This is a genomic window from Paenibacillus sp. FSL R5-192 (genome assembly GCF_000517845.1).
Classification (GTDB): domain Bacteria; phylum Bacillota; class Bacilli; order Paenibacillales; family Paenibacillaceae; genus Paenibacillus; species Paenibacillus amylolyticus.
In genome coordinates this window covers 1-57,671 of record NZ_ASPR01000014.1, presented here as the reverse complement: position 1 = coordinate 57,671, position 57,671 = coordinate 1, and the positions used below count along the sequence as shown (strand labels likewise).

General features: G+C 46.9%; 55 protein-coding genes and 1 pseudogene (1 of these 56 running past the window's edge). 7 read left to right on the top strand and 49 right to left on the bottom strand.

Translation table 11 applies throughout. From position 1 onward, the window contains the following. From C161_RS08685 to C161_RS08645, 9 genes are all read right to left on the bottom strand, one after another. Positions 1 to 235, bottom strand: the start of a protein-coding gene (locus C161_RS08685) for a DJ-1/PfpI family protein (protein ID WP_036669691.1). The gene continues 347 nt to the left of window position 1, outside the view; the window shows 235 of its 582 coding nt (coding positions 1-235); the start codon lies at positions 233 to 235; its stop codon lies beyond the left edge, outside the window. Between the two features lie 214 nt (positions 236 to 449). Next, a complete protein-coding gene (locus C161_RS08680) occupies positions 450 to 1,370 on the bottom strand; it encodes an SDR family oxidoreductase (RefSeq protein WP_235193771.1) in 921 nt (306 codons plus the stop codon). A gap of 69 nt (positions 1,371 to 1,439) precedes the next feature. Then, positions 1,440 to 2,768 carry a F390 synthetase-related protein gene (locus tag C161_RS08675; RefSeq protein ID WP_036669688.1) on the bottom strand — a complete coding sequence of 443 codons (1,329 nt, stop codon included), beginning with the start codon at positions 2,766 to 2,768 and terminating at the stop codon, positions 1,440 to 1,442. Beyond that, positions 2,765 to 3,625, bottom strand: coding sequence for an MBL fold metallo-hydrolase (locus C161_RS08670; RefSeq protein WP_036669685.1), 861 nt, complete (start codon positions 3,623 to 3,625; stop codon positions 2,765 to 2,767). The genes C161_RS08675 and C161_RS08670 overlap by 4 nt, the downstream gene beginning before the upstream one ends. Next, complete coding sequence (locus C161_RS08665) at positions 3,619 to 4,614, bottom strand: NAD-dependent epimerase/dehydratase family protein (protein WP_036669683.1); 996 nt, start codon at positions 4,612 to 4,614, stop codon at positions 3,619 to 3,621. Before C161_RS08665 ends, C161_RS08670 begins: the two co-directional genes overlap by 7 nt. Continuing rightward, positions 4,611 to 5,903 carry a hypothetical protein gene (locus tag C161_RS08660; protein ID WP_051449665.1) on the bottom strand — a complete coding sequence of 431 codons (1,293 nt, stop codon included), beginning with the start codon at positions 5,901 to 5,903 and terminating at the stop codon, positions 4,611 to 4,613. Before C161_RS08660 ends, C161_RS08665 begins: the two co-directional genes overlap by 4 nt. Then, positions 5,893 to 6,894 (bottom strand): beta-ketoacyl-ACP synthase III, encoded by a 1,002-nt coding sequence (locus tag C161_RS08655; RefSeq protein ID WP_036669682.1) that lies wholly within the window; start codon positions 6,892 to 6,894, stop codon positions 5,893 to 5,895. The genes C161_RS08660 and C161_RS08655 overlap by 11 nt, the downstream gene beginning before the upstream one ends. Positions 6,895 to 7,433: 539 nt before the next feature. After that, positions 7,434 to 8,324, bottom strand: coding sequence for a TIGR01777 family oxidoreductase (locus tag C161_RS08650; RefSeq protein ID WP_036669679.1), 891 nt, complete (start codon positions 8,322 to 8,324; stop codon positions 7,434 to 7,436). Positions 8,325 to 8,440: 116 nt separating this feature from the next. Next, positions 8,441 to 8,962 (bottom strand): hypothetical protein, encoded by a 522-nt coding sequence (locus tag C161_RS08645; RefSeq protein WP_036669676.1) that lies wholly within the window; start codon positions 8,960 to 8,962, stop codon positions 8,441 to 8,443. Positions 8,963 to 9,129: 167 nt separating this feature from the next. Here C161_RS08645 and C161_RS08640 point away from each other — a divergent pair, with 167 nt between their 5' ends. Next, the gene (locus tag C161_RS08640; RefSeq protein WP_017689706.1) at positions 9,130 to 9,504 is read left to right on the top strand and encodes a BlaI/MecI/CopY family transcriptional regulator; all 375 of its coding nucleotides are present in this window, start codon (positions 9,130 to 9,132) and stop codon (positions 9,502 to 9,504) included. A 6-nt stretch (positions 9,505 to 9,510) separates the two neighbouring features. Further along, on the top strand, positions 9,511 to 10,842 hold the full coding sequence (locus C161_RS08635; RefSeq protein WP_235193770.1) for a M56 family metallopeptidase: 1,332 nt from the start codon (positions 9,511 to 9,513) through the stop codon (positions 10,840 to 10,842). A gap of 100 nt (positions 10,843 to 10,942) precedes the next feature. Here the strand turns inward: C161_RS08635 and C161_RS08630 are convergent, their stop codons facing one another. Beyond that, positions 10,943 to 11,677 (bottom strand): YdcF family protein, encoded by a 735-nt coding sequence (locus tag C161_RS08630; protein WP_051449663.1) that lies wholly within the window; start codon positions 11,675 to 11,677, stop codon positions 10,943 to 10,945. A gap of 396 nt (positions 11,678 to 12,073) precedes the next feature. After that, entirely contained in the window at positions 12,074 to 12,919 is an 846-nt protein-coding gene (locus tag C161_RS08625) for an AraC family transcriptional regulator (protein WP_036669670.1), read from the bottom strand. A 236-nt stretch (positions 12,920 to 13,155) separates the two neighbouring features. On the opposite strand from C161_RS08625, the gene C161_RS08620 reads away from it, so the two are divergent. Next, positions 13,156 to 13,686, top strand: a complete 531-nt coding sequence (locus tag C161_RS08620; protein ID WP_036669668.1) for a TetR/AcrR family transcriptional regulator — start codon at positions 13,156 to 13,158, stop codon at positions 13,684 to 13,686. An 88-nt stretch (positions 13,687 to 13,774) separates the two neighbouring features. Continuing rightward, positions 13,775 to 14,881, top strand: a complete 1,107-nt coding sequence (locus tag C161_RS08615; RefSeq protein WP_036669665.1) for an MFS transporter — start codon at positions 13,775 to 13,777, stop codon at positions 14,879 to 14,881. 26 nt (positions 14,882 to 14,907) lie between these two features. Here C161_RS08615 and C161_RS08610 read toward each other — a convergent pair whose 3' ends face one another. Further along, a complete protein-coding gene (locus C161_RS08610; protein WP_036669663.1) occupies positions 14,908 to 15,516 on the bottom strand; it encodes a DUF1349 domain-containing protein in 609 nt (202 codons plus the stop codon). Between the two features lie 223 nt (positions 15,517 to 15,739). On the opposite strand from C161_RS08610, the gene C161_RS08605 reads away from it, so the two are divergent. Further along, on the top strand, positions 15,740 to 16,006 hold the full coding sequence (locus C161_RS08605; RefSeq protein WP_017689713.1) for a SunI/YnzG family protein: 267 nt from the start codon (positions 15,740 to 15,742) through the stop codon (positions 16,004 to 16,006). A 147-nt stretch (positions 16,007 to 16,153) separates the two neighbouring features. Here the strand turns inward: C161_RS08605 and C161_RS08600 are convergent, their stop codons facing one another. The 10 genes from C161_RS08600 to C161_RS08555 form a co-directional block, all read right to left on the bottom strand. After that, entirely contained in the window at positions 16,154 to 17,116 is a 963-nt protein-coding gene (locus C161_RS08600; RefSeq protein WP_051449662.1) for a glycosyl hydrolase, read from the bottom strand. Between the two features lie 95 nt (positions 17,117 to 17,211). Next, entirely contained in the window at positions 17,212 to 18,222 is a 1,011-nt protein-coding gene (locus C161_RS08595; protein ID WP_084650108.1) for a carbohydrate ABC transporter permease, read from the bottom strand. A 28-nt stretch (positions 18,223 to 18,250) separates the two neighbouring features. After that, positions 18,251 to 19,150 (bottom strand): carbohydrate ABC transporter permease, encoded by a 900-nt coding sequence (locus C161_RS08590; RefSeq protein WP_036669661.1) that lies wholly within the window; start codon positions 19,148 to 19,150, stop codon positions 18,251 to 18,253. Next, positions 19,147 to 21,732: a DUF5696 domain-containing protein gene (locus C161_RS08585; protein WP_036669658.1), complete on the bottom strand. Its 2,586-nt coding sequence runs from the start codon at positions 21,730 to 21,732 to the stop codon at positions 19,147 to 19,149. Before C161_RS08585 ends, C161_RS08590 begins: the two co-directional genes overlap by 4 nt. Positions 21,733 to 21,746: 14 nt before the next feature. Further along, positions 21,747 to 22,367: a YIP1 family protein gene (locus C161_RS08580; RefSeq protein ID WP_036669655.1), complete on the bottom strand. Its 621-nt coding sequence runs from the start codon at positions 22,365 to 22,367 to the stop codon at positions 21,747 to 21,749. Continuing rightward, on the bottom strand, positions 22,348 to 23,814 hold the full coding sequence (locus C161_RS08575; RefSeq protein ID WP_036669652.1) for an NHL repeat-containing protein: 1,467 nt from the start codon (positions 23,812 to 23,814) through the stop codon (positions 22,348 to 22,350). The genes C161_RS08580 and C161_RS08575 overlap by 20 nt, the downstream gene beginning before the upstream one ends. 11 nt (positions 23,815 to 23,825) lie before the next feature. Then, positions 23,826 to 24,689, bottom strand: coding sequence for a carbohydrate ABC transporter permease (locus C161_RS08570; RefSeq protein ID WP_017689719.1), 864 nt, complete (start codon positions 24,687 to 24,689; stop codon positions 23,826 to 23,828). Between the two features lie 2 nt (positions 24,690 to 24,691). Continuing rightward, complete coding sequence (locus C161_RS08565; RefSeq protein ID WP_047842211.1) at positions 24,692 to 25,603, bottom strand: carbohydrate ABC transporter permease; 912 nt, start codon at positions 25,601 to 25,603, stop codon at positions 24,692 to 24,694. Positions 25,604 to 25,678: 75 nt separating this feature from the next. Next, positions 25,679 to 28,606, bottom strand: coding sequence for an extracellular solute-binding protein (locus C161_RS08560; RefSeq protein ID WP_036669642.1), 2,928 nt, complete (start codon positions 28,604 to 28,606; stop codon positions 25,679 to 25,681). Positions 28,607 to 28,732: 126 nt separating this feature from the next. Then, positions 28,733 to 30,112: an ABC transporter substrate-binding protein gene (locus tag C161_RS08555; protein ID WP_036670959.1), complete on the bottom strand. Its 1,380-nt coding sequence runs from the start codon at positions 30,110 to 30,112 to the stop codon at positions 28,733 to 28,735. Between the two features lie 528 nt (positions 30,113 to 30,640). On the opposite strand from C161_RS08555, the gene C161_RS08550 reads away from it, so the two are divergent. Then, positions 30,641 to 31,681 (top strand): LacI family DNA-binding transcriptional regulator, encoded by a 1,041-nt coding sequence (locus tag C161_RS08550; RefSeq protein ID WP_235193769.1) that lies wholly within the window; start codon positions 30,641 to 30,643, stop codon positions 31,679 to 31,681. Positions 31,682 to 31,872: 191 nt separating this feature from the next. Here the strand turns inward: C161_RS08550 and C161_RS08545 are convergent, their stop codons facing one another. The 21 genes and pseudogenes from C161_RS08545 to C161_RS08450 form a co-directional block, all read right to left on the bottom strand. Next, entirely contained in the window at positions 31,873 to 33,051 is a 1,179-nt protein-coding gene (locus C161_RS08545; RefSeq protein ID WP_036669640.1) for a DUF4272 domain-containing protein, read from the bottom strand. Positions 33,052 to 33,072: 21 nt separating this feature from the next. Next, positions 33,073 to 34,293 (bottom strand): RtcB family protein, encoded by a 1,221-nt coding sequence (locus C161_RS08540; protein WP_036669638.1) that lies wholly within the window; start codon positions 34,291 to 34,293, stop codon positions 33,073 to 33,075. A 180-nt stretch (positions 34,294 to 34,473) separates the two neighbouring features. Then, positions 34,474 to 34,896 (bottom strand): hypothetical protein, encoded by a 423-nt coding sequence (locus C161_RS08535; RefSeq protein ID WP_036669636.1) that lies wholly within the window; start codon positions 34,894 to 34,896, stop codon positions 34,474 to 34,476. A gap of 108 nt (positions 34,897 to 35,004) precedes the next feature. Further along, complete coding sequence (locus C161_RS08530) at positions 35,005 to 35,442, bottom strand: GNAT family N-acetyltransferase (RefSeq protein ID WP_235193768.1); 438 nt, start codon at positions 35,440 to 35,442, stop codon at positions 35,005 to 35,007. A gap of 40 nt (positions 35,443 to 35,482) precedes the next feature. Beyond that, positions 35,483 to 35,908, bottom strand: a complete 426-nt coding sequence (locus C161_RS08525) for a GNAT family N-acetyltransferase (protein ID WP_036669633.1) — start codon at positions 35,906 to 35,908, stop codon at positions 35,483 to 35,485. A gap of 16 nt (positions 35,909 to 35,924) precedes the next feature. Beyond that, on the bottom strand, positions 35,925 to 36,455 hold the full coding sequence (gene pgsA / locus C161_RS08520; RefSeq protein WP_036610288.1) for a CDP-diacylglycerol--glycerol-3-phosphate 3-phosphatidyltransferase: 531 nt from the start codon (positions 36,453 to 36,455) through the stop codon (positions 35,925 to 35,927). Beyond that, complete coding sequence (locus C161_RS08515; protein ID WP_036669631.1) at positions 36,455 to 37,000, bottom strand: ClbS/DfsB family four-helix bundle protein; 546 nt, start codon at positions 36,998 to 37,000, stop codon at positions 36,455 to 36,457. The genes pgsA and C161_RS08515 overlap by 1 nt, the downstream gene beginning before the upstream one ends. A 200-nt stretch (positions 37,001 to 37,200) precedes the next feature. Further along, positions 37,201 to 39,126, bottom strand: a complete 1,926-nt coding sequence (locus C161_RS08510; RefSeq protein WP_036669629.1) for an ABC transporter permease — start codon at positions 39,124 to 39,126, stop codon at positions 37,201 to 37,203. After that, positions 39,123 to 39,878, bottom strand: a complete 756-nt coding sequence (locus tag C161_RS08505; RefSeq protein WP_036669625.1) for an ABC transporter ATP-binding protein — start codon at positions 39,876 to 39,878, stop codon at positions 39,123 to 39,125. The genes C161_RS08510 and C161_RS08505 overlap by 4 nt, the downstream gene beginning before the upstream one ends. A gap of 116 nt (positions 39,879 to 39,994) precedes the next feature. After that, complete coding sequence (locus C161_RS08500) at positions 39,995 to 40,999, bottom strand: sensor histidine kinase (protein WP_036669620.1); 1,005 nt, start codon at positions 40,997 to 40,999, stop codon at positions 39,995 to 39,997. Next, positions 40,996 to 41,685 carry a response regulator transcription factor gene (locus tag C161_RS08495; RefSeq protein ID WP_036669617.1) on the bottom strand — a complete coding sequence of 230 codons (690 nt, stop codon included), beginning with the start codon at positions 41,683 to 41,685 and terminating at the stop codon, positions 40,996 to 40,998. Before C161_RS08495 ends, C161_RS08500 begins: the two co-directional genes overlap by 4 nt. A gap of 195 nt (positions 41,686 to 41,880) precedes the next feature. Next, complete coding sequence (locus C161_RS08490) at positions 41,881 to 42,645, bottom strand: SDR family NAD(P)-dependent oxidoreductase (RefSeq protein WP_036669614.1); 765 nt, start codon at positions 42,643 to 42,645, stop codon at positions 41,881 to 41,883. Positions 42,646 to 42,694: 49 nt separating this feature from the next. Then, complete coding sequence (locus C161_RS08485; protein WP_051449735.1) at positions 42,695 to 43,375, bottom strand: class I SAM-dependent methyltransferase; 681 nt, start codon at positions 43,373 to 43,375, stop codon at positions 42,695 to 42,697. Positions 43,376 to 43,714: 339 nt separating this feature from the next. Further along, positions 43,715 to 44,188, bottom strand: a pseudogene (tnpA, locus tag C161_RS08480) (IS200/IS605 family transposase). 203 nt (positions 44,189 to 44,391) lie between these two features. Further along, positions 44,392 to 44,775 (bottom strand): VOC family protein, encoded by a 384-nt coding sequence (locus C161_RS08475; RefSeq protein WP_036669609.1) that lies wholly within the window; start codon positions 44,773 to 44,775, stop codon positions 44,392 to 44,394. A 130-nt stretch (positions 44,776 to 44,905) separates the two neighbouring features. Continuing rightward, on the bottom strand, positions 44,906 to 45,421 hold the full coding sequence (locus C161_RS08470) for a GNAT family N-acetyltransferase (RefSeq protein WP_036669607.1): 516 nt from the start codon (positions 45,419 to 45,421) through the stop codon (positions 44,906 to 44,908). A 33-nt stretch (positions 45,422 to 45,454) separates the two neighbouring features. Beyond that, a complete protein-coding gene (locus tag C161_RS08465; protein ID WP_036669605.1) occupies positions 45,455 to 45,979 on the bottom strand; it encodes a YfiT family bacillithiol transferase in 525 nt (174 codons plus the stop codon). 47 nt (positions 45,980 to 46,026) lie between these two features. Next, positions 46,027 to 46,566: a GNAT family N-acetyltransferase gene (locus tag C161_RS08460; protein ID WP_036670958.1), complete on the bottom strand. Its 540-nt coding sequence runs from the start codon at positions 46,564 to 46,566 to the stop codon at positions 46,027 to 46,029. 8 nt (positions 46,567 to 46,574) lie between these two features. After that, the gene (locus tag C161_RS08455) at positions 46,575 to 47,114 is read right to left on the bottom strand and encodes a hypothetical protein (RefSeq protein ID WP_036669603.1); all 540 of its coding nucleotides are present in this window, start codon (positions 47,112 to 47,114) and stop codon (positions 46,575 to 46,577) included. A 100-nt stretch (positions 47,115 to 47,214) separates the two neighbouring features. Continuing rightward, the gene (locus C161_RS32305; protein ID WP_156946096.1) at positions 47,215 to 47,373 is read right to left on the bottom strand and encodes a hypothetical protein; all 159 of its coding nucleotides are present in this window, start codon (positions 47,371 to 47,373) and stop codon (positions 47,215 to 47,217) included. 6 nt (positions 47,374 to 47,379) lie between these two features. Beyond that, positions 47,380 to 48,057 carry a class I SAM-dependent methyltransferase gene (locus C161_RS08450; RefSeq protein ID WP_036669601.1) on the bottom strand — a complete coding sequence of 226 codons (678 nt, stop codon included), beginning with the start codon at positions 48,055 to 48,057 and terminating at the stop codon, positions 47,380 to 47,382. Positions 48,058 to 48,238: 181 nt separating this feature from the next. On the opposite strand from C161_RS08450, the gene C161_RS08445 reads away from it, so the two are divergent. Beyond that, positions 48,239 to 49,012 (top strand): sporulation protein, encoded by a 774-nt coding sequence (locus C161_RS08445; protein ID WP_036669599.1) that lies wholly within the window; start codon positions 48,239 to 48,241, stop codon positions 49,010 to 49,012. 167 nt (positions 49,013 to 49,179) lie between these two features. Here the strand turns inward: C161_RS08445 and C161_RS08440 are convergent, their stop codons facing one another. The 6 genes from C161_RS08440 to ltrA all read right to left on the bottom strand — a co-directional run bounded on the left by C161_RS08440 (position 49,180) and on the right by ltrA (position 57,562). After that, the gene (locus C161_RS08440) at positions 49,180 to 51,147 is read right to left on the bottom strand and encodes a BglG family transcription antiterminator (RefSeq protein WP_036669597.1); all 1,968 of its coding nucleotides are present in this window, start codon (positions 51,145 to 51,147) and stop codon (positions 49,180 to 49,182) included. A gap of 52 nt (positions 51,148 to 51,199) precedes the next feature. Further along, complete coding sequence (gene mngB, locus C161_RS08435; protein ID WP_036669593.1) at positions 51,200 to 53,878, bottom strand: mannosylglycerate hydrolase; 2,679 nt, start codon at positions 53,876 to 53,878, stop codon at positions 51,200 to 51,202. Positions 53,879 to 54,127: 249 nt separating this feature from the next. After that, complete coding sequence (locus C161_RS08430; RefSeq protein ID WP_036669590.1) at positions 54,128 to 55,246, bottom strand: PTS fructose transporter subunit IIC; 1,119 nt, start codon at positions 55,244 to 55,246, stop codon at positions 54,128 to 54,130. 29 nt (positions 55,247 to 55,275) lie between these two features. Next, entirely contained in the window at positions 55,276 to 55,593 is a 318-nt protein-coding gene (locus C161_RS08425) for a PTS fructose transporter subunit IIB (RefSeq protein WP_036610328.1), read from the bottom strand. After that, on the bottom strand, positions 55,593 to 56,048 hold the full coding sequence (locus C161_RS08420; protein ID WP_036669587.1) for a PTS sugar transporter subunit IIA: 456 nt from the start codon (positions 56,046 to 56,048) through the stop codon (positions 55,593 to 55,595). Before C161_RS08420 ends, C161_RS08425 begins: the two co-directional genes overlap by 1 nt. 221 nt (positions 56,049 to 56,269) lie before the next feature. After that, positions 56,270 to 57,562, bottom strand: a complete 1,293-nt coding sequence (ltrA, locus tag C161_RS08415) for a group II intron reverse transcriptase/maturase (protein WP_036669585.1) — start codon at positions 57,560 to 57,562, stop codon at positions 56,270 to 56,272. Positions 57,563 to 57,671 lie beyond the last annotated feature (109 nt).

Genomic DNA, 57,671 nt, shown 5'->3' with positions numbered 1-57,671 from the left:
TGCGCGTTCCCATGCCTCCGGGGATAAACACGAGATCATATTCCGATAGGTCAGGCTTCACTCGATCCACCTTCAACGTTAGACCAGACTCATCCGTGACCTGATCTGTCATGGCACAGGTTTCCCACGTCGTTCCTTTGGTAGGTTCAAAGAAATTCAACCGATTGATCACATCATAAAACCCTGCAAAATCAAGGAAAGTCAGTCCATCAAACAAAACGAATGCAATTTTCATTGGTAACCTCCGCGTTTTAATTTGGAGCATCCTGATTATGTTTCTGATTCCGATCCCGTTCCATTGCTTCCTTCACCCGGTCACGCGCTGGCAGCTTGCTATTGATATGAAAGAGCAGACCCACAATCACAAGAAGTAAAATAATGACGATGAATTCGAATATGGCTAACCCCTCCCATTCGCAAACTGTACAATTTTGGTTCCTGCCTAATCTCTATTTTAAACCACGGGCGATGATCCACTCCAGCCACTTCCAGGGTAGCAGTGCTTTACCTATGATGAGCACACGCGAATCTTTTCCGAGCGCATATCGAAGTCTTGGTGCACGCATCCGTGCAATTCGGCCAATCAAATCGGCTACCTCCTGTGGATCAGGTGCTGTCTCGCTCGCATGTTGGGAATAACGAAGAACCGCGTCCAGCTTATGTTTATACGGAGAGTCCTCGCTCCGATGAATCTCACCCAAACCTTTATTCCAGATCGGTGTGCGATAAGAGCCAGGCTCAACTAATACCACCCGAACACCAAACGAAGACATCTCATGCCGCAAACTTTCCGTAAATCCTTCCACAGCGAATTTGGAGGCAGCATAGGGAGCATACCCCGGAAATCCAGACAACCCACTGACGCTGGACAAATTTATAATTAACCCCTGCTTCTGTTCACGCATCACAGGCAGGACCGCACGTGTCACGGCGATTAATCCAAATAGATTCGTTTCCATTTGTCGCCGCCAATCCTCCATCGATACTTCCTCAATGAACCCGCCCACCGCAAATCCTGCATTGTTCACCAGCATGTCGATTCGGCCATTATTAAGAAGTACGTTCCCCACAGCTTTCTGCACCGATTCAGTATCGGTCACGTCCAGTTGCACATATTGCAAACGTTCGGTTATCCCCGCCTGTTCAGCCAGTTTAACCAACTCTTCTCTTCGACTCAGATCACGCATTGTAGCAACAACAAGGTATCCCTGCTTGGCAAGGGTGATCGCGGTAAGCATACCGAAACCACTGGATGTACCCGTAATTAAGGCCACCGGAGCGTTAATTCCTTCCTTCGTCTTTTTCACTACATCAGAACCTGCATTAATCCGTCCCTCTCCGGCTTCTGTTAAGTTTTCCTCTACTGTCACGGTGTGTCCTTCTTTCCTCGGTAAATTACTTACTTCCCGTTCCTACCTATACCGCACGGCCCCTACTGCTTAATCCGCCACTCCATTATGCCGTCTCTCCACCCTGCGCAACTTCGTAAGTCCCGGTTCAAACGTATACGGTACAAATCTGATCTCAGGTAAGGTGCATTCAAGCCGCTCTCCCAGCTTCATCAGTTCCAGCAGTACATTGGTCTCAACCTGAGCCATCACTGCGTTCCCGCCAAGTCGAAGGGATACCTCCATTGTTCCGTCCCCTTGCTGCACCACACGATAATGTTCAATATCCGGCGAAGCCGCAATGACTGAACGAGTGACGAAATCCGGAAAGACCGGTACCGCCTCACCCGTATGCATGTTTGAAAAATAAAGCGTGTCATCACAGCGGCCTTCAATCCGCTCAATGGCGGTAAACGGGGAACCACAGGCACATGGCAGCGCCGCCTCGGTCAGAATATCATTCAACCGATACCGGATGATCGGCTGTGATGTTCTGGAGAAGTCCGTAATAATGGGCACGAACCGCCGGGTGCCGGGATCAATGAACTCTTTTTCAATATGCACGATATCTTCGTTCAAATGCAGTGTGCCATAGCGACAGGTCGCACCCAGGAACCCTTCTGTACACTGATAGACTTGATGAACGGTCTGTCCGAAGACTTGCTCCAACACCTTGCGATCCAGGGGGTCCAACACCTCGGCAACAGAGATGATTTTATCCGGTACAGCAGTCAGCTGGCCTGCCACATAGGCATCCGCCAACAGACGCAGCATGGATGGAGGAGCCACCCATACGGTAGGTTGGTAGGTTTCCAGCCGATTGACCAAGGTCTCCACACGTTCCAGCAGATCAAAGTACTGAAACTGCAATTTTCCACGTTGCACCGATTCATACAGATTACTGTTGGCCCGCAGGAAAAACGCAATCTTCGCAGGTTTCCACAGTCCACCAGGCAGCAACTTGGCCAACACCGTACCCGTCCACGCATCCTGCTCCCGATCACTCACCAAAAATATCCCCCGGTTCCCTGACGTGCCCGAAGACAGTCCAACCGTCACACCTTGAATGGAAGGTTTGAAGTCACGTGTTTCTTCACTTTCACCTGCAAGAGCCAGCGCTTTGTCCTTGGTAATACCCACCGTGTTCAGTGTATCAAAATATTCCATCATGGTTGATTTGTCAATCAACGGAAAGCTTCTCCAGTCGGTTGCGTCCACGCCACCCCACCACTTCCGGTAAAACGGAGATCGGGCACGGATCTGATGAACATGCCGAATAATCCGGCGCTCTTGCCAGCGCTCAAGTTGTTCTCGTGTTTTCCATGTTCGCAGCCCACGTGCGAGTGCATAATGAACCACAATACGAAAGGTATTACTCATCGTTTCAGCCCTCCTGCACCCCAAGCGTCCAGTACATCTCGACAATGACTCGGCACAATCCGAATGTGGGGAGATTGCTGATGCAGCTGAACCAGCTTGTCAAAGTTACGATGGTATTCCTGTCGATTCGACATAATGATTCCAGCAAGAATATTCGGTCTGCGCTGTTCACGAAAAGCCCGACTCGACCATACCGCGTCCGCACAGAGAAAATAGTCATGTTCTTCTGTGCGCAACAGGAGTCCCATCATGCCTTCTGCATGACCGGATACATCCACCCCAAGCAGACTGCCATCACCAAAGATGTCGTAGACCTCATCAAAAGGGAAAGCTTCCCCCGCTCTTATCCATCGCTCAGGCTCACACGTAACTGGCAATGATCTGACTATAAAATCTTCGGGCAACAGCCCCGCAAGAAAACCTGCTTTTACAGCCGCAATCGGACCAAGTGAGCGCACAGCATCATAGGCCCTTGGCAGATAAATGAATTGTGCCTCTGGGAAATCTCGTACACCCGCGATATGATCGCCGTGAAAATGCGAGAGGATGATATACCGAATATCCGAAGCTTTCAGTCCAATTCGAGCCAAAAAATGAACGGCACTATCCTCTTCACGATAGACCACTGGTGTAATATGACGATACATTGCATTAGGCAAATGAGCCGTTTCCTCAAAAAAGCGGGAACTATATCCCGTATCCAACAGGATCGGTCCATGTACGGGATGAATGATGCAGGCAAATCCTGCCGGGAAATGTACTGGACTCAATCGACCACCACGCAGCGTCAGAAACTCTGGATGTGTACAGTAACCCGCCGCACCCAAATATAGTTTCACCGGAGTTGTTGTCAGCATGATTCAGCCCTCCACCAGTCTGCAAATTGTTGCAATCCCTCTTCAATGGACACCCGAGGGATGTATCCCAATTGCTCCCGTGCATCCGTAATATCCAACGTCTGTGGGATGGATAAGGAGCCGACTGTATACCGTGTTAATGCAGGTTCACCCAACGCAGGAATATAGCCATGAACTCGCTCCAGCAACGCTGCCACACCATATGCCATCCGATAAGGAATGTTTCGACGACGCAAGGGCATATCCAGCATGCCAAACAGGCTGCTCACCAACTCACTGAACGCTCTCGGATCGCCATTGGAGATATTGTAAGCTCTTCCGAGCGCTTCTGCATCGACATCGCGGCACAACAACAAGGCATCCACCACATTATCCACACATGTCAGATCGATTAACGCCTGTCCACCACCGATCATGGGCACGCCTGATTTTGCGTTTGCTGCGACAATTCTGGGAAATAACGTCTGATCATACGGACCAAAGATGGCTCGCGGTCGAATCATGATCGATGGAAGTCCCTTCGCATGCCCCTCCATTACAACCTGCTCAGCGAGAAGCTTCGTGGCTGCATAATGATTGGCTGGTTTAAATGGCAACGGATCATTCTCATGTACGTTATACCGCGGGTTGTAGTTAAAATATATACTCGGAGTTGAGACATGTATGAATCGCTGCACCTCATTATGCAGGCAGCCATCAATGAGGTTTTGTGTGCCTTCTACATTACTGCTATAAAAGTCACGATATCTGCCCCATGGCGATGATAGAGCTGCACAGTGAAAGACCATATCCTGCCCCGCACACGCTTCGTTTACTGCAGCCTCATCCCGTATATCTCCACTCAAGAATCGGATTCCTGCCAACTCAAGTTCTGCACCAACCTTTGGCTGTCGGCCCATGCCAGTGACTTCCCATCCCTCTTTGGCAAGCCGCATCGCGAGGTGCCTTCCCAGACATCCCGTAGCTCCTGTAACCAATGCTCTATTCATTGTTGTTCACCGTTCCATTCTATGTCATGAGTCAAAGCTTCAGTCAGCGAGCACTTCTGTGATCTTGCCAGACGCCATGCAGCTAGCACCACTCCGAATTGTTCAAATACAGGCTGGATATCCTGCCCTACATAGACCACATCCCTGGTTCCACGCCACGCAGCTATCCATGCACGGAGTTTCCCTTTGCCAAAGATCTGCTGTACTCCGCTTCCCAGCATGGGGAGCATGAGCATGGCTTTGCTGCCCCGTGCGGGCGTGATCATTTTTCTTTCTTTTACCAACGTCTCCGGTTCAGTTAGTGCACGCACCAAGTCATCTCCGGGGTGAAACAGATGAATCCCACTTGTTGCCCTCGGATTACACTCAATCGCGTACACTCGCCTGTCCTGACCTTCTATAAAATCAAACCCAATCTGTCCACTAAAACCCGTTGCCTCAAGAAATTGTCTAACCCACGCAAGGGCACCTTCATGTTCCACCTGTTCAAAAAAAACACTGGCTCCCACGCTTCCTGTACGATAGCGACTGTCGTAAGTGGCATGTGCAACCAGTTGCCCTTCATGCGCTATGCTGTATGTACATAACATCTGACCAGGAATGTAGGCCTGTGCAACCCAAGGTGAAATAGAGGATAATTCCGCGTCGTCCGGAGGGTCGTTACGGAAATGTCGACGTTTCTTTTCGCTTACGTTTCCTTGCTTATCCCTCCCTGCCCCAACGTCATCGGTCATGAGTGTTGGCATGCGAACTTTGGATGCAAAGCGGGAATACACCGGTTTCCACACCCAATCTCCTACTTTTTCTATAACAGACTGGGCTTCCATCCATTCCTGCCGACTGTGGATCAGACGTGTATCTGGAACCGAAAGACCGAATGACCCTGCAAGCTGGATAAATTCATATTTATGGTGCAACTCATGCAGCTGCTCCAAGGTTGTAACCAGAACACGGCAATATACACGCAGTCTGTCTGCCCCTTGAGCAACATAAAAGACTTCTTCACACATCGGAATCAACAGGTCGATCTGCCAATCCTGTGCCAACCGTTCCAGCTCTGCCAGATAAGCACGTGTGTTATGACGTGGCGATGGAACCACAGCACACTGTTCCACTGCACGAGATGATCTGGTCAGATGCCGTGCGGCACTCTCCGCAACATAGACCCGATGGCCTGCCCGATGAAGCATGCGTGCCAGATCCAGCGTTACGGGAGCCCTTCCGCCTGTAAGCAACACACGGAGAGAAGCAGCTGTACGATGTCTGGTTTCCCCAGATCTAGTAGTCAAAAATGAGTCCTCCCAATGATAATCCGGCAGCCGTGCCAATCATCAACACCCGATCTCCACGCTGAATACGCTGTTGTTTAATCGCTTCATGCAGACCCATCGGGATCGATGCCGCAATCGTATTGCCGTGATTTCGTGTGATGTCCATAAACCGATCTTCAGCAATGCCAAGCTTCTTGCGAATCAGTCTCATCGCCATCGCACTTCCCTGATGGGGAATGACCAATTGGAAATCCTCCATTCGATTCCCGGTCGCCTGCAGCATATCACCAATGAAGCCAGGCAAAAGTCTGGAAGCCATGCGGAAGATCGCCTGTCCATCCATATGAAAAAGGTAGGGTTCAGGCTGATCCGCCTTATAATTCGAAGCATGCAGCCGTGTACCTCCACCTGCAATCTCCGAGAAGCGAGCACCTCGGCTGTAGGTTTGAAGGGAAGCATGTACAATCTGAGAAGATGACCCTTCAGGCGAACGCTCAATAATAACAGCGGCCGCTCCATCTCCGAACAGGGCCGCACTTTCTTTATCCGACCAATTCAGTCCGGCTGAGGCAATCTCAGTGGCTACGAGCAGTACTCGCTGGTAACGTCCAGCATCTACCATATAGGAAATCACATCCAGTCCGTTCAGGAAACTTAGGCAGGTTGCATCCATATCAAAGGCAGGTACGCCCGAATCTTGCTGCCCCATGGCCTGCTGGATAAATACCGCCGTACTTGGCAACGGTTGTTCCTTCGTGCCACTGGTACACACCAGACAGTCGATATCACTAAATTGTAATCCTGCATCCGCCAGTGCAGCTTCCGCAGCCCGTGCGCCCATGAAAGAGGAGGTTTCTTCACCCGAAGCATAATGACGTACACCTACGCCTGTAGCTTTGCTAACCCAGCCCGCAGGCACGTCCAAGCGGCGATCCAGTTCCTCATCGGTGACTTCCTGTTCAGGTAGGTACTTCCCTGTTCCCGCGATCCTTACTCTTCTAAGTTGCATTTCCCCAACCTCTTTCTGTTCATCTGACTGATATATAAGTTCGTATTCAAAAAGACCGGTTTTCAGTACCGAGAAGATGGGATGAAGCTAGAAATGGAGTAGCGGAGCGTAGGCAAACTACGTGAGCAACCACAATGTTTCCAAAGGAAACATACTTCGTAAGCCTCCAGCTTATTTCGGCTGAATTCCATATTCGATGCTGATGATGCCGATAGGCATCCTTCGTAATCAAAAGCGGACTTTTTGAAAAACCTCTATAAGTTCAGCTAATTAGTATTTACACAGACACTGCGATGACAGAACAACTTTCCGATCGCTGTTATCCCCAGATTTTTTTGATTCCCTTCTTAAAAGGGAAAATCCGGGGATAAGCATATGCTTCCGGTGCAGCTTTCTTTCAGAAAGCTTTTAGGCGAACGCTTCGCTTCTTCAAGTTATTTCTGTCCTCTCCGTTATCGTGTAAATGTTTAGTTGAACATATATAACAAAAGGGCAGATGCCTCTGCCCTTCCTGTTGTATTTTCTTTTGTTATGAAGTGTTATTTCTTCTTATTCAAAATCTCGGCAAGAGCAGCATCTAGTGTACCGTATGTGAACGTGAATCCTTCCCTCTCCATTCGCTCGGGAATCACCCAACGACTTTTGAGAACCAATTCCGTCTCGGTCTGAATAAAACGTGCGCCCAGTTCAAGCATCCAGCGAGGAGAAGGCAGTCCAATCCGCACACCCATCTGTTCTCTCAGACGCGCCATTAGCTCCCGATTCGTCACCGGATGCGGAGAGGACGCATTGAACACACCATTCAAGTGTGGATGCTCTTGCAGATAGATCACCATGCGGAACAGATCCTCGATATGAATCCAGCTGAACTGCTGCGTTCCTGCACCTTGAGATCCTCCCAGTCCAAAACGGACGAGGTTTGTCATGGGCACCATCACGCCACCCTCACCCAGCACAATCGCAATCCGCAGTGCAATCTGACGCGTAGACGGCAGACTGAATTCAAAGAAAGCCTGTTCCCATGCCTTGGCAACGTCGACCGAGAATCCGGAGCCAATCTCGCCCTCTTTTTCCGTCATGGGACGATCTTCAGCATGTCTGTATATGGTCGCTGTACTCGAATTAATCCATAGTTCGGGAGGATGATTACAAGCCAGGACGGCTTCCCCGAGAATGCGCGTTGTACGGGTTCTGGATTCCAGAATGACTTTGCGATTCTCCTCTGTATAACGGCAGTTCACCGATTTACCTGCCAGGTTAATCAACATTTCTGCTTCTTCCAGTGCCCCTATAATTCCTGCACGATCCTCCCAGGCAATATGACCGGGCTGACGCGAGATAATTAACACCTCATACCCCAGCTTTCTGAACCTTTGGGCAAAATCCTGTCCGACAAATCCCGTTCCACCAGCTAATACAACCTTCTTCACGGTATCCCCTCATTTCCCATACTGGGTAAAGAATTCGCAAGATATAGATTGGAATGTTTCTATGCATGCAAAATGCAGATATTAGATTAACACCGCCGGTGACCCGTTGGTTTGATTTAATTCGCACCCAAGGCTGCGTACATGCGATCCCGCTCTTCGATAGCCCATGCGTTTGCAGGGTTTTGTTCCAGCTGATATCGGAGCTCATCATAAAAATCATGGATCATGAATCCGTCCGGCAAGTTCCCTAGCATCGCTGTGAAGTTGTACTCTGGCAGTGTTCTCTTTCCTTCGCTGATCTGCTTCAACCAATCCATCCAATTTGCAAGAGTAAGCACTTCCTCCTGCCACAACTCAGCCTGTAACCCAAGTGCATCCTGAAATTGCTCGTACGCCAATGGATCTGCGAAGGCGCGGCAGGCCTGAACAGCCAGTTCATACAACTCGGTCACTGCACGACGTACCTCATGCTCAAGTTCGACCTCCAAGCCTCCCAGATAGTCCTGAACCTGAATGCTCTGTCCATCATCGTATAATAGCGGTGTCTGGGCCAACAGGCGTACAATCTCTTCCATCTCGTGCGTTGAAACTCGCTTCTGCTCATAGAGAGCAGGTAATTGATATGCTGTAATGATCATTCACTCCTACATCGTTCTTCTATTAATGACCTATATTATAACATGGTTTGGCAATCATCTATCAGGATAACTTGACTATCCACTACGAGTTGTAGTAGTTTATACGTACTACGTAGTGTAGTAATTCGATCGTTATGGACGCATAACGATGTTAAGGAGTGTTCACTGTGAACCAGATTCAAAAATTATCCGAAACAGAAATGGAGTTAATGGTTGTTATATGGTCATGCGCCCCACCAGTCACCTCGACAGAACTATTAGACATATTTGCAGAGAAGGGGAAAGCGTGGAAAGCGCAGACCATGTCTACCTTTCTGTCACGGTTGGTGGATAAAGGCGCACTTACCGTCACGAGACGTGGACGAACCAATGATTATGAGCCTCTTCTAAAGCCCGAAGATTACAAACTACAGGAAACGCAGCACGTTCTTGATGGACTCTATCAAGGTTCAGTCAAGAATTTGGTTTCGGCCATGTATGACGGCGACAAGCTTTCAGACGATGACATTTCAGAATTGAAAAAATGGCTTTCGGAAAAGTAGGTGCAGATGATGAACATCTTTTTTGAAATTCTGTACAGCCTGACCGTGGCGGGAAGTATCGTTTCTGTTTGTATTTTGGCACTACGACTTATACCCGTATCTGTTTTTCCGACCAAGTGGCTCTACAGACTCGGTAAACTTGCTCTCTTGTTTTATCTGTTCCCGGTATCTCTTGGCCTTTCATGGCTTTTGGATATTGCATTCCAAACGACATCAACTATACCGGGCACGGAGAATGCAGCAGCTTCGGGTGTAGTTGCAGGAACATTTATCCCCGAACAAACCATTTCGGTAACCACAGCCTGGTTCTTGTTATGCGTATGGGGCATTGGAGTCATTGGTTTTTCTGCATGGCAGGCGTACTGTTATCGAAGATTTCTGAATGAATTATCTCGTACACGTACCCCAGTCCTCTGTCATAGTGAAGCAGCTATACAGCTACCAATAATCAAAGAGGCTTTGGGTCTCAAACGTAATATCACGCTTGCTCACAGCACGCTAGTACGAAGCCCTATACTGGTTGGCTTGTTTAAACCAACGATATATCTGCCACCCGAAAATACGGTGAAAATGGACATCAGCATGGTAATTCATCATGAGTTGGTACATCTAAAACATAAAGATCTGTGGGTCAAAGCTTTGACCTTGGGGGTTAGTGCCCTGCACTGGTTCAATCCCCTGATTCATATCATTCGCCGGGACATTCATACCTGGAGCGAGTTGGCCTGTGATGAAGATGTGGTGAAAGAGATGTCCCACGAAGAACGAAGACGATATGGTGAGACAATTTTAAATGTGATGGCGGGAACCAAGAAAATGCCTGCTCAATTTTGTTCGTCCCTATCGGGTGAAGGCAAACAATTAAAAAGGAGATTGATGATTATGTTTAATGTAAAGAAACTGAAAAAGAAACATTGGATGTTAAGTATGGGAGCTCTCCTGCTTATTACAGGTGTAAGTACGTCCACCGCCGTATGGGCATCAAACCACACAGTTAAAGTGGAGGCTGAGGCTTCTGAAGCTGTGACTGTTCCTTCTACGGGTGGATCTTCTGAAATCGTAACTTCTCCCAACAAGGTTGGAATTTCCGAAGCTGTAACTGCTCCTTCTACTTCCGAAACTCCTGAGATCGTGGCTCTCCCTGAGGATGAAGTTTCCGAAGCTGTGCCAGTTCCGTCTGTTACTGTACCTTCTACTACTGTTCCATCTACTACTGAACCTTCTGAGGCTAAAGTTGTAGAATCAGCCACTGTTCCTTTTACGGGTGAATCTCCTGAAATGGTAGCTCTCCCTGGGGATAAGGTTTCAGTAACTGTACCTGCTCCTTCAGAAAAATAACCTATCGTTAAGGAGCAATAGCCATCCTTATATGGAAACAGGACGAAGCATAGATCATAGATCTCCGCTTCGTCCTGTTTCCGTTTTTCTGTCATGTGCATTAGAGAAATGTTTTGATCGTAGCAAAATATTCACGGATCATGTTGACGGGTTTCAAATAACCCGGTGACGGGGCCGATATGCCATATTCTGCCGCATAACCGTTCTTGGCAGCGATATACTTGGAGCGAAACATATGATAGTCACTTGTAACAATCATGATCTCAGGGTGCTCTAACCCGGATTCAAGAATGATTTTTTTGGAAAAGGCCAAATTCTCCTGTGTGCTTGTGGAGCGATCTTCCATAATGACTTGGGAAGGGTTAATCCCCTGTTCAATCAGATAGTTTTTCATGGCGAGCGCTTCGGGGATCGATTCCCCAGGTCCCTGCCCACCCGATACAATGACGGGTGTCTGAGGGTGACTGCGAATGTAGTCCAGACTGGCATCCAACCTTTGCTTCAAGGTCAATGACAATTCCGTTCCACGGATGCCTGAACCCAGAATAATGACATAGTCCGCTTCTTCCGGATCATTCGCACCAAGCTGTGTGAATACGAGTGCTTCAATAATGACAAAAGAGACGGCAACCACGCTAATTCCGGTAAGGATAATCCGCTTCAGAATAACATGCTTCTGATAGTCAATCCGTCTTAGAACGATAAAAGCCACCGTGATCATTCCGAAAAACATGACTGGGAATCTTTGGCCCCAGAAGGCCAGGAACGCCACAAAACATGCCAACAGGACAAGATCAATGATCAGTCCATATTTTTGTAAGAACTTTTTTATCAAATCCGTAGACACTCCTTCTTGTACCCGCTATTCCGCAAATCACTTATTATTCAATAATTACGAATATATCCTGCACCTATGTAACTTTGAGGCAAATGGAGACTACGAACTCTCCGCAGGTCACACATTAATTGCTCGTGTTTGATGATCGTCTGAATGAATAGGTTCTCATATAACATATCTGCCTCCTGCGGTTTACCTCGTTGTCCTCTTATTGATGTTAACCTTCGTTCCAATATATCATGTTTACCTATCTGCAATAAAATGAACAACGCTTGAACATCCTCTGTACAACTTCGAATCTCTGATTAATCACAACCAAATAACCCATAAACAGCTTCGGATATCCGAATGTTTATGGGCTACAATGATCGAGTTTGAAACGGTTAAAATTTATTATTTAATCGGTATCCAGATTTGTGGCGGTTGATTGGGCCCCGGGTACACTTCCAGCTCCGGCATATATGCGTGTTCATAAGGGTTGGATGGGAACCATTCCGAAATAATCCGTTTCCATAGAAGCTGCATACTTTCCGGCATCGGGCCTTCTACCTCAAATACACTCCATTTGGAAGCAGGCATGGTGAAACTTGATAATCCTTCCGGTACTTCACCATCGTAAGTCGTAGCAATCCAGTATTGCATCTGTTTCTCCTGAATTTCGCTCTGATCCACAACGACACCGAGTAAACCTGGAATATCCCTGTTGTTCAGTTCAAATAAACGATCCTCTGTACCGCTCGTCCACGCTTCCTGCCACATCTTCCCGATGCCTTGCAGATGTCCTCCATCTGCATATGAGAAAGTTTGCTCTACTCCGACCAACGTAAATTCAGGATGTTCAACAATTTTATATTTCATCGGCTCTGCTCCTTTTAGACTCACTTGAATCACCAGACGATTATACGATTGGACAGCGTTACTATTCTTTCGAGCCTCACTGGGTGCGATCCCATGTTGTCTACGAAATGCTTTGGAGAAAGATTCCGGTGTTTCGTAACCGTATTTAAATGCCAGATCAATGATTTTGTGATCACTTTGCAGGAGCTCATGTGCCGCCAGTGTCAACCGTCTGCGTTTTATGTATTCTCCGACAGTAACATCTGTTAATAAGGCAAAGGTACGTTGAAAATGAAAAGGAGAGATATGGGCCTGCGCTGCAATCTGCTCCATCGTCATATTTTCGAGCAAGTGGTCTTCCATATATTGAATAGCGACCTGTAATGCGTTGATCCAGTTCATGTAATAATCACTCCTTGATGTCTAATATAACTGAAAAACAACCCAATAACCTGTCATGTTGTGCTCTCATATGTCCGGTTAATGTGCAAAGACTTTGTTCATATAACGCCCCTGCCCAGGCTTTGAACTATCCAAAGGCAAGTGAAGTCACAAAATTTGACAATGTCAACGAATTATTATAGCCTACAAGTATAATGATCGTTCTATCTTATTTCGAAGGGAGAGTATCACTGATCATGAGCAGCAAAAAGGAAATGCTTTTAAACGTGGCTGAAGAATTGTTCTACCTTCATGGCTTCCATTCCATCGGCTTGAAGCGGATTATCACGGATGCCGGGATTGCCATCATGACGTTATATAATCATTTTGAGTCCAAGGATGATCTCATTGTTCAGGTACTCTTGCGACGCGAGCAGCGTTATTTAGAACAGCTCAGGCAATATGCAGACAATAAAGCACAACCCATGTTCCTCAATCTGGCTGAAGGACATGCAACCTGGCTGAAAGAACACGAATCAAGAGGGTGCTTATTTTTACGCGCCAAAGAAGAATTCGGAGGTCATGCAGATCATATCATCGTCCAGACAGTGAATGCGCACAAAAGACATATGAGAACGTTAATTCAAACATTGGCGCCTGCTGCAAGTGATCGAGATCTATTGCAATTCTCCCTGCTGCTGGAGGGTTCCACGGCACTTGCTGAGACAGAAAATGTAAATAACGTCTGCCGTGAACTGATCCATATGACGCAGAACAGTTTCAAGTAATGTTATTCCGGGTGAGTTAGTAGTTCAACTCACTTTTTTATTTAATAAGAAATATAATGATCGTTCTATCTAAAAGGCGGTGGATTTAATGAAAAAAATTATCTTTCCAGGCATTGCACTAATCGCTGTATGTTATGCATTCGGGCGATTCAGTTATGGATTGTTTATGCCGGAAATTTCGGAAGCCTTACAATTGAACGATGCAGCCTCTGGTGCAATTAACTCAGGAACGTATATTGCCTACTGTCTGTCCCTTCTAACTGCACCACTGTTGATTAATCGCAAGGGACATCATTATGTCATTCAATTGGCAGGGATTAGCGCAGTGCTCGGATTAACCGGCATCGCCCTGGCTCAGAATGCATGGGTTCTTACATTTAGTATATTTCTCGCCGGTTTGAGTACAGGCTGGGCCTCTCCAGCACTCGGTAACACGGTTAATGCCGAGCTTGCACCCGATTTGCAAGCAACAGGCAATAGCTGGATTAACACAGGGACCAGCTTCGGAATTGTAATATCAGGTCCACTCTACTGGCTGTTCACGGATTACTGGCGTCTAACCTACATCCTGTTTGCTGTAATCGGTGTTGTGGTTCTTTTGTGGAACAGACGTGTTATTCCGGCAACCAAGACACTGCCTTGTACCAAGTCTCTCTGGACATGTATGAAACCTACCAGACCAGGGTCTGCTCTGCTCATGGCTTGTCTGTTGACAGGTTTCAGTTCTGCAATCTACTGGACCTTTGCCCGGAACTTCCTCACAGACGAGAAAGGGGCCTCCGATTCGGAAGCCGTGTTTTTCTGGATTGTGATGGGGGTTATGGGGATACTCGGTGGATGCGCTGGTCGCATTATTGAACGGTTCGAGATTGGGTGGTCCTACCGAATAGGCATACTTTTATTGGCTATTTCGCTCGGGGTTATCCTTCTGCCTTCAATGACTGCCAGTCTCATCTCTGCGATCATATTTGGCAGCACGTATATTTTCCTGACCAGTGTATTTATCGTTTGGGCGACGAGACTATTCAGTCCAAATGTGTCCATCGGAATTAGCCTTGCCTTTCTCGCGCTGGGTGTTGGGCAATTTCTTGGCTCATCTATGGCAGGTTATACGATCGAAGTGTTTTCTAATACAACGGCATTTCTGGCCTTTGCTATACTCGGTCTGTTCGGAATGTTAATTCGGGTGAAATAAATGACAGAACAACCTTCTGATCCCTGTTATTTTACCCGGCGAACACTTCCGGTCACTCCATGCTGAAGCTGTACGTCTGTAAAAGTAACCGTTGTCCCTTGTCCAATCGGGGATTGGGCCACAATGCCAACTTTGATCTCTTCCGGGCAGTCGAGTCCGAAATAACGAACGAGCTTCCACTTCTCTCCATCCTGAGAATAATGGAAAGCAAAGCTGTTGCCTGCCCGAGCTACACGTAAATAAGGCTTGCTAACCTCGACAGGTGCTGATACACAATCATCCGAGTTACCACGAGTAACAACACTAAGAATAGACGGCTGTTCTTCAAAATACTCAAAGCAGACTTTAGCCCAATTCGTATCGTCCACCCTCACCATCAGGCACCCGGAGTCATACTGTTCTTTCATGTCCACCTGTACTTGAGTGACGATGCTGAAATCTCCCTTGACTATCGTATGTAAAAATGGAGCTGAAGCTTTCACCGGCTCACCTCCCGGATCAATGAAAAAGTCACTGATTGGCGAAACGGTTATCGTTACTTTGCCGTCTTCAATGGACCAATCTGCTGGCTCGTTCAGCCATCTCAGGTTGGCAGATAATGTTTGACCTGAACAATGTTCGAATAGATTCGTCATGTGGCACACCCTTTGTGTTAGAGTATAAGTTCTCTAATTTCTCTATTTGTATTCGATATGTACCATGGTTAATCCTGTATGTTTTACATCAAGTTCCCATCCCTGATATCAGTTGATATAAATTGTCACTCTTTATTATTAATAAGGTAATTTTATCCAAAATATGATAAACTGGACATACGAGATTACTTCAATAATTTGAATCACAACAGGAGGTCATCCTATGTTTGGTGTTAACGTGAAAAAAGTAGAAGATCAACTGGTCATCCGGTGGCAGTTTTCCAAAATTGAAATTCCCATCACACATATCACATCGGTCACCCTGGATGATACATACGGTGGTAGCGAACCATCCGCCATTCGGATCGGTCCAGTCAATGGCACAAGCGAAAGAATTCTCATCCGCACGGTTAATCAATCGTACATTTTATTCACTTCCAGCGTGACTTTACATACCAATATCCAAGCTATGTTGCACCCGTCAAACTAGATGGTTGTTCACCTTCTAATGTTTCAGGGGTGATGGGTTCCATTAACAAATGTGCGCTGCCAACAAATGAAGCGTTAGTATTCGCATGAATTCTTACAGCGAATACTAACGCTTCATTGATTCCAATTCAAGTTGGACATGGGATTCTTATAGCCAACTCCACTTCGGTAACTGATCGAGCGTAATGACCTCTTTGCTATGGTACAATTCCTTCAAAAACGTTAGTTCATTATGTGTCCCGTCTCTCAGGAATCCACCTGTCCAGGTACAGAACCAACTCCAGTGTACATCCTGCTCCTTCATCAACTTAGGGTCCGGGATGGAGCCGTTCTCGGCCAGAGCAATGATTTTGCTATCCTTCACAAGCTCACTCAGGTTGGTGTAACGCGCAGCCAACGGGCTGTGATCTCCTGCTTCAGGGTATACATCCACACTGACAATATCCACGACATCATCACCGGGATACCATTCCGGTTTTTCCGAGTTCCAAACCCAGATAAGATTGTGCAGCTGATGTTCTTGAACCAATCGATCATACAACAAACGATATAACTGTTTGGCAGGTTCAGGACCTTTCGCTCCCCACCAGAACCAGCCACCCTCCGCTTCATGAAGTGGTCGGAATAATACAGGTACACCCGCATCCTTCAACTCTTGCAAGTGGGCTGCAATCGCATCGATATCCCGAATCAATAACCGATATGCTTCCGATTCAGTATCAGCTAGCGCGGAGGCAATATCATAGGTTGTCGCATCCGTATAGAACCCCCGCCACCACTCTTTACCTGGTTCATCGATCAGATCCGTTGGTGCGTTCCAGTGCCAGCATAGCGTCACGATCCCGCCTTGTTTGTGCCAGTCTATCGCATCCCGAATCTCCTGGGAGACCGCACCACGCTCTGTTCTTGATGGCGAATATTCCATGAGATCAAAGCCAATCACAGCTGGCTTCTGGCCTGTATTTTCATTAATCCAGTTCAGATTGCTGTAGTCCTGCTGACCTGACAACATCCCTTTTCCATAACGCTCAACCAGAAACGTCATTAGTTCTCTCGCTTCAGGTGTCGCTGCTTCATTCACCGGAACACTGCTGATCTCACGCACTGTCATCTCTACACCTCCAATTGGGTTTACCTGTCCCTAGCCCTCTCTCTAAACAAAAAACATGAGATCACAAATATGCCGCGATCCATATAGCAACTGGCTTAACCCACAACACCAGAACGTTCAATACTCTCCACAAAATAACGCTGCACGAATAAGTACAAAATAATCAGCGGTGCAATCGCCAGTAAAATGCCTGTGTCCACGATCATGGCCACGTAATTCGGATCAGCCTTGATACCCGAGTTCGAGCCAAAGCCCATCAGTTGCGGAATTAATTGGTTCGCCTGAGCAGGCAAGGAAGCCACCTTCAGCGAGATCAGTGGACTTTCACTCATGAATAATGCCGAATAGAATGTATCATTGTACTGCCAGACAAATGAAAACAGAATAACCGTAATCAACGGTGAGATTGCATTGGGCAACATGATTCGGGCAAACGTTTTGAATCCGCCTGCGCCGTCAATCAGAGCAGCCTCCTCGATTTCCTTCGGCATTCCCTTGAAGAACTGACGGAAAATATAGATGAACAATCCCGCCTTCAGCCCTCCCGCTGTAGCGGCCGTAATCATGGAAGGCCAATACGTATTCAACAGATTGATGCCATTCTTTCCCGTGAACAACTGGATGATGCCCATAAAGTCAAAGCTGCGGAAATGCAGATACATCGGCACCATAAGTGTGCTTGTCGGTACCAGAATCGTGAGAATCACCAGCACAAAGAGCACATTGCTACCCGGAAATGAAAACCGGGCGAAGCCGTAGCCGGCAAACGCACAGGACATGGCTGTCAGAAGCGTTGTAATCGTAACGAACAATAAGGTGTTCGCGAGCAAAGGCAGGTAATCCATCACTTGCGCCGCAAGCCGGATATTATCCAGCGTAAAATGCTGAGGAATCATATAAATCGTTGGATTGTAGATATCCTGTTTATCCTTGAACGCAACTGACACTTTGAGAAATAACGGGTACAAAATAATAAATGAAATGCCGATGACCAGTGCATATCTGAATATGGAATAGAGAAGGTCCGATGTCTTGTTTCGCACCCGATGCATGTGATAATTCTGCTTCGGAACTACCACCATGCGATCTGTCCCTGATGCAGCCATAATCTGAAGCCTCCCTTAATGTTAACCGTCAGTTGTAGTGAACCCGCCGTGACAATACCCAGCCCACTACGATCAATACAAGACCAATCACCAGTGTGTACAGCCAGGACATCGCCGAGCTTAAGCCAAAGTTCTGGGTTTTGAATGCGGTTTGGTAGATGGCCTGTGTGACTGGACTCCCGGCAAATGAATCAATGATCGTGTAGATGACATTTGTCAGAATCAACGGACTGACCATGGGAAATGTAATTTTCCAGAATGATTCATAAGCTGTCGCCCCTTCGATCTTTGCAACCTCATACATCGATCCCGGTACCGATTGCAGTGCAGCGAGGAAGATCAGAATCTGGACGCCAGAGCTGCTAATAATCTCATAGATCCGCATGATGGCTTCAACGATGTAATCCACATAGGCCATCGGCAATCCCACATCCGCCAGCATCCGCACAATGGATACCACGTTGAACGAAGCACCGCCATCGGCTGATGCATCCACCGCACTCGCATCCCCCATCAGATTGATTAATCCCGCAGACTCAGCTGCTGCGACTGCACTCGAAGCCAGAATAACCGGCAGGAAAAAGATTGCACGTGCCATCGTTCTGCCTCTGAACTTCTGGTTAAGCAGTGTGGCCGTAAACAGACTGAAGAACAAAATCATCGGCACATTCAGTAGCATCACTCCAACCGAGTCGACCAGAATCCGGTTGAACGTCGCGTCAACCAGAAGCGCATCCTTAAAATTTTTAAATCCAACGTATTCCAGAACGTATCCGCCCGGAGCAACAGACAGGTTACTCAGGCTGAACCGAATCGATTGCAGAAGTGGTGTGGCAAAGAGGAAGATGAAACCGATCAGCCACGGCGATATAAATGCAAGTCCAAGCAGTGCTCTCCGTGACTTCAGCGATAATCGAATGGTTCTCATCGGTTCACTCCCCCCACCACATAATCCGTCCCGCCAACCGTTGTTCCATCCACGGTTACTGCATCCGCATTGTAATTCACAAGGATGGATGTACCGCCAGTATAGGTGATCTGGACCACGCCATCCTGAATGCGTTCATGCTTGAGAATCTGCTCATTCTCCAGATCTCCCAGCACTTCATTAGCCTGCTTATACAAGGCAACGGCGTCATCCATCCAATATGCATATTCCGTTGCGTATGCCGAATCATAATTCGTCAGTTTCAGCCTGGATGATGGTTCATAGGTCCATTGAAAATACGGAGCTGCCCCAAGTTCCAGGCTGCGCAACAATTGTTTGCGGAGATTCTGATCCCCCGACGTATTCATCGGAGATGCTGCATAGTTCATGTATCCATGAATGACCATCGCATAAAAAGGAACTTCTTCATCGGTAATATTGAAGCGACTTGATCCTGCGGGTACATTCACAACATGTTGTGCATTTCCCCAAGCGTAGCTATTTGCGGCAGATATCATCAAGTTCGGATAGGACTGTTCCAGCTGTCCCAGCTGTTCCTTCACAATGTGCTTCGCCGTCTCCCGATGAATCACCCGACTATCCCGATAATCGGAAGTCAGGACCTGCCCGAGATCACGAAGGGATAATCCGCCGAGATCCAATTTATTGAATTTGTCAGCAAACTCACTCACTACATAAGGAAGCTTGGCCGCTGAGAGCAAATAATAGCTGTCCCTACTCTGATCCATGCGATTAAGTGCAGGATTGTACGGATACAATTCTGCTGTCTCCTTTGTTACAAACCGCGCTGCATCCGAGGAAGGAGCAAAGCGCATATCATCGTGATAAATGTGCTGGAAAGCCACATCCGGGAACAGAGCTCCACCCGACTGCTCCAGCTTGGTGGACAACGCCTGCAGTTCGGAACGACTGCCCACTTCACTGTCCAACTTCACCTGGGTTGGCGTATGATGACTGATGCCACCGCCGAACCATCCCTGATACCGCATTTGTACGCGGTTCACACCATCCTGCTGTAATTTCGCCGCCATTTCGGTAGCCTGTTCGTACGTCGTCATAGCTAAAGTGGTCCGATAGGGTACACTCAGGAACGAAGCCTTTTTGTCCACTGCACCAAGCACATCCACATAAAACGGCAACTCCGTCTGTTCTGCGAGCGGCTTCAATACATCCTGCTCGATCAACTGCTGCTGATACAGGCGGGCCATACCCGAGTAACTGGCATCTTCTCCATGAAGGAAATGATAACGGACCTGAATATCTCCACGGTAAGGCTCTTCGCTAAGCAGCTGGATCTCCTGCATTTTCTGCGAGGTGTACATCTCCAGCTCATCCTCCCCGCGCAGGGAGAAGGTCGCATGCACGTGGTTGTAACTGTTCTGCCTGCCTCCAATATCCGCAGAGATACTGGCAATGCCGTCCCCTTTTTCAATGACTGCAAACCAAGCATTCTCCCCGTTCTTCAGACCAAACACAGGCATATACGCGGATTCACTAACCTGAGGACGACTGAGCGAGTTATCATTGGGGTCTGCGCCGTACACGCGCTGTACATACTGCTCTTCCTGGGTTTTCCCGTTGTTCAGGTGGATCAGGCTGCCGGAACCGTCAGGTACGAGCATGTAACCCTCACCCTTTGTATCCGCAGCGCCGAAGTAAGCGAGCAAATCAATATTCCGAATGCGGTATTGCCCACTTTCTTCTATTTGGCTCAGAGGCACGGTCACAACGAGTGCCCCCTGCTCAAGTCGATATTCCACAGAAATGACGAAGCTAGGCTTATCCGATACACCTCCGCCTTCGACTCCATTCTCCTGATTGTCAAAAGCCAGATCGTCCGCGGTATAACCCGCCGTCTCAAAGGCACCCAACATCTTGTTCAGTACAAGCTGCTTCGAAATCTGTCCATCCAGCCGTTCCAGAATATCCGGATTGCTCTTGGTTGGATAATAACGGGCAGATGTGTACCTTGCGACAGTAGCGTCCAACTTGGAAAGAACCTTCTCCTCCAGTCGCTGCTTGCTGATCAACTTCGGTAGTGCATCAATACCAAGTGATGTATCACCAAGTGTATAGTTGACCCGAATCCCTTGATCGATCTGACCCACTGTGAATTGTTTGTTGCTAATACTCGAACTGAAATTCGGAAAGTTCTCCAGTGTGCCCATCGAATCCCGGAAAGACACATTTAACTGGGACGACAGCACTTCTTTTTCATATGCGGAAGCAAGACCGTCCTCAGCCCGTTCTTTCGGGTTGCTGTACCAGATCTCTCCACTTTTCGCGTCACGTACTGCAATTTCCGTTGTCTCCTCGTTATAGTACAGGGCCAATCCCTGATCTTCAGCGACCAGTTGCATACCAGGTACACCCTGCGAAGAGTCGCTAAGGAACTGCAACGGGTCCTCCGTGACGGGCATGGCTGTGGTTGTCGTATCCAGATAAGCTGCGGCTTCTACGGCAGGAATCCCCCTGTTGTTTATATACAGCAGCCCGGCTGCAATCATGATTACAGCTGCACCACCAGCCAGCACCGTATATAATCGTTGCCTTTTGTTCACGGATGCCGCCTCCTTTAGGTCCGAAAAATCAACTCGCGGTAAATGTTATAACCGAATTCGTACAGCTGTTGCAGCATGCTGAAGACCAGTGCGCCAAGGAATACAATAACGCCCATCACAATGAGTGTCAGCACCATCGTAATGATCGTTTTAATCACCGTGTACTGGTGCACCGTCATCATGCCAATGAACAGAAGCAGTACAAACCAGAAAAACGCGATGCTATTAAAAAGATAATAAAAAGCAGTCTCCTCCTGTACCATGAACCGGCTGATCACGATCATTGGGGCATAGATCAGAATAACCGGAATGAGCGAGTAACCTGTCGCCAGGACGATTTCTCTGAATTTCCCTTCCCCTTCCATCAAAGTCGTTACAGCCCAATTGGCTGTGCACCATAGAAAGAATGGCACCGCAACCGTGGCGATCTCGATGATGCTATTAATCGTACGAGGATCGATGTAATTAACGAGGAATCCTGCGTACTGCTTTTGCAAAATCATCATGACAATGGTAAGCGCCAATGCTGCAAAAGCAACAAACAGCCGTCCCCGGTTATCTGACTTGAGGTCCCAGAATGCATCAATGGGGTGAAAAATGAGATGCAGCGGAAACTTAATGAAATCCTGCTTCACGATCAACCTGCCTCCTCCGTCTCCATTTAACCGTCACCCGGGTCAGGATCAGAATGACAATCAGCGCGATTACAGCGGTCAGGAATGTACCAAAATGTTCCTTCATCATCTCCCGCCGATGCCTCTTGAACGCCACAGAATAACTCTTGCGGTCCATTCCAAGTTCGAAGTAACTTAGCGCTTCCTCGTTTTTCTTCTCCATTAATAAGGACTTGCCGATACCGATATAGGCGATGTCATAGTTGGCATTCAGCTTCAGCACTTCTCGCCATATATTCACGGCTTCCGTGTCCTCGCCCCGATAGTGGAGTGCCACCGCTTCATTCACACGGGCACCAAAACGGGTTGGCTCATAGACAACAAGGTTGTTCTTGCCCCGATCCAGAACCAAGTGATGCTCACCTGATTGTTCAATCGCGACAGGTGTTTTGAGCGTGCCCACCTGATTTCCTTTGCCACCGTATATGTAGAGCAGATGACCTTCATCGTCGTACGTGAACACCCGGTTCTGTGTCGCATCCAATACACTGTACATGCCGTCGCCCAGCACTTTCACATCGATCAGTTTGGATGGACCCGGATTGTTGCGGAACCGGATATCACCTTTGACGTCGTAATAACCAAACCGCTTCAGTACATCTTCACCAGACGGATTCAGCCGTTTGATCGGTTCATTTGAGCCGGGATCAATATTCGTTGCATACACAAATCCTTTGTGGTCAATATCCGCATTGGAGAACTCCGTTGGAACAAAGAGAACCATCTGTGCGCGCTGGGCTTTGGTTGATAACATGCGCCAGATATATTCGCCGTAGTCCCGCTCCACTTTGTTGGTACCGACATATCCGATAAATTTCCCACTCTCGTCAAACTGCATAATCCCTTCGTAGACCCCCTGCGCCACAACATACACTCGGCCTACATGGTCCACCGTCAGCTTCAAAGGCTGGAACTGGAATTGGGTCGACAGGATATCCGACTCGGGCTTCGTGATGGTTTGAATCAGTGTCCCGTCTCCATCCAGGACAACCACACGACCGTGGCCTGTATCGGCGACGTATATGCGTTCTTGCTCATCCACGAACAATCCGCCCGGAAGGTTGAAGGTCTCCTTGCTACCATCCATCATGAATCCATCAATGACGCGCAGCAGCTTAAAGCCTGGGTCCAATACAACAATTCGGCTGTTGCCACTATCCAAAATATAGATCAACCCGGAAGGTGAAACATTCACATCACCAGGGTCTTTAAACTCACTAATGCCGAGATCACGGCCTGATATGGTACGCTCGGGCAGATAGGCATCTGGTGAAGGAACAGCCTCTTTCCAGTAGTTGTAGTTATAACTCTCATACGGCGCCGGGGAGGCCGCCGCAGGCACGGCATTCACCAGCAGCAGAGATACTGCCGCCAGGAGAACAAGCCATCTTTTCACTGTGCGTGCCATATCTTTCCCCCTTAATCCTTCATGCCCGAGCTCGCCATCGTCTCAATGATTCGGCTCTGAGAGAAAATAAATAGCGTGATCGGCACACTCATCAAAATCAGTGCTACCGCAGCACCCGCTCCTGCCCGGGATATTCCGCCCTGAATAATCTGCCCTGCTGCATAATGCAGGGTCTTGAGCTGTTCACTATAGATGTATCCATTGCCATCACTGCCCCATAACATCTGGAACAGCAGTATGATCAATGTCAGCCAAGCTGGTTTCACATTGGGCATGACAATGGACCAGAAGATCCGGTATTCACTGGCACCATCAATCTTGGCCGCTTCCAGCAGCGCATCCGGGATCTGCTCCATGAACTGTTTCATCAGATACAACCCGAGTGAATAGGCAAATGCCGGAATAATGACGGCCCAGTAGGTGTCGATCCATCCGAGCCATGACATGATCATATAGTTCGGAATTGCCGTTACCGCAGGTGTGAACATCAGTGACAGTACGACCACTTGGAACATGAATACTTTGCCCGGAAACTTGTGTTTGGCAAGTGGGTACGCCGCTGCGGAAGCTAGCAGTACATGGCCTACGATACCGATACCTGTAATAAATACCGTGTTGAATATATAACGTGAGAACGGGACCCACGAGTCACTCAGCAGATTCAGCAGATCTGTAAAGTTGCTGAACGTGGGATTTTTGACAAACAGCGTTGGTGGAAAGGTGAAAATCTCATCCAATGGTTTGAATGCATTGTTGATTGCATAGATCAACGGCAGCACCATGAAGGCACCAAATACGAGCAGAAGGGCAAACAGGGAGAGGCTTCCCGATAGCGAGCGATTCACGCGTTTTTTGCCTGTCGCAATTGCAGCCATAACTATTCTCCCACCCTTCGAAGCAGTTTCTGTACCAGCAAGTTGGTGCCCACCATAATCATGAACAGTACGGTAGCAATTGCTGATGCATATCCCATCTCAAACCGCGTAGTACCAAAGTCAATCAAATGGGTTACCACCGTCTCTGCTGCATAGTTCACGCTTGGGAACCCGGCCAGTGCGATCGACACATCGGCCACGGCAAACGAGGTTGTCAGCTGAATGACTGCGCCGAACATCAACTGTGGACGCATCGAAGGCAAGGTAATGTACCATAGTTCCTGCCAGCGATTTTTGATCCCATCCACCGCTCCCGCTTCGTACAATGTCCGGTCCACCGTCTGCAAACCAGCGATAAACGCAAGAAATCCGGTTCCGAGACTCAGCCATAGCTGCACGAGAATGAGAATAGGCATAATGTAGGCTTCCGTCTTCAGCCACTGGATTGGCTCCAGCAGAAAACCCCATTTGATCAACAACCCATTGGCAATACCATAACGATCTCCCGAGAAGATCATCAGCCAGATAAAATACACATTGCCCGAAATGGAGGGCGCGTAGAAGATCAGCGTCATGAACGCTCTCCATTTCGGTGTTAACTCATTAATGATCCACGCGAAGACAAAACAGGCAATATAACTGATCGGTCCGGTAATGATGGCGAACAACAACGTATTCTTGATTGCAATCAGGAATACATCATCCTCCAGAAACAGGCGAGTATAGTTCTGCCAGCCAATAAAACGCGGGAATTCCAGCATGTTAAAGTAGGTGAAGCTGAGTATGATCGAGATGACAACCGGAATCACGGTAAACATGAGGAACAGGAGCATATAAGGTGCAAGCAGAACATAGGAATGTTTGCTGGCCTTCATTTCCTGGAGCTTCCAGCTCCACCACGATTTCATGCCCATCCTTGACGCTTTCTCAGGAGGACTGTTTTGTCCGTCTCGGAGTGATATTTGTGGCACGATTAACCCTCCCTCTGCTTACGGAAGACCAAATTCATTACGTTTGACTCGAATCTCGTCCTGAATATATTGGGTATAATCCATGATGGATTCCCTGGCTTCCACTTGGCCAACAACGGTTTTGTAAAATGCATTGAACAGATGGCGGCCTGTAAAATAACCACCGGGTACTTCAGGAATGCCCTTCACCGTTTCGAATTGTGCCTTGAGATTGGCGTAATCCTCCGCAGGCCACGGCAGGGAATCCAGCGCCTTGATGTTGGCCGTTGGATAACGGGCAGCGGCACCCATCAGCCCTTCCATCTCCCGTCCGAATTCCGCCTGAATCGGCGTACTGGTCCACCACTTCATGAACTCCCACGCCGCGTCCTGATCCTTGGTACCCTCCAGCATCATGACTGCGCTGCCTCCACCCGGTACGTCCCGATTCAAGGTTCCATCTGCCTGAACAGTTCCCGGGACAGGAACGAATCCCCATAGTCCGCGAATCTCCGGTGCAAATACGGACAATTGGTTGTACATGGTGTAATCCGTTAGTCCAATAGGCATCTGTCCTGTCCGGAAACGGTTGGCAAAATCATATTCCCGCTCTAACTTGTAATCGGTATAGAACTCCGTCCACTGCTTGAACGTCTCAATTCCGATCCTTGAATCCAGATCCGACTCCTTGTCATCGTTACGATAGAAGGCGCCGCCGTTCTGAAGCAGCATCGTGGCATACTGCGAGTTCGGCGGAATATTGACACCCTGCATATTCGCCTGGGTCACAATCGGCATACCAAATTCCATATGATTCTTGCTCAGAATCGCGAGCAGAGCTTCGACATCCTCCCAGTTCTGAGGCACTTCAAGTCCGAGTTCTTCGAGCACGTCTTTACGATAAAACAGCATGTTAAAGGTTTGCGTTTCCGGCAGGGCATATACGCCTGAATCATAGGCATACGGCACGATTGCACTTTCCCTGAACTCCTGTTCCACGGTGCTATAATCACTGAATTGCGTCAGATCTACAGCCGAGTTCCGCATCGCAAAGTTCACCGGCAGATCATTGCCGATCTGCATCGCTACATCCGGACCTTCACCGGACAAAGTCGCTGGCAGCAAGGTTCCCATATTCACCAGCTTCAGATTCACGTTAATGCCACTGTCTGGTGTGAAGGTCTTGTCAATCATCGCTTTCATCGTATTCGCCTGGTCACGTCCGCTACCAATCCAGACTGTTACCGTACGCTGATCTTCCGATGTAGCTACATTACCAATCTGGTTATAATCAATGAAGAACGAATGATAGAATATCTTTGCTTCATGACCAAGCTTAGCAAGTGGCCCCATACCTGTTCCAGGAATATCACGGTCGATCGAAGTGACGTACAGTGCGTCGATCTCAAGGGGTTGCTCTCGTGCCTGTTGCACCCATGTGCCGAGACCGCCTGTGTTGGTTTTATAAGCCGCAAGCCGTCTTGGAATGGTATCTGGCTTGTCAATCATCTCGTCCAGTTGCAGCGCCATCGTCTTGATCAAGGCTTCCTGATCGCTGGACTGTCCTGATAGAAGACGAAGCTGTGCGGCAACGTCCTTGAGACGTTTACTTTCTCCGCTGAATACTTCCAGCAGGTTCGGGATCTGCTTTTCCACCCGATAATCCCGGAATTCATCAGGCTTCGTGCCTGTAATCATCAGAATGCGTCGGTACATGGAGTTCAAGTTGTACAGACTGTCCTCCACATTGCGGATAAGCGGTGCGAAGTCACCGAGGCTGTTCTCCAGCCGCAGCACATGTTTTCCTTTGTCCAAGTGAAACTTGTATGCATCCTTGCCTCCCATGACGTCAATGCGATAGTCACTTTGATAACGGAAAGGTGCTTTCGCCATCTCTGCAAACGGAACTTCACCATCGATGGTCAGTTTGCGTGTAGAATAGATGCCTTTGACAAAATTCTGCTGTGCGGTAAAACCGATATGATACAGTCCACTTTCCGGCACATCCACTTCCCATTCAATCCATTGTCCTGGCAGACGCCAGTTAAAGCCGCCAATCGTATTGATGCGTACCTGGGAAGCGCTATAAGGAGATACAGCAGAACTTGACCTTTCGCTGGTCGGGTATAACGTAGGTGAAGATTTGGCAATCGCGGCTTCTCCTTCAATGCGAATCAGTACATCCTTCGGCTGCCCAGAGGAGTCCGATTGTTGTGCCCCTGCAGTCTCTGTGTAAGGAACAGCTGTCTTCTCATTGAAAAGACGAATGGACCGAATCACCATGGGTTCACGCGATGATTTTAGCGTTAGCGTGTGTTCCCCTTTTTCCAAATAAAACTTGAATGGAGTCTGTTCGTACCCGTCGGAGTCCTGAAACGTTTCTTCCAGCCAGCGTGGTTGCTCCACTTGTCTCGGGCGAAGGTCATTGCCTTGGTTATCCTGTTCAACGACATCTTTCTCATTCGCCCATACCCGGTCAAACTGCAAATAGGCGGCTTCTGCAAAAGGAAGTTCACCATCAATGTACAATGCACGCTCAATGGCTGAACTCTTGCCTTCAACGGGAAAATAGATCGTGGACAGGTTATACAGCCCAGTCTCCGGCACATTAATGGTCCAATCGACTTGTCCGGTCTCTCCGGTATGGAGAGATACACCATCCATTCCTTCATAATTAGTCAGTTTGCGGACGTCTTCACCTTCGGCTTTTATGTAATCTCCTGCTTCAATGGTGATGTCCACATTCGGCTGTGTAGCCTGATCCGTTCCGGATCGATACTGTTCGTATCCCTTTTTCTGCCGGGTCTGCTGCAAGACTGCATCCACTTCAATGGCAGGCAGACTGCCAGGTGGAATGTTTGCACTCTTTCCATCAGCGCCGGAAGTTATATATAGAATGATGCAGGCTGCCGCCACGATGATTACTGTGGACAATATCCATGTCTTACGTTGTCGAATTCCAGCCATCCTACGAGTCCTCCTCATCAAGGCTGATGCCAGCAATGCCGATTTGGTGGTTCAGGAAAAGGGGCTCCGTGCAACCTTGCCGACACGAGCCCCCCTGCCTGAATCGTTTGCTGGTGATAAGTGTTGTTATTGTTTGCCGAGTTTATCAATTGCAGCTTGTGCCTGTGCCTTGTATTTCTCGGCTGTTGCTGTCACGGAAGCATTGTTTTTGATGATATCGTTCACATAATCCCCGAAAGGGTATCCTGTGTAGGCATCATCCAGCAAGATGCGGCCGGTTCCAGCGATGTGCTCGCGAATGATCGCAATATCCTTCTCGTCGGTATAACGACTCTCCAGATAATCTTGACCTGGATACTCTTCAATCTGCGGGATGTCGAAGGTCTCTTCATAGATTTGGTAGACGATCTTTGGATCTTCCACACCTTTTGGAATGAACTTCGCTGATGCTGCATTGTTTGCATACGTTACCTCTTTGCTACCCTGTGGCCCGTTCGGAATCGGCACAACACCAACAGCAAAGGTGAGATCGCCCAACTGCCATTCAGCAGCGGTGAACAGAGCTACATCTCCATCTTTGAACGTATTGCTTTCCTCCCAATTGGTTTTGTCGCCGGTTTTGACCTTCACGACATTTTCCACGTTATACAGGCGTTTGACGAATTCGGCAGCTTCAATCGTTTTCGGATCGGACAATCCTTCTTTGCTATTGGTATCATCCACGATCGTTCCACCATTGGCTGCGGTAAAATGACGAACGACATCAAGCGCCCAGCCAGAAAATCCGTATACGTCAGTTTTGCCGTCGTTATTGGTATCTTTGGTTGCCTGTTTGGCAAGTTCCATGAATTTGTCCCAATCCCATTTGCCTTGGTTATACAGTTCTTGAGGATCAGGCAAAGATAATTTTTTGAACAAGTCACGGTTATAGTGAAGTCCCAGACCAATGCTGGTTGGAGATTCGAAGGCATATTCGTTGCCTGCAATGGCAGGAAATTTTGCAATCAGGTTAGCCTCTTGGTTGATGTTATTCTCAGGTGTAGTGAATTCGGAGATGGGCAATAGTTGCCCTTTGAGGATGGCGGGTAGTGCGGATTTGTACTCCATCTGAACGATGTCGGCGAACGGTTCGCCAGCCAGTGCAGACGTTGTGAATTTGTTCATGTATTCTTCGAAAGGTACGTTAACAAACTCCAGTTTCACGTTGTATTTCTTCTCAACCTCTGCAATTTTATCAAGTCTGGCCTTATCGGAGGCCGTCTCTCCCGCCGGTTTCAAGTCCCACCAGGCCGCGACCTTGATGACACGTCCACCCAGATCAGGCACATTAACCACAGCTTCTTCCGCTTCGCCCTCTTTCTCTGTCTCAGCGACCTCGGTGCTATTACCTGAGTTCGTTGTTCCCTCTGCTTCGGTCCCCGTCTGTGCTGTCCCCCCACCACTGCAAGCGGATACAAGAAGCATCACAGCCAATAACATCAGAGGTAGAACATTCCATCTTCTCATCATGATTTTAACAACCTCCCCGAATGTGTATACCAATCATAGTTCACCCTAAATCGTTAACCCCATTCATCAACCAATCGAAAATAAACAACCACCACCATTTGTTATTTCTTTGTTTGCTTTTGACAAACAAAATTTAACACAGCAAAATGTAAGCGTCAACATTTTTGTTGTTAACATTTTCTAATTTCTCTGATAAAATGCTGATTAAGCTGTAATATGCCTGTATTACAGCTTATTCAATATCCTGGACTCTAAGTACAAACATATTAAACCATGATTCTAACTTTGTTTATTTTGTTATTTTTATAAAATAACAAAATAATAATTTAGCAGACAAAATTCGTCATTCTATCTGAAAATATGCTTACCGTCACGTTGAACGTTCATCCTAAAATACTGTGCATCACTAACATTTTGAATTCTCTGTCCGTTATTAGATTAAGAGAAATACATCATGTTATACTAGAACCAGTTGGATATCGCTCCAAATAAGGAATACGGCAGAACTACGAGTGTAAGGATGGTATGATGAAGACAAAGGTAACAATTCAGGAGATTGCACATTTTACGGGTTTGTCGAAATTCGCGGTGTCACGAGCTTTGTCTGGAAAATCGGGAGTTAGCGATCAAACGAGGGATGTCATTCTCAAGGCCGCTGGCAAACTTGGATATTTCAAAGATAACAGCATGTTGTCTGGTGAACTGTATAACAGCCATGAACTTCAGGAACCGAAGAACACACGTTCAAGCGGAACGATCTTGATTTTGTTCCCCAATGTTCGGTACCAAAATCAAGACTCCGTATACTGGGGACCCGTCTTTAACGGGATTTCTTCCAAGCTGAACCAAAAAGGGATTAATATTCTGACCTTAACGGAACCCTCAGCAGACCAGCTATTTACCCTGCTCAACCCGGATGCCATTCGAGGGATCATTACCGTTGGCTCTATCTCGACCCCGATTCTGCTTGAAATCAAGCGTCTTAGTATTCCGGTTGTAATGGTGGATCATCTGGACCCTGTTTTTCACAGTGACAGCATATTCACCGATAACTTTGCATCCATGCGGGAGATCATGCTCTATTTGCTCCGCAAGGGTTTCAAAACATTCCAGTTCGTTGGCAATATCGGGGATGCTCATAGCTTCTATGAACGCTGGATTGCATACACTTCTGTGCTTATGGGTCATGGGATGGAAATACATCAGATTCCCGAGCTGAGTAATCAGGCATTGGATGAGTTCCGCCAGACGTTCACTTCGGTGATCAGTGAGGATAACCTGCCTGAAGTGTTTGTATGTGCGAATGATTTCTATGGACTATACACCATTGAAGCCCTTGAGAGTATGGGTATTCGTGTACCCGATCAGTGTGTTGTCACGGGATTTGATAATCTATATGACAATATCCCATTACTGGCTACAGTTAATGTGAACAAGGAGTTGCTCGGTGCGCGTGCAGTGGATCAGATGTTATGGCGCATAGCGAATCCTGAGAGCAACGTCGAGAAAAAGTTGATTCTTGCTGACGTCATTATTCGTGAACAGTTTGGCAGGCATAGTGGGTAAGAGTATAATACATGTTGGTGAATATGTGTGGATATACATATTAAGCATATATGGAATAACGCTTATGTCCACACAGAACAGCACGCCAAATACCCCTTTAACCGTATTCGTGCGGCTATAGGGGTATTTGTATTGTTGTATGTTGTGTAATGTTTATTGTTTATTTACATAGGCCGTCACATCATCCCGTTCTACGTATCTGTACGCACATCATCCCAGTCCTGATCCAGGTAACAGATCAGCCAGTTCAATGCACGGTGACGTTCATAAGCCACTCCACCATTCAGGCCAGCTGGAGGTGTTTTGTCATTCACACGACTATCCACGCACACCCAGTTATAACGGTAGATCAGATCTGCTTCATCCAGAATCTCGCTTTTGTTACGCAGAGATGCATCGGAGAGAAAGTCGGTAAAACTATCCTTCTGTTGCAAATAACCGACATCCTTCCCTACGTTACACAACTCCGTTGGTGCACCCAGTTCCTTCACATAACCAAGCGCCCATAACATTACGTGGTAGGCTTCATATCCCCAGGAGAAGGAAATAATCTCCTGCTGCTCTGCTCCGTACTGGTCGATAAACCTCTTCTCTACGGGTGAGAAAAAGGAGTCAGCCTCATACTTGTCGATCACTTCCTGAACCAGTGCTGCGGTATCATCCGCACTTTCGCCGGCTCCCAGACACTCACCCTTAAGCGCGGCAAGACATAGGGCAACCGCACGGCGCGCAACTTCCTCTTCACTCCGAATCGTGTTGTGCTCATCTCCGGCCCTTGCGGGCAAGTGCGCATTATACGGAATGCCTTGTTCAGTCAACCGTTGCTCTGAACGCGCTTTACGTTGAATGCCAGACTCCGACTGGGGGCTGTCACCGTCAAGGAAACTGGGGTGCGCTGTCACCGTGTAATCCTCTACCTCAGATTCTCCATTCACATCCAGCAATAGCTGACCTTGTGCGTTCAGCAGAGATCCACCTCCCCAGAAGATGACAGCATCCAGCGCATCAGCCAACCGCAACAATTCGCCGAAGAATTCTTCCGAGATGTCCTCTTCCGTCTCAATACCAACCACCATATTAAGTGTGGAACATTTGATCAATACCTTTTCCTGGAGCAAAGCATTGCGCCCTTTAATCTGACTCAAAAATCCAAGCATCCCCTGAATCATTGTCGTAAATTCCTCAGGATGTGTCTGGCTGGTCATGATATTAAAGCCTTTGGTTTTCTTACTGAGCCATTTTTTCTGAGTCACTTGAATATGGGTCTTGTCTTCCCGGCGTTCAATCGTACCCTCAGGATAAATGGATTGAATCAATTCAAACAGCTGATCCAGGTCAAACTGAGAGCTATATATCGCACAATTTCTCATGAAGTTCACCCTCTTTTCTAACTAATCCTTATATGGATCGAATTCATTACCTCCGGCCATGGCGACACCAACGGGACGCAGCACATGGTTGATCTTCAACGTATTCGCATGTGCGTTCAGCACGTCTTGCAGTTTCTTGTACACAAACGGACTTTCGTCTGTGCCCGCTCCCCGCAGCTCGACACCATAGGCACGAATCGCCTCATGCATCTGTGCTTCGCTAATCTCGCCACCCATGCGTGTGCGCAGCTTGTAATTCATTTTGCCAGCCGCCTGGGTCCGGCTCATCGTGCGCCCTGCCCCATGTACGGTGCTGCGGAATGACTCGGTGTTCTCCTCGCTGTGGATCCCTTCCACAATTACCGAGATATCACCCATACTGCCTCCGACAAAACCGAGTTGCCCGGGTGCCAGTGGCGTTGCACCTTTGCGGACCACAACTACCTCTTCACCCATGTGTTGTTCCTTCCAGGCAAAGTTATGATGGTTATGTACGGCGTATTCAGCACTTGTCCCCAGAATTCCGAGCACCTGTTCAATGACATAGTCGCGTCCTGCATAGGCGTATCGGCCCGCCAAAGTCATTGCGTCCCAATACATATCACCCATTTCGCTGTTCAGGTCAAACAACGTAGGCGGTTGATCCATCGATTCGCCCGGCGCTTTGCCACTGAACTGACGCCCTGCGGCAAGGTTAAGGAACCCACTCGCCACTTTGTGACCGAACCCGCGGCTGCCAAAATGATTCGCGATCCACACCTTCCCCGTTGCCTCTTCTACAAAAATATCCACAAAATGATTGCCACTGCCTACGGTTCCGAGTTGGTTGCGTGCAAGTGTCTTCAGCTTATGTTGTAATCCCGGTTCAATGGTATCAAACAGCTTCCAGCTCGCGTCGTCGAACAGCTCATGATCCACGGGTGTTGGATTGTTACGACCCACGCCGAAAGAAATGGTCGAATTGATGTCATCCATGATCGTTACAATCTGATCCCGAATATCTTCCCACATCAGATTTGTACGCACAGCCTTGTTGCCACAGGCAATATCATATCCGACACCTGACGGGCTGATCATATTCCGATAAGCGACAACACCACCGATGGGTTGCGAGTAACCTTTGTGATGGTCGGCCATCAGAGCCACACCCAATACATCTCCATATTGCGAGCAAGTCACCGCCTGACTTACGGCGTTCTCCAGCGGCTCCCCCCAGACTTTAATGTTATCTACGATACGCATAATTGTGTTAACCTCCTATGTACTTTTTTTGAAAATACATCTTTTATTTCTATACTGTTGTTCTCATTAGTTTAACAAAGATCAGCGTTGCTCGAAACGTTGTCTTCCTTCAGTTCACCAATTATTTACGCATAAAAAAAGAGAGCTCAGCTCCCTTTTTTTCTCACGGTTGGTTCCTATTCACTTCTTGCTAATCTTAAACTTGAACGCCCAAGTTGCTGTGTTACCAGAATATCGGCCTCTGTTCTCGGTCACCACCACGGAAAGTGTCTTGTTGGTTGATTTGGAGAACGAAGATAGTTTGACGTTGGCGCTTTTATCCCCGTAATCGGGAATTTTGTCCTGTTCTTCGGCGATGGCCTCCAGTTTCAATGTACCCGTGGATTTCAGGTTTAAAGTGACTGACGAACCCTCTTCCAGATCTTTGCCGTTCACACTTGCTCCGATGGCCCACTCATTACCGACAGAGTTATTCTCGACAAGCTCTGCGCTCACCAGCGTAACGGTTACCTTAACCGTTTTGGCAGCAGCATAGGAGGTTGGGGAACATACGGCGAATACCAGGCTCAGAATCATGAAAACATTAGCCCATTTTTTGAACACGAGAGTGCCTCCCTCTTATTCGTTTCTTTTGTTAAGACTATGCCTTATTCGCCGTGTTCCTTAAGTAATCCTTCCACTTGTGTAAGAAATTTTCACTTGAACTGTCTGTTAAAGATGCTTTCGGTAACCCTGAACCTTCTCATCCTTGAAACCTAACTTCTCATAAAATATATGTGCTTCCTTACGCTGATCGCCAGACACCAGAATCATGTAACCACAACCCATATCTTTTGCAATCCGCTCAATCTGGAGCATTAACCTCTGCCCAATGCCCTGCCTGCGTACCTGATCCGATACAATCACATTCTCCACAACCATGAACGGTTTGCATGGCCCTACCAGATCCATACACTCAACCCCCATAACGGACCCAACCAGTTTGCCATTGTAAAATGCCCCAAGCACATGATAATGGCCATTCTGCTGTATGTAATGAAACATCTTTTTCATCTGCTGTTCATTGGTAGGCATTCCCATCAACTCATAGTATAGCTGGCTTAGTGCCGGTAAATCTTCAAGTTCGATTCCTTTAATGGTAACCATCATAACCCTCCTGATTTTTCCTATTTCGCATGCTTTGTCTGTCTTAAGTGAGGTCCTTTTTAAAATAATAATGACTGTGTCCAGTCGGTGCATTCTCGATCGTTGTGATCAATTGGTAGCCATGTTTCTTGTAAAATTCCGGTGCTTGATAGGAGAAGGTGTTCAACATGACAAAATCACAAGATTTCTCTCGCGCAATTCGCTCAACTTCAAGTAACAACTGTGAACCATATCCCCGATGCCGTTGTTCAGAATCCACCCAAAGAATATCAACCTCCAGCCAGTTCCAGCAAAGTGTACTAAGCACACCTGCAACAATCTCGCCGGTCTCATTTTTGATATTGAAATTCAGTTCTTCGTACCGATGCCTTAATTCCTCGCTCACATGTGCAGCATTAAATGCGATAAGTTGCTGGCGAACATACTCTGAATCCTCTGAAGTACTTGGATTAATATTTATTTGGGACATCTCCTAATCACTCCTTTTATCTCAACAGTTTATAATTTACGATAATGTAATTCATTCCGGATAAGAGAGTAACGCCTGTTGCAACCCATAGTAATGCCACATCCACTCTGATATCAGTCAACAAACTAAACGGAACATTATTCAACAAAATGGCAATGATCGCTGCCACCTGAAGCACCATTTTGATCTTACCATATCGATCCGCTGCAAGAGCAATACCCTGTTCTGTGGCTACCATTCGCAATGCAGTAATGACAATTTCACGTCCTATAATGATTACAGCAATCCATGAACTGATCATATTCTCCTGAACCATCATGACCAGCGCTACCGCAATCAACAGTTTATCCGCCAGTGGATCAAGCAACTTTCCCAGATTCGTGATTTGGTTATATTTCCTCGCCACATATCCATCCAATTTATCCGTACCTGCCGCTACTGCAAATATAATTAGTGCAATCATCACGCTTTGCTGATTGAGAAAACAGATCATAAACAATGGAATCAACGCGATTCTAGCCAACGTGATTTTATTTGCCAGATTCATTAGACATCTATTCTCCCCTCATCCATGTTGGCTAAGTGACCTTTTTTCCATCTACGTAATCGGGTCCGAAAGGATTTAAAAGGAGCTACCGAATTAATCTGGATCCACTTCACCATAGCCCATCCGGGCTTAGTCCCCGTCCACTGTCTTATCCCTTGTACAAATAATTCCTCTTCGCTCAGCGAGGCAATCCAGTTCTGCCATTGTTGTTCTGTCTCCCGAAACAATGAGCGTAACTCCTCCAGCGTATAGCCTGAATACTTTTCGTAAAATGATTCATTTAATTGCCCCAGTTGGTTCCATTTATACCCTGGTGCAGGCATATGACATTCATGTCCCAACTGTTCATTTCTCTCCCACTCCATCACCAGGTTCATCCATCCTAACTGGTAGGCGATCATCTGGGCAGGCGTCTTGTCCACACCTTCAACCCACTTATCTTTGTCGCTGTTATGGATGTCATTGAACTCACCCTCAAACAATTCATAGGTGCGTCGAATCGTCTCACTTAACTCTTTCTTCGAGGCATATAGAACTCCAGGCACGCTACTCCACTCCTCCTCGTTTCACCGTTATACATGAATCAGAAGCATGGACTCTATCATCATTTCGACTCAATTCCATAATCATCCTTTTTTTTCATAAAGCTATATTTATTTCTGCAAGAAAAAGGGCAGTCTGTAAACAATACAGCTGCCCTTTACTCAACCTATTTTGCTATATCAGCATACTCGTGATCCCAATTCTACAAAGCTTCCTTAATCACCCGTTTATAGTACCACACAGACAACAGACCAAAGATCGAATATAACAATGTATAGACTATCATGACAATGACCGTAGGTGTCGCCAGCTCCGTACCAAAGAAAAACCAACCTGATTTCACGGCAAAGTAACTATGACTCAGCCCCACCATAAGCGGAATACCAAAGTTAAACAACTGCTTGATCTGAATTCCACGCAACAGATTGCCTTGTGTAAATCCGAGTTTTCGCAGAATGGTATAATTGTCCTTCTCCTCTTCACTCTCGTTCATTTGTTTAAAGTACAGGATACATCCCGATGTAATCAAGAACGTCAAACCAAGGAAACCAACAATGAACATAATTAAGCCCATATTATTACGTTGGTTATTTCTGAACTCAATCTGGGAGAAGCTCGGTGCTTCCAACTGTAGCTCCTTATATACGGCATATGCCTCTTCAGCCTGCCCCTCATTCAGAATACGTACACCATAGTAATCCGCCCACTCGGATTTTTGCAGCTCGGGATCGAGATCCTGCCGCAACTGCTGGTATACCGTTTCATCTACTACCGCTACAGGCGTGCCCCCAGAATAGTATCCAGGAAGAACCCCCTTTTGGGTGGTTCCGATCAGTTGTTGGTCTAGCGTTCGCTTCAATCCATGCAAGACAATTGGACCTGTCTCCTGAATGGAAATCAACTGCTGAATGGCTTTTCCGTATCCCATGAAGACCGCTTCGCCTGGTTGCAGATCAATGTTATCTACCATCTTGTCACTCAACACACTACTGAACAGGTACTTTTCCGTCATGGACTCATCCATCACTTTATGAGCATCAATTTCAATATAAATGGGCTGTCTATGCTTCTCTTCATATGGAATCTGTTTGTGTTCCAAATCCGTTACAAAGCGATTTTTCACCTCAACCTGAGCAAAAGAGAAATCCTCCGGCAAGCTTTCTCTCGCCTGAGTTTCTGCGGAATAATACGAAATGTAACTGAGTGACAGCATGCCAATAGCAAGCGCTGACACGGTTGTAATAATTGTAAGCAGCAATGCATTAGATTTCATGCGGAACATGATTGAAGATAAAGACAACACCTCATGAATGGATAGGTATCCGTTTTTACTTTTGCGAATCAGATTAAAGATAAAACTTACCGAACCCTTATAGAATAGGTATGTCCCCAGTATGACCGAGAAGAGAATCAGGATCATCGTATACATCAACTGCTGCATATCCATTGCCTCACCGCTGAACAGCCGTGCAGACATGAAGTATCCATACACAATCAGAGCAATGCCCAAGACGCCAACAATCATCTGTCCGACAGACATCTTCTGCACCTGCTGCTCCGAAGTGGCAGACACCCGAAAGAGTGAGAGAATACTCTGCCCCTTGATAAAGATGTAGTTCATCAGCATGATGAGCAAATACATTATCGTAAAGACAATCACCGTTTGCATCAGTGCCATCGGAGAGAAATACAGTTTCGTAATCGCATCCACACCGAGAATTTTGAACAATATCATCAATACCAGCTTGGACGCAAGAAACCCAATTAACACACCAATAGCCATGGAGCCAAAATAAAGGATACTGTTCTCCGCACTCAAAATACCAAAAATTCTGCCTTTTGTCAGTCCGATCAATTGAAATAATCCAATTTCTTTGCTACGCCGCTTGATAAAGATCGTATTGGCATAGAGCAAAAAAATGCCGACAATAAAGATTAATAATACCGAAGATGCGCCTATAGCCGCCGCACCTTTTGTTGAAGCAGCCACCTCATCCATGGAAGGATCATACTGTAACGTCACAAAGGAAAAATACAAGGCCACACTGAACACAAGCGCAAATACATAGAGATAATAATTCTTCAGATTTTTCCTGAGATTGCGGAAGATAATATAATTCAAGCTCATTGCTGCACACCACCCAATACGCCCTGGGTTTTGATAATATCGTTGAAGAACGATTGCCGTGACTCGTCTCCTTTATTCAACTGGGTGTAGATCTGACCGTCTCGAATAAAGATCACTCTGCTGCAATAACTTGCGGCAACCGGATCATGGGTAACCATAATAATAGTCGCTTTTCGTGCGCTGTTCATATCACTTAACTTGCCGAGAAGATCCGAAGCGGACTTGGAATCCAGCGCTCCTGTCGGCTCATCCGCAAAAATGATACTCGGCTCGTGGACAAATGCTCGTGCTGCCGAAGTCCGCTGCTTCTGACCCCCTGAAATCTCAGATGGATACTTGTCTTTCAATTCGTAGATTCCCAGTTCACGTGCGATCTGTTCAAACTTCTGGTGTGCCTCCTGCTTTGGAATGCTCGTAATCGAGAGCGGTAATAATACATTTTCCTTCACCGTAAGGGTATCCAGCAGATTATATTCCTGAAAAATAAAGCCCAAATGATGTTTGCGGAACTCAGCCAGCTGTTTCTCCTTCATTCCGGTGAATTCCTTGCCCTCAATATCAATCGTGCCCTGGCTCACCCGATCAATGGAGGAAAGTACATTAAGCAGCGTTGTTTTACCCGAACCCGAAGGCCCCATAATACCAACAAACTCTCCCTTGCTTACCCCAAGATCAATTCCCTTCAGCACTTCCTGTTTATTTAATTTATTACCATAGACTTTATGAATTTTTTTGGCTTCCAGTATCCACATTTCCCGCTCACTCCTCTTAGATCTTCTGCAAAATGCTCGTGTCTATATCATAGGCGGAATGTGCAGTGTTATCGTGTGATTCACCGAACAAAACCAAAAAGCATGTGACATTGTTGTCACACGCCTGCAAGATGCACCATGTCGTTTTTTCGCGGAAAAGTAAGTGTGACGGTTGTGCCCTCGCCAAGAGAAGATTCTACATGAATGTTCACATGAAGCGTCTGGACCACCTGACGAACCAGATACAGCCCCATCCCGGTAGCCGCCCCATCCATTCTGCCTCGGGTGGACGTAAATCCTTTATCAAATATACGCGGCAGATCTTGAGTCTCAATCCCTCGCCCGTGATCCTGAATCATGAGTATGATGTGTCCATCCTGTTCCCAACTTTCAATGAGGATGTCCGATGAATCGCTATATTTCACCGCATTGCTCAACAACTGCCGGAGGATGAAGCCTAACCATTTGCTGTCTGTGAGCACGCACGATACCATTAAAGACACATCAAAGCCAATGCCTTTGGAAATGCACCACGATTTCAGTGCTCGTATCTCGCTATTCAATACCGGTTCAAGTTCCGTCTCTTCGATGAACAGATCATTATGCATAAACGGAATACGCTTCTGATGAAGCTGCTGATCCAGCAACTGATGAATTCGTAACCATTCATATGTCATTTGGCTCTGTAACTTGTCATCTGGCAAGCGCTCGATCATCAGTTGCAACGCAGTCAGTGGGGTCTTCACCTCATGAATCCAGGACAACATCTCGTCCTTCTCCTGTTCCAGAGCGATAAAATGATGTGACGACTCCTTACGATACCGCTGTGTCTGGGAACTGACGGCCTCATGTACAAGCTGCTCATATGGACTTTCGGCGATATCAAGTTCTCCCAGATCATAGGTATGATCCCAGATGCTCAACTTTTTATAGAAACGGGTCTCTTTCAGGTATCTCGCCCAGATAAAAACAAGGCATACCACTACATTCAGTCCTACGATATACACCACAGATTGGAATGGAATGGACGAGTCCAGGTAGGCCACCAATAAAATAATAAGTTGCATGCTTACCAGTAGCCATAACCAACTAGCCCTTTCTCGTATGTACTTTCCGATCATGCTTCTGCCTCTTCCGTTGCCATGTACCCCTGACCTACTTTGGTTTCAATGTACCGCTCCAAGCCGATGGGTTCAAGTTTCTTCCTTAACCGATTAACGTTAACCGTTAGCGTATTGTCACTCACGAAATGCTCATGATCCCACAAGCTGCGGATGAGGTCTTCACGGGTAACAATCTGATTTTTGTGCTCGACCAGCACTTTAAGGATGAACATCTCGTTTTTGGTCAACAGGACAGATTCATCCCCGCAGGTCAGTGTATTTTTCACATATTCAATAGCAGCACCACGCCAGGTTCGGAGTTCAGTATGCTCTGTGTTATAGTTGTACACCCTCCGCAAAGTCGCTTGGATCTTGGCAATCAATACATCGAAGTGAAAAGGCTTCTGGATAAAATCGTCTGCACCCAAATGCATGGACATAACCATATCCGCAGGATGATCCCGTGAGGACAAAAAGATAATCGGCACATTGGAGTGCGAACGAATGATCCGGCACCAATGGAAACCGTCATATTGGGGTAACTGAATATCAATAATGACCAGTTGCGGCTGAATTACGCTGTACTCCTGCAATACCTTTCCAAAATCCTGCACACCATACACGTCATACGACCATTGGGACAAACGTTCCTTGATTTCATTGAATAACGACTCGTCGTCTTCAATGAGCATAATTTTAAACAAGAGACTTCACCACGTTTCTGATCTTCTAAGGTTGAGGTTGAATAAAGCAATTAGACTCCGTTGTTGCAGGATAACCTTTACCGTTACGAATCGTTCTTCCGATCGCTGATTCCAGTGTACAGGGAAGTTGGGCTTATATCAAAAGGTATCCATACTTCGTAAGAAAACGAGCTGAAAGAAGTATCGTATATCATATTAGCTCTCAACAGTGTGTATAACATGGCTTGCATCACTGTTTTCGTCCATCCGCTCGATCAACTGCATCGCTACGTCTCTTGGCGATCTTAATTGGCCTGCTTCATATACTTGATTGAACATACCCGCAAGGGCGAACTCCTCTGCACTTTTGCCTCGTGCAACAGCCTGCAATTCCGTATCAACCATCCCCGGATCAAAAGCAATAATCTCAACAGGGTTCTGTTGGCCCGTTTGTTCCAAAGATACGCATTGGGTGAACATGTTCATACCTGCCTTGGATGTACAGTACACTGCCATTGAAGGCGCGGGATAACTTCCCGAACCAGATGAGAGATTAACAATTTTACGTCTGGCGGACAGATGATTTGTTTGTTGAATAAAAGAGGAACTTAATATCATTGGTGCTGCGAGGCTGATGTTAAGACTCTGACTTATCTCTGCCGCACTGCATTGATCGATAGGTTTTAGAGGATCCAGCATCGCTGCGTTATTAATGAGTCCAATGAATTCAGCTTCCTGAGAAGGTATTTGGTCCAATATGCGTGTAATCAAATCATCGATCCCATTCAGGTCGGCAAGATCATACTGAACATGGCGGTAACGCCCGCTCCATTCCTCGCTTGATTCCAACAGATCCGAACCCCCGCGTGAAATACCGTAAACGTAATCCCCCTTAGCCAATAATAACTCTGCAAGTTGTAAACCGATCCCTTTGGATGTGCCTGTAATGATAAAGTGTCTTTTTCCTGTTTCTGTTCCCATTCTGATACCACTCCTCCTCTATTTTCAATGCATGTTTATTTCACTATTCTTACGAGTTTTTCTTTCTCCACAACGTGGCCCAGAGAAAAGGTACACCAAAATACGGTTCATGCTGCTCCAGCGACTTCATTGCACGGAACTCCACACATTCAAAGCCATCTTCCAGCATGTAGCGAAGCTTCTCCTCCGTGAACGCAAGACCACCGCGCATCGACTTCTCTTGATACACCTGCCAATCATTCATAACGATCTCAGGCCCACCAATATCGCCAAAACCAGGAGCAAAACAAGTCATTCCAAAGTATCCTCCAGGCCGGAGTGCATTGTGGATCATCTCTATGTAGGGAATGCGCTGATGTGGCAACAGATGGTGCAGACAACCCGAGTCGTAGACAAGATCATATTCTTGCTCTGGGGATAATTCGAACACAGATCGACATTCAAAATGCACGTCCAGTTGCTCCTCTGCCGCCCTCTCTTTAGCCCAAGCAATAGCTGTCTCCGAAAGATCATAAGCATCTACCTGATATCCTTGGCGGGTTAAATACAAGGCATTTCTGCCCGGGCCACACCCCAGTTCCAGTGCCTTACCGCCGCTCAGCACACCTTCGTTCACATGCGCTACCAGATTCTCATCCGGTTTGTTTGGGAAAAAGGGGATTGGTCTGTTCCGATCCTCATAGAAAGGTTCCCAAAACTGCTTGGCAGATCTGAAATCCGCATCGAGCATATCATATAGATCCTGTACACTTTTAATCGTCTTTTCCACAACCACATTCCTCCTTAACTGCTCCAATTCAAACCTTCATTTCCGACTTCATTCCTCATCATTTTCAATAAATCAGCCACACTCTATTATAACATTTTTACCCAGTAGTTCTCTATTTTTCTTGTGTTTTTCTACTCCAAAACAGAAGCTTTTTCCCAATCAGGACCACCCGTCCAACGGGTGGTTTGCTCTTGGGGTATAACCCCCTGTTGCCAAACTGCGCCTAAAGACGCTAGCCTGACAGCAGGGCTGTTCAGGCTCAGTGTTATTTGTCACTTTCACTCACCAGTTAAACTGGTTTTACTTCTTTTTGCTCCAATTACTGCTGAATGGATCTTCGTATTCTTTTACACTCAGCTTATCTAACGCTTGATCATGTGCTTCTTGTTCACGAATATACTTTCTTACCGTTGCTTCATTTAGGCCCACTGTACTCACATAGTACCCTTCTGCCCAAAACTTTCGATTGCCGTATTTATACTTGAGCTGGGCATGCTTCTCGAATATCATTAGTGAACTTTTTCCCTTTAGATATCCCATGAACGTGGAGACTGCCATTTTCGGTGGAATCGCTACCAACATGTGAACATGATCGGGCATCATGTGACCTTCTATAATTTCTACTCCCTTTTACTTACACAGACGTTTGAAAATTTCGATTAAATCTTTTCTCACTTGATTATAGATTTCTTTCCGTCTATACTTCGAGGTAAATACAATGTGGTATTTGCACATCCACTTTGTGTGAGCTAGGCTATAGCTCTTGTTTGCCATCTAAGACCATTCCTTTCTTTTGAGCCTGAACATCTCAATTTTATCGGAATGGTCTTGGTGGTCAAACCCTCGATCCCTCCACCCGCATAGCGGGTGGTTTTTTGTTTCGCGCGTTTCACGCACTCAACTGGCTAAAGCCATAACAAAAAAACGACCGACATGAATGTCGATCGCTTACAATCGTTGGGGTTTTGTGTTGTAACTTACTTCGCCCGTTCCAAGACTGCAAAGTAATTTCCTTCATTATCAGCAAAGTTGAAGACACGCCCCGTTGGCATCTCGACAATCTCTCCAACCGTTACATGTTTACCAGCCAAGTCGGCATATAACTGATCCAGATTTTCGGTGAAGAACATTAACGAAGGTGTGCCCAGATTTACACCCGCCGACATCCGTTCAACGAACTCTTTGTCATGGAGTATAATGCTTGTCTGCGAGTCTGGAGTAGGCGCAATCTCAATCCATCTCATGCCCTCATCAAGGTTTACTTCATCCACAATGTGGAATCCTGCAACTTCCGTCCAAAATTCCAGTGATTCATCTTGATTGTTGACATACAACATAATCTGGCCGACTTTGCTAAACATGGATCAATCACTCCTCTGATCATCTAATCTCTCAACATCCTGCTTATCATTCCTCAAATTCCAATAGAGTATAACATGCAAGACAGCTTTTTTATCATCTTTCTTTGCAAATACTAACTACACATTAGACTTATTGCGTGGCTTTTAACTTCTTCGTAAGATAAAGTACAACATCGTCGTCCATAATCGTTTCTTCACCCGGCTGAATGTAATGATCATGTTTGTATACACCGTGACCGTCTGGTATGTACCCGCGATGGGCATATAGAACTTGCGCTTTGCCATAATCGGAAAACACGCCTACACCAATGCCTGCTACATCCGTTCGTTCCAGAATAACTTCCTCTGCTCGGTCCATCAACCGTGAACCAATACCTTGGCGCTGGAACTTCATTAGTACATTAAAATCGTTAATTTCGGGAATGCCTTGTTCCCTGAAAGACGGGTAGCTGGAATTCCACAATACATTCACGTATCCGGCAAATTCTCCATTCAACTCGGCTACCAAGGTTACGCGTTCCCCATTCTGTTGTTCAGCCAAGTAATGAAGATACTGCTCAGGGGATCTCCCCCAACCCTGCTCCTGAAACGCCTTTGATATGATTACAGGATCGTTCTCATTTAATAGTCTGATATGTACACTCATTGATGAATCCTCCTTAAAAGATATTTCTAATAGCTATATTCCCAATCTATCCCGAAGCGATGTGATGTGAGCAACATGGTGTTTGCCATGCCAAGCATACATGCCCAGATTGTAATCCAGTCTTGTCGTTTCTTCCGATGAGGGATGATAAAATTGTTTGGCATAATCTGCATCTGTCAGCGCGTTTAACAGAAACACCCAACGACGATGGAGGGCATCCAGAATCTGAAGCGAGAATTCGACATCCAGGTCTCTTGAATCACTCAGTTCAGCCCAGCGCTCTTCATAATAAGGCCGAATCGTTGGTATATCCTCTGTCAGCGCCAACTTGAAACGAATCATACTGTTCATATGGCTGTCTGCCATGTGGTGAATAACCTGTTTGAGCATCCATCCACCTTCTCGATACGGTAGACTTAATTGCTCTTCACTCAATCCCTTTACCGCTTCTCGTGCGCGTTCAGGCAACTCAGCAATGTCCTGAATCCACTTCTCCCGTTGTGCCAAAGTAACTTCACCCGTGTGTACAAATGCTCCTATCGGAAATCTTTCATCCATCCATTATTCCTCCTTGTTTACATGATTCAAATAACTTTAAACAGGATCTACAGGGCATATTCCATAAGCCAACAGTCTCGCATCTGTCCTTCGTGCTGCTCATGTTTCTCCAACAGCTTAATCTTTTGGAAACCACATTTCTCGTAACAGGATATCGCTCTTAAGTTCCAGGATTGAGGGTCCATAATCACTTTACGGGCTTGTTTTTCATTAATCAGATAAGCCAGCATGGATTGCATCAACTGTGTACCAATGCCTTTATTCCAGTATTCTACCTCACCAATAAACTGATCCGTTCCATAGATGATCTCATCCGTGTCTCCATAACCATACTCCGTTCGCTCTTCTTCCTCAAGCTCATAGAACTGAATGTATCCAATCGGATGTCCTCCATACTCAACGATACAACGAGTAGCATCATCTTTTAGATTGTAAAAATGCTCTCTCACCTGTTCCAGATCATGCGGCCGATCACGCCCTTCATAGTATTGAAGAACTTCCGGGTCTGACAGCCACTTCACCAGATGTTGTTCGTCTTCTGTGTCCAAGAAACGTACAGTGATTTCATTCGATTCATATACATTCATCATTCTGATTACTCCTTATTGATCTCCAGATTCTCACTCGTAACCCAACTCAGATCCTTCCCTAACAAATGCTCGTTGTGAACATAATACACCACGGGATTCTCAAGCGGCTGAGTCGTTCCATCCAAAGATCTGAGCGTTAACCGCAACTTGTAGCTCCCTATCTCATCAGGTATCGCAAATCCTATCAGATTATCAGCTGATTTCATGGTTTTCCCCTGCGCCTTCAGATACTTTTCCAGAATGACTTGATCAAGATAGGAGCTGCCAACAGACGGAGGCATGTACCACGCATCATCTTGTTCTTCAGTGAATGTGACCCCTTCCCATCCAGGGACAACGGGATACACCATATGCTGGTCCTTGTCTTCTCTTTTTCGCGTTATCTCTAACTCTACCTCAACTACATCCGTATCAATCTGCCTGATTGTGCCTGCCATCACAACATCCTGGGCACTCACACTTGGAATAACATAGCTGTATATGAGCAGAGTCAACAAGAGGATTATCGTTATTCCCGTAATCCAAAATATTGTATTTTTACGCATCTGTCTGATCCTCCCGTCTGGTTAAACATACTTCTGGAGTAGCTCCTTCTCTGTTAAAGATTGAGTTAACCTATCCAATTCAGGTGATGCCGTCCAATCACTAGAGGTGTTCAATCCATGCTTGATGGTATGTATCGCTATAATAATAACTGCCATCTTCTGCTACCATTTTATATTTTTGTTCCCCGTTCGCCATCTGCTCGAAGCTGGTTTTGACACCCGATTCACCATATTTCTGTTCTGAAAATTCTGTGTTCAATCGGCTTCACCTCCTTATGGCCTGCCAAATATACTTGCATTCTCTTACAGCAATTCTACCATCAACCTGGTTCTCCTTCAGCTTAACTTCCAGCTGTTCCCGGTACTCAGGCTGTGTATAATCCGGGTTTCCGGGGATATCGGAGAGAAAGATGGCAAACTCTTTTTCATCTGAGAAAATCATAAGTGCCTCGTTATATTCCTCAATCTTGATCTCCTTAAAAGCATTTCTTTCCAAACGCTCACGTACCTTTGTTATATCCGTATGAATACCAATCATAACTCCACCCTTTTGTAGCAATCTCCCATGCTCAATAATGGAAGTTGGACCTCTGCGATCATAGATCAGACCAAATTGCTTATCTTCAAATGGCATCTTTTCTTTTGTGCTTACACAGACAAATTTCACATTTGTTTTCGTGCTTGAATGAAGACTGTTTTGGGCTATCTTTATCATCTCTTCCGAATTATCAAACCCTATAATGTGATCGGTATATTCCGACATTTTCAACGTAAACTCCCCATGTCCACAGCCTGCATCGAGCACGGATGTATACTGAGGCAGAAGCTTAATCAACCGCTCTTCAAAAATATCTTCAGCAGAGTTACCTTCCAACGTATACAAAGCTCTACCCTTGTATCCCCCATTACGTTGTGCAATCATATCGTACCATTCCATGCTCATAGAGTTCCTCCTGACAAAAAATCCCTTTATTTAAACATTCGACATAGGTAAGTCGATTCTCCTGTTTGGATATACGATATATCTTTGCTAAAATATGAAACGCTTCTCTTCCAGCTTCCGTATTAAGGTCGAAGCCGTATGTATCCCATATAATAAACCATCTGATCTGGAGGTAGAGCGCATGTCATTTTTCAAGAAAATGTTAGCCAGTGTAGGTGTTGGAGCAGCCAAAGTAAATACGGAATTGCATACACCAGAGGTCACGCCTGGAGGAATCATCTCGGGGGTTGTGTACATTGAAGGTGGAGATGTGGAACAGAACGTAGATCGAATCTATCTTTCAATCAAAACCCATTACATACGGGAGCACGATGATCGTAAAGTAAAAGAAACAGCCGTTATAGCCAAATATCTGCTCACCGAAGGTTTCACCTTACAGCCTGGAGCCAAATTGGAGAAAGACTTTTCATTTGACCTCCCAGAAAATCTGCCAATTACACTGCATCGTGCAGAGGTATGGGTGGAGACGGGCCTCGATATTTCAAGTGCTGTAGACCCCTCAGACCGGGACAGACTGCATGTTGTTCCTAGCAAAGACATGAACACCGTGCTCGATGCAATTGATATCCTTGGTTTCAAACTGCGTGAAGTGACCAATGACTATGCACCAAAGCTGGGTGGCAATCTGCCATTTGTGCAGGAATTTGAATTTGTACCAACAAACAAATTCCGTGGGCATCTGGATGAGTTGGAAGTGCTGTTCTATCCGATGGGCGATTCGCTGGAGCTGCTATTACAGATCGACCGCCGCGCTCGTGGACTCAGTGGAATATTCTCCGAAGCGATGGGAACGGATGAGAGCTTCGTCCGCCTGCATCTGTATGAAAGACATCTGGAGCGGGGTGCGCATTCTGTCGCTCAAGGACTGGAAGAAGTCATATCCAAACATATTTAATCAATAGTTTGTGTAAACGAATAAAAACCGTCCTTTATCAGACAAATCTGATGAAGGACGGTTTTTCCCTTTCGAAAAGGGGATCAGAAAAATCTGGGGTTAACAGCGATCGGAAGGTTATTCTGTCATCGGAGTGTCAGTCGAATTATCCTTAGTGAACTTATATATTAATACGCTTCGGTACTTTTTAGACTCAACGTTTCGCATACAAGTTGGGCAAAGGCATCGAAGCTGCCGCAGGATCGCAGGCTTTCCAGCTGCTCCTCCTGTCGGATCAACTCTACAAACAGATCATAGATCCCCATCGCCTGTTCGTAATCCTCTTTGCAGATGGATAACATAAATACAGCATGTACTTCATTCTCCTCATCCCACGGAATCGGCTTCTCGAGCAGACATACCGATACGGTTGTACGAGTTGAACTCAGCTCCATGGGGTGCGGAATCGCCATACCTCTTCCAAGCGCCGTTGAAGCCATCTTTTCCCGTTCCTGCACAGCGGGCCAGAACTGCTCCGTCACAACTCCCTTTTCCAACAGTGCTCCGCTCATCTCAGCCATAAGTGTCATTTTGTCAGGCTGATCGGACCGAAACATGAACAACGCTGGATCAAAGTAACGTAGCAGCGTCATTTCCTCCTGCTCATCACTGGTTCGCACCAGATGAGTGATCGTTGCCATGTCGCGTTCCGATGGAATCGCAGCAATGACAGCCGACGGTTTGCCTTTGGACTCGCGTAACCGGATCGTGGAAATGACCAAATCTTCAGGCACACTCCTCATCTCCTCGTACTCTCTTAGCGAAACTACACGAGAGACCTCCAGCTCGGCAAATAAAGAGCGCAATCTGGATTCAAGAATACGAGCTGTGCCGTATCCTGACCCACAAACCAGCAATACGGATTTCCGTTTGCGATGAGGAATCTGGTATTTACGTTCCAAAGCTGCACCAATGTGAAGAGCCAAGTAACCGATCTCGCTGTCATTGATTTCATGAGGTACATATGTCTGTAGCTGTTTCACTGCACTTATCGTAATCTCATAGGCGAGTGGATAATATTTACGTATATGTCCCAGCAGTGGATTCCGCATATTCATGCCATGTTCCAATCTAGTAATCATGGGCTTCAGATGGGCATAGAGATCATTCGGCAAGCGTTCATCATCACGCAGATCATAGGTGTACCGATCATAGATATGATCCAGCATCTGCTGTACAGCAACATATAACGGGTCACTTCGAAGTCCATTCCAATCGGTAGCGGTCATTTTTTTGCTAACAATGTGCAGCAGCAGATAATCTCGCTCTCCAACTGGACAATGAATGGAATATAACAACTCCAGATCCTGAATAATCTGCTGCGCAAGTTGCTGATCCTGAACATTCGCCTCCACTTTCTCGAATTGCTCTAGTTCATGTCCCTGCTTAATACGTAATACCATAACAGCCAGATGCGTAATCAGATCTTTCAGTGCCACATCTGCAATACGAACATCCTGTTGGCCTACATGGCGAATGACGATTTCGCGGATGTGTGCGGGTTCGATTGGGTACAACAAACGTTCCTGTGCAGCAGTCACGCCTTCCGGCCCCAGTTCTTCATCTCGCGCATCAGCGTATTCGGCAAGGCAATAACGGAACCTTTGCTCGTCTCCGACAACCTTTACCCCATGTCCTGGCTTGATCTGAAGCTGAAGCTGGTAGTTCTCCAAAATCTGACGAATGATTTTCAGATCATTGTTCATCGTTGCACGGCTTATATACAGCTGATCAGCGAGGTCTTCCATCTTGATATGACCCGGTTCACCAAGCAGCTTGAACAATTCATACCGGATACGCTCATCAGGCGATCCAGGTACTGGCGCACCTTTTTGCCGATCATCCTTCCGTTCCTCCAACAGCTCAGTATACCGCTTCGCATCACGCACACGAATGGAATAACCCCGCCCACGCTTGGATTCCAGGCTCCCACCATGCCCAGCAAGGATATGATCCAACTTTTTCAGATCATCCCTAATGGTACGCACCGTAACCTCTAGTCTGTCTGCAAGTGCTTGGCTCGTCCAAGCCTGTTCCTGCCCTTCACCATGAATGAGGTGGAACAGCTTTTTCAACCGTTTAGTTGGAAAAATCATACCGATATCCGACCTCCCTTCTGATCAGGATTGTGTCAAACTAAAGTTCAGCTTATATGGATACAAGTACCGTCATTAATTTGCAATGTTCGAGTTCCGGCAAACGAACGACCTTTTCTCCATCGGTTAACCTCTGCTGAGGCTCCAGGGGTTGTTCACCAAGAGATACACGCTCTGCATGTACAGGTTGATTAAAGTGTATGTTCACGTTTGCAGACTGCGCCAAATATGGATTGAAGACACGTACAATGTAACCCTCACTCTGCTCTGCTTTCTTAAAACTGCTTAACACCACGTTGGAATCGTCGCTGAACGACATCAGGCTGTAGTCTGTATCAAGAACACGTTCCTCATCGCGGAAAGCAAAGATCAGACGTCCATTCAAAAAGTCGCATAGCTGATAACTGCTGATGGGTGTCAAATATTCACGCGCAGCACGGGCCACATTCGCTTCGTCGAATCCAGAAGTCTGGATATGCAGGCCAAAGGTAAAGGAGAGCTCGCCGAGCAATTGCGCGTCAGGTGTTGTCACAATTTTCTCACCGGAGGCCCGTCCGGGACGATACAAGAGATTTTCCTTACCCATGAAACCGAATGTGCGGAACAAGGTCAGGGCAATGGTATCCATTTGCTCGCCAACAATCTCGTACTCACGTACACCTTCCGTCATCACAGCCATACCATGCGAACCATTGTTCAATCCGGCATAACTCTGCATCGCTTCAATAGTGATCGGTTTCTCCTGCCATTGTTCGCGCTCCCATACGTCCACTTCTGGCAATGAGGTTGGACGAGCAATGACTCCAAACGGTTGATCTGCAATGGATAGGGATGAAGCAATTCCTGTATCAAAAAGGACACGCAGACGGTGGCTAAACACCTCATTCTGCACCTGAACCTGGAAACGGATCAGATTCTCTCCTTTGCGAAGAGATATCTCCACTTGCATTGGCAATGCTCCCGACGTGATGCCTGCGGCGCGCTCTTCCAAATCGTAGGGGACATCCAGCGTGAAACGCAGGGATAGTGTCTGAGATACAGACGTTTGGGTGGTCGTTGCACTCATCTGGCTACCTGCCGAAGAAACAATCAGATCCCGCTCGGGAGGAGAATAATTGTAGGAATCTCCGTCATCCCCGTTATCTTCGAAGACCATTTGATCCGCATACACTTGGCCAGATCGCTTATCTGTAATTTGCAAGGTGCCGTTTGCTTGTAGCGCAATGCTGAAATGTTCATTTTCAATCGTGTCTCCGTTACGCCGCTCAATAACAGGTGCAGCGCCCTGACTGAAATCAAAAACAATCTGGGTGTAACCCATCGCCGGGACCTCTTGCAGTTCCACCAGCAATTTGGCGCGATATACGCGTTCTGGCAGATGCACTTTGCGACTTGGATTCAGGTCAATGTGTTGTCCAAGCACATAATCGGTCTGATCTGCTTTTTCTACAATGGTGTAGGCCAGCTCGCGTCCCTTCGTATCCCGAATCACAAAGGATTCTTCCGGAATATAAGCTTCGATCTCGGTAACCCCACCTCGCACATACGGTAGCGTGTTGAACAGGGTGAACGCACATGTCTCCTTCTGCTGTATCGTTGAAGCAATCATCCGCATATGCAGGTCGAGCAGATTGAGTGCGATATCATAGGCCTGTTTGTAACGGAACGCAACGTCCTGATTGGTTGTATCACTGTTACAACCACCGATGCTGTCATGTGCCGCATTCTCAAACAACAGCTTCCAGATATCCTCCACAATACGGTGCGGGTAGTCATGTCCGAGAGAATGGCTAATCGCAAGTACAGGTTCTAGCGTGTTAGCAATCAGATTCTCAATTCGGTTATTCTGTTGCTTGAGATCCGCACGGGTGGAAAAAATGGACTTGTGAATCCGCATGTGCTTGGCTTCCATTAATTCACCCCGAAGTACAGGCAGATCCTGACTATCAGCTTCGATCTCCGCCAGAAAACGTTCCGGTTCATTCATCACATATTCGCGTTCTGTATCCAGTGCATTGAACCGTTTAATCAACTCCGGCAGATTCAATCGCACAGGCGCCTGATCAAACCCATTGGGGAAATAGATATGTTTGGTGGAGGCTTTGCGTTCCAGCGCACCAATCTGTTTCTCCAAATAAGGGATCAGATCTTCTTCATTTTCCGGAATGTTACCACCGTAGTAATACCCGAATGGCATCTGTACAGCAAATACACGGCTGCCGTCCGATCCTTCCCACGTAAACTCGGTATGTGGATTCGTATTATCTGATACGCCTCTCCAGAACAGGAAACGTTCAATGCCAAACTCGCGATAGATCTGCGGCATCTGTGCTGATTGTCCAAACGCATCCGGGACATAACCAACCTTCATCGCATGTCCGTACTTTTGTGCTGTTTTCATACCATAATACAGGTTTCGGACCATGGATTCACTGGAAATAACCAATTGATCCGTCTGTGTATACCAAGGTCCAGTCATCAGTCGTTTGGCTGAAACCAGTTGGCGGATCCGTTCCTCATCTTCGGGACACCAGCGGATGTAATCATCCAGCAGAGAGCCTTGTGCATCCAGCAGGTAATAATGGAATCCATCGATATTCTCCAGTGCATCCAATACTTCCTTGACGTGTTTGACGAGATACACTTTGGAACGGGAGGTCGTAAAATACCATTCCCGGTCCCAGTGCGTATGTGGAATCACATGTACTTTGGTACGATTTCTCTCACTCATATCTCTATATCCCTCCAGATGCTTTTTAAAGGTTGTTCAAAAAAAGTCCGCTTTTGATTACGAGGGATGCCTGTTGGCATCATCAGCATCGAAGATGGAATTCAGCCGAAATAAGTGGATGCTTACGAAGGTTGTTTCCTTCGGAAACATTGTAGTTGCTCACGTAGTTTCCCCTACGCTCCGCTACTCCATTTCTACCTTCATCCCATCTTCTCGATACTGAAAACCGATCTTTTTGAACATGTACTTTTAGTCAAAAACGAGTTCGATTTCTTCCCCGTTTTTCTTCACTGAAGCTTCCTGAGTCTTGGCAGGCTGTTTCTCTTCTTCATCACGGAAGTTCACCAGCATGGTGCCTCCCGCAACAATCAGTGCGCCGACGATGCCTCCGGCGAGGTACGCGATTGGGGTACCTACCGATACGGCTCCATATAAGCCGCCAATTGGTGGCATGATGATATGTGCTCCCAGCAGTGCAGTCAAGGCAGCGCCCGTTGCACAGGCAAACATGTTGACCAGAATCATTTTGGCAGGGTTACGCAGTGTGAACGGAATTGCACCCTCCGTGATGCCGATCACACCCATAATCACTGCACCTTTTCCCGCTTCCTGATAGGTTTTGGAAAAACGTTTCTTCATCAGTAATGTCGCCAAACCATAACCGAGCGGTGGGATGCAGATCGCAATGTTGATAAATACATTCGGCAGATACACACCGGACAGGAACAGGGCATTGCCTGCCATCCATGCCGCTTTGTTTACAGGTCCACCGAGATCGAACCCGATCATCGCTCCCAGAATAATCGCAAGTAGAACGGTATTCGTTCCGCTCTGGCTCATGTTTTGAACCCAAGCAATGAGATACTCATTCAGCGCGCCCAGCGGGCCACCCAGAATGACTGCCATCAGAAATCCGGTTAAACCGACGGTAATCAGCGGTAAAATGATTAACGGTACCGAGCCAGCGGCTGGACCTGTAATCTTGACTTTGTTTTTGACCCACAAGGTGATGTATCCGGCAAAGAAGCCTGAGATTAATGCGCCCAAGAAACCGGCGTTGGTCTGCTGTGCCAGCACCCCGCCGATCAGACCTGCGGCCAGGGCAGGTTTGTCGGCAATCGAGTAGGCAATGTAACCGGACAGGACAATCGTCAATAGTCCGATGCCGCTCCATCCTACATTTTGCACGAGATATAAAATATGCAAGAATCCGCTTCCATCCTTGTACGGATCAAGATCGGTAATGCCCATCGATAGTGCGATAATTTTACAGATGGCAACGACCAGGGAACCCGCGATAATGACCGGCAGCAGATAGGAGATACCTGTCATTAGATGTGTTTTTGCTTCACCAAACCATTTTCTCATCGTACTCTCTCCTCATGTGGAAGGTGGGGTTAAGCTTGTGCGTTCACAGCCTCGACGGCTTTGGTTAATACCGCTTCTGCCTGACTTACGGCATGACCGATTTTGACACGTACGATTTTTTTATCGCCAAACCGATCCATGTCCTTCACCGTTTGATCCGCTGCAATCAGTACAAAATTCGCTGCAGCAATATCTTCTTCCGTCAGCTTATTGACTTGTCCCATGGCTCCCTGCTGTTCCACTTTGATCTCATAACCCAGTTGCTGAGCTGCTTTCTCCAATGCTTTGGCCGCCATCGGGGTATGGGCGAGACCTGCGATACATGACGTTACACCTACGATTTTCATTATGACACCAGTCCTTCCGTATATTGATGAAGCAACGCATATACATCTTCCGGCTGCACCGCTTCCGCGATGGCCTCTTTGAATGAATCTTCCAGCAATAAGGTGGCAAGTGAAGAGATAATTTGTAGATGGGATACGTCTACATGACCTTTAGGCACAAGGATGGCAAAAATATATTTTACCGGCTTGCCGTCATGAGATTCCCAATCAATGGGCTCACGCAATCGAATGACCATCACTGCCGGACGTGTTACAACTTCACTCTGGGTATGGGGAATTGCAAAGTGATCCTGAAGTCCGGTGGAGTAGACACGTTCGCGTTCCCACAGATCAGCCGCAAGTTGTACACGGTTTGTAGTGATGCTGTAACGCTCTGCCTCCGCAGATATAAAATCAAATACATCCTCTTTGCTATGCAATGTCTGATCGAGATAAATCTGATTGGTTGTAATCATGATCTCTGTCTCTCCTCCTCTCTCTATCCAAAACGATAAGCGCTTACAAGATCATTGTAACGGATTCTTCCTTGACCTTGGATCTAGAAAATTTCCCCTTCGAAGCGGAAAAACATTACTAGAGTAAAAGGCTGGGCAAAACCCAGCCTCTCCTCATCAAACCGTACGTGAGGTTTTCCCTCATACGGCTTTCCGATGTTTGTCATTCATGGGCATGCAGATTACAATAGCGTTTTTAATTCATATTGACTGGCGATGTACTTAACCTCAGCTATTGAACCCATCCATTTTCTGCGTTGTCTCTTCTTCGCGTACCACCGTGTTAACCGTTGCAACATATACCAATCCAGCTTAGCTAGTCTCTTTTGGCTGTAACTCGTGTAGTAATAGTTTCTCCACCCTTGAATTTTCGGATTGAGCCATTTCACATGTTCCGCAAACGATCTAGATCGCATACTCGGTGGGGATAATCGCTCTTTAATGACTCCACGAATTCGTTCTTCCGCCTTTTTGGTTAGCCATTGCTGTGTGGTGTAATATACCTTCCCTTGCGACGTTTCTGCTTTCGTTTTTCGGTGGTGCATTCCTAAGAAGTCGAATCCCTCGTTTCCTGTCCATAGACCTACAATGCGAGTTTTGGTCGGGTGCAGGGTTAGCTCCAGACGTTCCATAATTTTGCCTATGTGTTCATACGCATGCTCGGCGTCCTTTTTGGTTTTACAGATGACTACAAAGTCGTCTGCATACCTTGTCAGTTCTCCCAGACCTCTTCCATGTTTCTCCCATAGTCGGTCAAAATAGTTCAGATAGATATTCGCCAGAAGCGGTGAGATCACACCACCTTGCGGCGTTCCTAAATCGGAGCGCCTTACGTTTCCTTCTTCCATCACTCCCGCCTGAAGCCACTTCCGTATTAATTTCAGTATCCGCCTGTCGTTGATGCGCATCTGCACCAATTTCATAAGCTTCTCTTGATTAATGTTATCGAAGTAACCTTGGATATCGACGTCGACTACCCAATTCCCTTTGCGGTTGCAGGCTTTCCGAATTCGTTCCAGCGCTCCTTTCGCACTTCGTTTTGGGCGAAATCCGAAGGATACGTCCTCAAAATCCACTTCAAAGATGGGTTCAATTACCAGTTTCGTTGCCATCTGTATGACTCGGTCGCGCACGGTGGGTATGCCCAGCGGCCTTTGCTTCCCATCTTTCTTGGGGATATAGTGCCGCCGTACAGGCTGCGGATGGTAGTTGCCTTCTTTCAACGCTCGTTCGCAGTCCTTAAGGAAGTTCATTTCTCCTTGTTCCTCCACATCTGCCAGCGTCATGGCATCTACTCCTGCTGCTCCCTTGTTCGCTTTCACTCGTCTCCAGGCTTCGCACAAAACATCTCCCCGGTAGACTTTGTCATACAAGGCATGGAATTTACGCTTGCTGTTCTCCTTGGCCACATGACCTAGCTTTTCTTGGAGTTGTTGAACTTTTTCCTTTGGTGTTGTTAGCCGATTGGCATTCACTCACTCGTACCTCCTCCAAAAGCATAAACAAAGCAGGGCTCCTTCTCTCCCCAAGGTTATGTTGTCCTTGGGTTCTTCGGTACTATGAGCCCCTCGGACTCCCTTCCCA

What these genes read in the sequence shown, in the direction of transcription:
- C161_RS08675 (WP_036669688.1), bottom strand. Translation starts at nt 2,768, where the DNA reads ATGAGTAATACCTTTCGTATTGTGGTTCATTATGCACTCGCACGTGGG.
- C161_RS08670 (WP_036669685.1), bottom strand. Translation starts at nt 3,625, where the DNA reads ATGCTGACAACAACTCCGGTGAAACTATATTTGGGTGCGGCGGGTTAC.
- C161_RS08665 (WP_036669683.1), bottom strand. Translation starts at nt 4,614, where the DNA reads ATGAATAGAGCATTGGTTACAGGAGCTACGGGATGTCTGGGAAGGCAC.
- C161_RS08655 (WP_036669682.1), bottom strand. Translation starts at nt 6,894, where the DNA reads ATGCAACTTAGAAGAGTAAGGATCGCGGGAACAGGGAAGTACCTACCT.
- C161_RS08645 (WP_036669676.1), bottom strand. Translation starts at nt 8,962, where the DNA reads ATGATCATTACAGCATATCAATTACCTGCTCTCTATGAGCAGAAGCGA.
- C161_RS08635 (WP_235193770.1), top strand. Translation starts at nt 9,511, where the DNA reads ATGATGAACATCTTTTTTGAAATTCTGTACAGCCTGACCGTGGCGGGA.
- C161_RS08625 (WP_036669670.1), bottom strand. Translation starts at nt 12,919, where the DNA reads ATGAACTGGATCAACGCATTACAGGTCGCTATTCAATATATGGAAGAC.
- C161_RS08620 (WP_036669668.1), top strand. Translation starts at nt 13,156, where the DNA reads ATGAGCAGCAAAAAGGAAATGCTTTTAAACGTGGCTGAAGAATTGTTC.
- C161_RS08615 (WP_036669665.1), top strand. Translation starts at nt 13,775, where the DNA reads ATGAAAAAAATTATCTTTCCAGGCATTGCACTAATCGCTGTATGTTAT.
- C161_RS08610 (WP_036669663.1), bottom strand. Translation starts at nt 15,516, where the DNA reads ATGACGAATCTATTCGAACATTGTTCAGGTCAAACATTATCTGCCAAC.
- C161_RS08605 (WP_017689713.1), top strand. Translation starts at nt 15,740, where the DNA reads ATGTTTGGTGTTAACGTGAAAAAAGTAGAAGATCAACTGGTCATCCGG.
- C161_RS08600 (WP_051449662.1), bottom strand. Translation starts at nt 17,116, where the DNA reads ATGACAGTGCGTGAGATCAGCAGTGTTCCGGTGAATGAAGCAGCGACA.
- C161_RS08595 (WP_084650108.1), bottom strand. Translation starts at nt 18,222, where the DNA reads ATGGCTGCATCAGGGACAGATCGCATGGTGGTAGTTCCGAAGCAGAAT.
- C161_RS08590 (WP_036669661.1), bottom strand. Translation starts at nt 19,150, where the DNA reads ATGAGAACCATTCGATTATCGCTGAAGTCACGGAGAGCACTGCTTGGA.
- C161_RS08575 (WP_036669652.1), bottom strand. Translation starts at nt 23,814, where the DNA reads ATGGCACGCACAGTGAAAAGATGGCTTGTTCTCCTGGCGGCAGTATCT.
- C161_RS08570 (WP_017689719.1), bottom strand. Translation starts at nt 24,689, where the DNA reads ATGGCTGCAATTGCGACAGGCAAAAAACGCGTGAATCGCTCGCTATCG.
- C161_RS08565 (WP_047842211.1), bottom strand. Translation starts at nt 25,603, where the DNA reads ATGGGCATGAAATCGTGGTGGAGCTGGAAGCTCCAGGAAATGAAGGCC.
- C161_RS08560 (WP_036669642.1), bottom strand. Translation starts at nt 28,606, where the DNA reads ATGGCTGGAATTCGACAACGTAAGACATGGATATTGTCCACAGTAATC.
- C161_RS08555 (WP_036670959.1), bottom strand. Translation starts at nt 30,112, where the DNA reads ATGAGAAGATGGAATGTTCTACCTCTGATGTTATTGGCTGTGATGCTT.
- C161_RS08550 (WP_235193769.1), top strand. Translation starts at nt 30,641, where the DNA reads ATGATGAAGACAAAGGTAACAATTCAGGAGATTGCACATTTTACGGGT.
- C161_RS08545 (WP_036669640.1), bottom strand. Translation starts at nt 33,051, where the DNA reads ATGAGAAATTGTGCGATATATAGCTCTCAGTTTGACCTGGATCAGCTG.
- C161_RS08540 (WP_036669638.1), bottom strand. Translation starts at nt 34,293, where the DNA reads ATGCGTATCGTAGATAACATTAAAGTCTGGGGGGAGCCGCTGGAGAAC.
- C161_RS08530 (WP_235193768.1), bottom strand. Translation starts at nt 35,442, where the DNA reads ATGATGGTTACCATTAAAGGAATCGAACTTGAAGATTTACCGGCACTA.
- C161_RS08525 (WP_036669633.1), bottom strand. Translation starts at nt 35,908, where the DNA reads ATGTCCCAAATAAATATTAATCCAAGTACTTCAGAGGATTCAGAGTAT.
- pgsA (WP_036610288.1), bottom strand. Translation starts at nt 36,455, where the DNA reads ATGAATCTGGCAAATAAAATCACGTTGGCTAGAATCGCGTTGATTCCA.
- C161_RS08510 (WP_036669629.1), bottom strand. Translation starts at nt 39,126, where the DNA reads ATGAGCTTGAATTATATTATCTTCCGCAATCTCAGGAAAAATCTGAAG.
- C161_RS08505 (WP_036669625.1), bottom strand. Translation starts at nt 39,878, where the DNA reads ATGTGGATACTGGAAGCCAAAAAAATTCATAAAGTCTATGGTAATAAA.
- C161_RS08500 (WP_036669620.1), bottom strand. Translation starts at nt 40,999, where the DNA reads ATGATCGGAAAGTACATACGAGAAAGGGCTAGTTGGTTATGGCTACTG.
- C161_RS08490 (WP_036669614.1), bottom strand. Translation starts at nt 42,645, where the DNA reads ATGGGAACAGAAACAGGAAAAAGACACTTTATCATTACAGGCACATCC.
- C161_RS08485 (WP_051449735.1), bottom strand. Translation starts at nt 43,375, where the DNA reads ATGCTCGATGCGGATTTCAGATCTGCCAAGCAGTTTTGGGAACCTTTC.
- C161_RS08475 (WP_036669609.1), bottom strand. Translation starts at nt 44,775, where the DNA reads ATGTTTAGCAAAGTCGGCCAGATTATGTTGTATGTCAACAATCAAGAT.
- C161_RS08470 (WP_036669607.1), bottom strand. Translation starts at nt 45,421, where the DNA reads ATGAGTGTACATATCAGACTATTAAATGAGAACGATCCTGTAATCATA.
- C161_RS08465 (WP_036669605.1), bottom strand. Translation starts at nt 45,979, where the DNA reads ATGGATGAAAGATTTCCGATAGGAGCATTTGTACACACGGGTGAAGTT.
- C161_RS08460 (WP_036670958.1), bottom strand. Translation starts at nt 46,566, where the DNA reads ATGAATGTATATGAATCGAATGAAATCACTGTACGTTTCTTGGACACA.
- C161_RS08455 (WP_036669603.1), bottom strand. Translation starts at nt 47,114, where the DNA reads ATGCGTAAAAATACAATATTTTGGATTACGGGAATAACGATAATCCTC.
- C161_RS08450 (WP_036669601.1), bottom strand. Translation starts at nt 48,057, where the DNA reads ATGAGCATGGAATGGTACGATATGATTGCACAACGTAATGGGGGATAC.
- C161_RS08445 (WP_036669599.1), top strand. Translation starts at nt 48,239, where the DNA reads ATGTCATTTTTCAAGAAAATGTTAGCCAGTGTAGGTGTTGGAGCAGCC.
- C161_RS08440 (WP_036669597.1), bottom strand. Translation starts at nt 51,147, where the DNA reads ATGATTTTTCCAACTAAACGGTTGAAAAAGCTGTTCCACCTCATTCAT.
- mngB (WP_036669593.1), bottom strand. Translation starts at nt 53,878, where the DNA reads ATGAGTGAGAGAAATCGTACCAAAGTACATGTGATTCCACATACGCAC.
- C161_RS08430 (WP_036669590.1), bottom strand. Translation starts at nt 55,246, where the DNA reads ATGAGAAAATGGTTTGGTGAAGCAAAAACACATCTAATGACAGGTATC.
- C161_RS08425 (WP_036610328.1), bottom strand. Translation starts at nt 55,593, where the DNA reads ATGAAAATCGTAGGTGTAACGTCATGTATCGCAGGTCTCGCCCATACC.
- C161_RS08420 (WP_036669587.1), bottom strand. Translation starts at nt 56,048, where the DNA reads ATGATTACAACCAATCAGATTTATCTCGATCAGACATTGCATAGCAAA.